The sequence below is a fragment of the Streptomyces sp. NPDC042002 genome, assembly GCF_055588305.1.
Genome location: NZ_JBVJCT010000029.1, coordinates 70,418 through 116,037, shown reverse-complemented (window position 1 = coordinate 116,037; position 45,620 = coordinate 70,418). Strand labels below are relative to the sequence as shown.

41 protein-coding genes, 1 tRNA gene and 1 pseudogene are annotated in these 45,620 nt (G+C 70.0%); 23 read left to right on the top strand and 20 right to left on the bottom strand.

The window, feature by feature from the left end:
• Positions 1–121 precede the first annotated feature (121 nt).
• A complete protein-coding gene (locus ACZ6KY_RS31465; RefSeq protein WP_469313654.1) occupies positions 122–901 on the bottom strand; it encodes a potassium channel family protein in 780 nt (259 codons plus the stop codon).
• 75 nt (positions 902–976) lie between these two features.
• A complete protein-coding gene (aceE, locus tag ACZ6KY_RS31460) occupies positions 977–3,724 on the bottom strand; it encodes a pyruvate dehydrogenase (acetyl-transferring), homodimeric type (protein WP_469313653.1) in 2,748 nt (915 codons plus the stop codon).
• Positions 3,725–4,191: 467 nt separating this feature from the next.
• Here aceE and ACZ6KY_RS31455 point away from each other — a divergent pair, with 467 nt between their 5' ends.
• The 6 genes from ACZ6KY_RS31455 to ACZ6KY_RS31430 all read left to right on the top strand — a co-directional run bounded on the left by ACZ6KY_RS31455 (position 4,192) and on the right by ACZ6KY_RS31430 (position 8,804).
• Positions 4,192–4,620 carry a DUF3052 domain-containing protein gene (locus ACZ6KY_RS31455; protein WP_081217087.1) on the top strand — a complete coding sequence of 143 codons (429 nt, stop codon included), beginning with the start codon at positions 4,192–4,194 and terminating at the stop codon, positions 4,618–4,620.
• Between the two features lie 239 nt (positions 4,621–4,859).
• Entirely contained in the window at positions 4,860–5,318 is a 459-nt protein-coding gene (locus ACZ6KY_RS31450; RefSeq protein WP_355857041.1) for a peroxiredoxin, read from the top strand.
• A gap of 113 nt (positions 5,319–5,431) precedes the next feature.
• A complete protein-coding gene (locus tag ACZ6KY_RS31445; protein ID WP_328555763.1) occupies positions 5,432–6,007 on the top strand; it encodes a TerD family protein in 576 nt (191 codons plus the stop codon).
• A 103-nt stretch (positions 6,008–6,110) separates the two neighbouring features.
• Positions 6,111–6,686, top strand: a complete 576-nt coding sequence (locus ACZ6KY_RS31440) for a TerD family protein (protein WP_469313652.1) — start codon at positions 6,111–6,113, stop codon at positions 6,684–6,686.
• A gap of 135 nt (positions 6,687–6,821) precedes the next feature.
• Positions 6,822–7,970 carry a DUF475 domain-containing protein gene (locus ACZ6KY_RS31435; RefSeq protein ID WP_469313651.1) on the top strand — a complete coding sequence of 383 codons (1,149 nt, stop codon included), beginning with the start codon at positions 6,822–6,824 and terminating at the stop codon, positions 7,968–7,970.
• 96 nt (positions 7,971–8,066) lie between these two features.
• Positions 8,067–8,804: a TerD family protein gene (locus tag ACZ6KY_RS31430; RefSeq protein WP_469313650.1), complete on the top strand. Its 738-nt coding sequence runs from the start codon at positions 8,067–8,069 to the stop codon at positions 8,802–8,804.
• Positions 8,805–8,877: 73 nt separating this feature from the next.
• Here the strand turns inward: ACZ6KY_RS31430 and ACZ6KY_RS31425 are convergent, their stop codons facing one another.
• Positions 8,878–9,789, bottom strand: coding sequence for a TerD family protein (locus ACZ6KY_RS31425; RefSeq protein ID WP_469313649.1), 912 nt, complete (start codon positions 9,787–9,789; stop codon positions 8,878–8,880).
• A gap of 180 nt (positions 9,790–9,969) precedes the next feature.
• Here ACZ6KY_RS31425 and ACZ6KY_RS31420 point away from each other — a divergent pair, with 180 nt between their 5' ends.
• Genes ACZ6KY_RS31420 through ACZ6KY_RS31410 form a run of 3 tightly spaced genes read left to right on the top strand, consistent with a single transcriptional unit; the run spans position 9,970 to position 14,506 of the window.
• Positions 9,970–11,139: an HpcH/HpaI aldolase/citrate lyase family protein gene (locus ACZ6KY_RS31420; protein ID WP_469313648.1), complete on the top strand. Its 1,170-nt coding sequence runs from the start codon at positions 9,970–9,972 to the stop codon at positions 11,137–11,139.
• A 44-nt stretch (positions 11,140–11,183) separates the two neighbouring features.
• A complete protein-coding gene (locus ACZ6KY_RS31415; RefSeq protein WP_469313647.1) occupies positions 11,184–13,679 on the top strand; it encodes a phosphoribosyltransferase in 2,496 nt (831 codons plus the stop codon).
• Entirely contained in the window at positions 13,679–14,506 is an 828-nt protein-coding gene (locus ACZ6KY_RS31410) for an HAD family hydrolase (RefSeq protein ID WP_469313646.1), read from the top strand. The genes ACZ6KY_RS31415 and ACZ6KY_RS31410 overlap by 1 nt, the downstream gene beginning before the upstream one ends.
• A gap of 259 nt (positions 14,507–14,765) precedes the next feature.
• Here the strand turns inward: ACZ6KY_RS31410 and ACZ6KY_RS31405 are convergent, their stop codons facing one another.
• The 3 genes from ACZ6KY_RS31405 to ACZ6KY_RS31395 all read right to left on the bottom strand — a co-directional run bounded on the left by ACZ6KY_RS31405 (position 14,766) and on the right by ACZ6KY_RS31395 (position 17,534).
• Positions 14,766–14,993: an FmdB family zinc ribbon protein gene (locus ACZ6KY_RS31405; protein ID WP_467756931.1), complete on the bottom strand. Its 228-nt coding sequence runs from the start codon at positions 14,991–14,993 to the stop codon at positions 14,766–14,768.
• Positions 14,994–15,170: 177 nt separating this feature from the next.
• Positions 15,171–16,631 (bottom strand): hypothetical protein, encoded by a 1,461-nt coding sequence (locus tag ACZ6KY_RS31400; protein ID WP_469313645.1) that lies wholly within the window; start codon positions 16,629–16,631, stop codon positions 15,171–15,173.
• A gap of 75 nt (positions 16,632–16,706) precedes the next feature.
• Positions 16,707–17,534, bottom strand: a complete 828-nt coding sequence (locus ACZ6KY_RS31395; RefSeq protein ID WP_469313644.1) for a DUF4097 family beta strand repeat-containing protein — start codon at positions 17,532–17,534, stop codon at positions 16,707–16,709.
• 276 nt (positions 17,535–17,810) lie between these two features.
• Here ACZ6KY_RS31395 and ACZ6KY_RS31390 point away from each other — a divergent pair.
• A tRNA-Val gene (locus ACZ6KY_RS31390) sits at positions 17,811–17,885 on the top strand.
• Between the two features lie 92 nt (positions 17,886–17,977).
• Here the strand turns inward: ACZ6KY_RS31390 and ACZ6KY_RS31385 are convergent.
• Positions 17,978–18,229 (bottom strand): annotated as a pseudogene (locus tag ACZ6KY_RS31385) (tyrosine-type recombinase/integrase); the annotation flags it as partial.
• 960 nt (positions 18,230–19,189) lie between these two features.
• Positions 19,190–19,666: a hypothetical protein gene (locus tag ACZ6KY_RS31380; RefSeq protein ID WP_469313643.1), complete on the bottom strand. Its 477-nt coding sequence runs from the start codon at positions 19,664–19,666 to the stop codon at positions 19,190–19,192.
• Positions 19,667–19,821: 155 nt separating this feature from the next.
• Between ACZ6KY_RS31380 and ACZ6KY_RS31375 the strand changes: the two genes are divergently transcribed.
• On the top strand, positions 19,822–20,331 hold the full coding sequence (locus ACZ6KY_RS31375; RefSeq protein ID WP_469313642.1) for a hypothetical protein: 510 nt from the start codon (positions 19,822–19,824) through the stop codon (positions 20,329–20,331).
• 472 nt (positions 20,332–20,803) lie between these two features.
• Positions 20,804–21,052, top strand: coding sequence for a DUF7660 family protein (locus tag ACZ6KY_RS31370; RefSeq protein WP_469313641.1), 249 nt, complete (start codon positions 20,804–20,806; stop codon positions 21,050–21,052).
• Between the two features lie 309 nt (positions 21,053–21,361).
• Here ACZ6KY_RS31370 and ACZ6KY_RS31365 read toward each other — a convergent pair whose 3' ends face one another.
• Positions 21,362–21,628 carry a DUF6959 family protein gene (locus tag ACZ6KY_RS31365; RefSeq protein WP_469313640.1) on the bottom strand — a complete coding sequence of 89 codons (267 nt, stop codon included), beginning with the start codon at positions 21,626–21,628 and terminating at the stop codon, positions 21,362–21,364.
• Positions 21,629–22,198: 570 nt separating this feature from the next.
• Here ACZ6KY_RS31365 and ACZ6KY_RS31360 point away from each other — a divergent pair.
• Complete coding sequence (locus tag ACZ6KY_RS31360) at positions 22,199–22,768, top strand: DUF6461 domain-containing protein (protein WP_469313639.1); 570 nt, start codon at positions 22,199–22,201, stop codon at positions 22,766–22,768.
• Between the two features lie 79 nt (positions 22,769–22,847).
• On the opposite strand, the gene ACZ6KY_RS31355 is transcribed toward ACZ6KY_RS31360, so the two are convergent.
• The 3 genes from ACZ6KY_RS31355 to ACZ6KY_RS31345 all read right to left on the bottom strand — a co-directional run bounded on the left by ACZ6KY_RS31355 (position 22,848) and on the right by ACZ6KY_RS31345 (position 26,665).
• The gene (locus tag ACZ6KY_RS31355) at positions 22,848–25,178 is read right to left on the bottom strand and encodes a golvesin C-terminal-like domain-containing protein (protein WP_469313661.1); all 2,331 of its coding nucleotides are present in this window, start codon (positions 25,176–25,178) and stop codon (positions 22,848–22,850) included.
• A gap of 123 nt (positions 25,179–25,301) precedes the next feature.
• On the bottom strand, positions 25,302–26,252 hold the full coding sequence (locus ACZ6KY_RS31350; RefSeq protein WP_469313638.1) for a hypothetical protein: 951 nt from the start codon (positions 26,250–26,252) through the stop codon (positions 25,302–25,304).
• Between the two features lie 80 nt (positions 26,253–26,332).
• Positions 26,333–26,665 (bottom strand): hypothetical protein, encoded by a 333-nt coding sequence (locus ACZ6KY_RS31345; protein WP_469313637.1) that lies wholly within the window; start codon positions 26,663–26,665, stop codon positions 26,333–26,335.
• A gap of 278 nt (positions 26,666–26,943) precedes the next feature.
• Between ACZ6KY_RS31345 and ACZ6KY_RS31340 the strand changes: the two genes are divergently transcribed.
• Genes ACZ6KY_RS31340 through ACZ6KY_RS31325 form a run of 4 tightly spaced genes read left to right on the top strand, consistent with a single transcriptional unit; the run spans position 26,944 to position 30,417 of the window.
• Positions 26,944–27,408: a MarR family winged helix-turn-helix transcriptional regulator gene (locus tag ACZ6KY_RS31340; RefSeq protein WP_469313636.1), complete on the top strand. Its 465-nt coding sequence runs from the start codon at positions 26,944–26,946 to the stop codon at positions 27,406–27,408.
• Positions 27,408–28,895, top strand: coding sequence for an MFS transporter (locus tag ACZ6KY_RS31335; protein WP_469313660.1), 1,488 nt, complete (start codon positions 27,408–27,410; stop codon positions 28,893–28,895). The genes ACZ6KY_RS31340 and ACZ6KY_RS31335 overlap by 1 nt, the downstream gene beginning before the upstream one ends.
• Before the next feature lie 2 nt (positions 28,896–28,897).
• A complete protein-coding gene (locus ACZ6KY_RS31330) occupies positions 28,898–29,485 on the top strand; it encodes a hydrolase (RefSeq protein WP_469313635.1) in 588 nt (195 codons plus the stop codon).
• A gap of 38 nt (positions 29,486–29,523) precedes the next feature.
• Complete coding sequence (locus ACZ6KY_RS31325) at positions 29,524–30,417, top strand: LysR family transcriptional regulator (protein ID WP_469313634.1); 894 nt, start codon at positions 29,524–29,526, stop codon at positions 30,415–30,417.
• A 30-nt stretch (positions 30,418–30,447) separates the two neighbouring features.
• On the opposite strand, the gene ACZ6KY_RS31320 is transcribed toward ACZ6KY_RS31325, so the two are convergent.
• Both ACZ6KY_RS31320 and ACZ6KY_RS31315 read right to left on the bottom strand, forming a co-directional pair.
• The gene (locus tag ACZ6KY_RS31320) at positions 30,448–31,362 is read right to left on the bottom strand and encodes a ketopantoate reductase family protein (protein WP_469313633.1); all 915 of its coding nucleotides are present in this window, start codon (positions 31,360–31,362) and stop codon (positions 30,448–30,450) included.
• Positions 31,363–31,517: 155 nt separating this feature from the next.
• Positions 31,518–32,291 carry an MBL fold metallo-hydrolase gene (locus ACZ6KY_RS31315; protein ID WP_469313632.1) on the bottom strand — a complete coding sequence of 258 codons (774 nt, stop codon included), beginning with the start codon at positions 32,289–32,291 and terminating at the stop codon, positions 31,518–31,520.
• Positions 32,292–32,392: 101 nt separating this feature from the next.
• Between ACZ6KY_RS31315 and ACZ6KY_RS31310 the strand changes: the two genes are divergently transcribed.
• Positions 32,393–32,623, top strand: a complete 231-nt coding sequence (locus ACZ6KY_RS31310; protein ID WP_469313631.1) for a DUF2277 domain-containing protein — start codon at positions 32,393–32,395, stop codon at positions 32,621–32,623.
• A gap of 251 nt (positions 32,624–32,874) precedes the next feature.
• Here ACZ6KY_RS31310 and ACZ6KY_RS31305 read toward each other — a convergent pair whose 3' ends face one another.
• From ACZ6KY_RS31305 to ACZ6KY_RS31290, 4 genes are all read right to left on the bottom strand, one after another.
• Entirely contained in the window at positions 32,875–33,513 is a 639-nt protein-coding gene (locus tag ACZ6KY_RS31305) for a DedA family protein (RefSeq protein ID WP_469313630.1), read from the bottom strand.
• 218 nt (positions 33,514–33,731) lie between these two features.
• Entirely contained in the window at positions 33,732–34,187 is a 456-nt protein-coding gene (locus ACZ6KY_RS31300; RefSeq protein ID WP_469313629.1) for a DoxX family protein, read from the bottom strand.
• Between the two features lie 245 nt (positions 34,188–34,432).
• Positions 34,433–36,103: an alkaline phosphatase D family protein gene (locus ACZ6KY_RS31295; protein ID WP_469313628.1), complete on the bottom strand. Its 1,671-nt coding sequence runs from the start codon at positions 36,101–36,103 to the stop codon at positions 34,433–34,435.
• 144 nt (positions 36,104–36,247) lie between these two features.
• Positions 36,248–36,892: an HNH endonuclease family protein gene (locus tag ACZ6KY_RS31290; protein WP_469313627.1), complete on the bottom strand. Its 645-nt coding sequence runs from the start codon at positions 36,890–36,892 to the stop codon at positions 36,248–36,250.
• A gap of 480 nt (positions 36,893–37,372) precedes the next feature.
• On the opposite strand from ACZ6KY_RS31290, the gene ACZ6KY_RS31285 reads away from it, so the two are divergent.
• Positions 37,373–37,954 (top strand): TMEM165/GDT1 family protein, encoded by a 582-nt coding sequence (locus ACZ6KY_RS31285; RefSeq protein ID WP_469313626.1) that lies wholly within the window; start codon positions 37,373–37,375, stop codon positions 37,952–37,954.
• 349 nt (positions 37,955–38,303) lie between these two features.
• On the top strand, positions 38,304–38,972 hold the full coding sequence (locus ACZ6KY_RS31280; protein ID WP_469313625.1) for an HAD-IA family hydrolase: 669 nt from the start codon (positions 38,304–38,306) through the stop codon (positions 38,970–38,972).
• Positions 38,973–39,331: 359 nt separating this feature from the next.
• On the opposite strand, the gene ACZ6KY_RS31275 is transcribed toward ACZ6KY_RS31280, so the two are convergent.
• Positions 39,332–40,675, bottom strand: coding sequence for a peptidoglycan-binding domain-containing protein (locus tag ACZ6KY_RS31275; RefSeq protein WP_469313624.1), 1,344 nt, complete (start codon positions 40,673–40,675; stop codon positions 39,332–39,334).
• Positions 40,676–40,865: 190 nt separating this feature from the next.
• Between ACZ6KY_RS31275 and ACZ6KY_RS31270 the strand changes: the two genes are divergently transcribed.
• A complete protein-coding gene (locus tag ACZ6KY_RS31270) occupies positions 40,866–43,040 on the top strand; it encodes an MDR family MFS transporter (protein ID WP_469313623.1) in 2,175 nt (724 codons plus the stop codon).
• Positions 43,041–43,051: 11 nt separating this feature from the next.
• Here the strand turns inward: ACZ6KY_RS31270 and ACZ6KY_RS31265 are convergent, their stop codons facing one another.
• Positions 43,052–43,585: a GNAT family N-acetyltransferase gene (locus ACZ6KY_RS31265; RefSeq protein ID WP_469313622.1), complete on the bottom strand. Its 534-nt coding sequence runs from the start codon at positions 43,583–43,585 to the stop codon at positions 43,052–43,054.
• Positions 43,586–43,859: 274 nt separating this feature from the next.
• On the opposite strand from ACZ6KY_RS31265, the gene ACZ6KY_RS31260 reads away from it, so the two are divergent.
• On the top strand, positions 43,860–44,666 hold the full coding sequence (locus ACZ6KY_RS31260) for a hypothetical protein (RefSeq protein WP_469313621.1): 807 nt from the start codon (positions 43,860–43,862) through the stop codon (positions 44,664–44,666).
• A gap of 14 nt (positions 44,667–44,680) precedes the next feature.
• Positions 44,681–45,493, top strand: coding sequence for a hypothetical protein (locus ACZ6KY_RS31255; protein WP_469313620.1), 813 nt, complete (start codon positions 44,681–44,683; stop codon positions 45,491–45,493).
• Positions 45,494–45,620 lie beyond the last annotated feature (127 nt).

Genomic DNA, 45,620 nt, shown 5'->3' with positions numbered 1-45,620 from the left:
AGCGAAGACACACCCCCCCCCCCCCCCCCCCCCCCCCCCCCCCCCCTCTCCCCCCCCCCCCCCCCCCCCCCCCCCCCCCCCCCCCCCCCCCAGGTCTGTACGGGGTGTTCCGCCGCCGGGTCTACGTGGAGGAGTGCTCCTCCGACCCCGCCGACAGGGGATGCGGCAGGATTCCCTGGCCGCCGGTCAACGCGGCGACCTCCGCCCGCAGGGCCCGTACCTCCGCCGTGAGCGCCTCGATCGCCGCGGTCTGCCGCCGCTCCTCCACGTCGTCCTTCTCGAACCGTGAGATGAACCAGGCGGCGATGTTCGCGGTGACCACACCGAGGAGGGCGATCCCGGAGAGCATCAGCCCGACCGCGAGAACGCGGCCCATCCCCGTCGTCGGGGCGTGATCGCCGTATCCCACGGTCGTCATCGTCGTGAACGACCACCACACCGCGTCACCCAGCGTCTTGATGTTCCCGTTCGGCGAGTCCCGCTCCACCGACAGCACGGCGAGCGAGCCGAACATCAGCAGGCCGATGACCGCGCCCCCGACATACGTCGTCAGCCGGATCTGCGAGGCCATCCGCGCGCGCCGCCCCACCAGCATCAGCGTGGAGACGAGCCGCAGCAGCCGCAGCGGCTGGAGGATCGGCAGGATCACGGCGCACAGGTCCAGCCAGTGGTCGCGGACGAAGGACCGCCGCTGCCGGGCGAGGGCGAGCCGGACGAGGTAGTCGGTGGCGAAGGCCCCCCACACCACCCACTCCACCAGCGTGCAGGTGAACGTCACCGAACGGCCGGCGTCGCTGTCCACGATCGGCACGGAGTACCCGAGGGCGAACGCCACCGCGAGGACGAGCAGGGGCCGCTGGGTGTGCAGCTCCCAACGGGCCTGTGCCGATTCTTCCGCCATGCCCGCATCGTAGAAAGAAAAGCGCGAGGGGCGCCGGGCCCGCGGCCCGCCGCCCCTCGTCCGTCGTACCGGCCGCTACGCGTCGCCGCCGGCCGCGCCCGGGTCGGCCGCCGTCACGTCGAGCAGCTGATAGCGGTCGACCGCCTGCTTCAGCACCGACCGGTCCACCCTGCCCTCACGGGCCAGCTCGGTCAGCACCGCGACCACGATCGACTGCGCGTCGATGTGGAAGAAACGCCGGGCCGCGCCGCGCGTGTCCGCGAAGCCGAAACCGTCCGCGCCGAGGGACTGGTAGGTGCCGGGCACCCACCGGGAGATCTGGTCGGGAACCGATCGCATCCAGTCGGATACGGCCACGAACGGACCCTGGGCGGCGGACAGCTTCCGCGTCACATACGGGACGCGCTGCTCCTCCTCGGGGTGCAGCAGATTGTGCCGCTCCACGTCGACGGCCTCGCGCCGCAGCTCGTTCCAGGACGTCGCCGACCAGACGTCGGCCCTGACGTTCCACTCCGCGGAGAGGATCCGCTGCGCCTCCAGGGCCCAGGGAACGGCGACACCGGAGGCCATGATCTGCGCGGGGATGGTGCCCGAGGTGCCCTCGCTGAAGCGGTAGAGGCCCTTCAGGATGCCCTCGGCGTCCACGTTCTCCGGCTCGGCCGGGTGCTGGAGCGGCTCGTTGTAGACGGTGAGGTAGTAGAAGACGTCCTCGCCGTGCGGGTGCTCCTCGGACGAGCCGTACATGCGGCGCAGACCGTCCTGGACGATGTGCGCGATCTCGAAGCCGAACGCCGGGTCGTAGGCGACGCAGCCCGGGTTCGTGGAGGCGAGCAGCTGCGAGTGGCCGTCCGCGTGCTGGAGGCCCTCACCGGTCAGCGTCGTCCGCCCGGCGGTCGCGCCCAGGACGAAACCGCGCGCCAACTGGTCGGCCATCTGCCAGAACTGGTCACCCGTTCGCTGGAAACCGAACATCGAGTAGAAGACGTAGACCGGGATGAGCGGCTCGCCGTGGGTGGCGTACGCCGAGCCCGCCGCGATCAGCGAGGCCGTGCAGCCCGCCTCCGAGATGCCGTCGTGCAGCATCTGGCCCGTCGGCGACTCCTTGTAGGCGAGCAGCAGTTCGCGGTCCACCGACTCGTACTGCTGGCCGAGCGGGTTGTAGATCTTCGCACTCGGGAAGAACGAGTCCATGCCGAACGTGCGGTACTCGTCGGGCGCGATCAGCACGAACCGCTTGCCGATCTCCTTGTCCCGCATGAGGTCCTTGAGCAGGCGCACAAAGGCCATGGTCGTGGCGATGGACTGCTGACCCGAGCCCTTCTTCACGCTCGCGTACGTCTTGTCCTCGGGCAGGACCAGCGGCTTCGACCGCACGACGCGCGTCGGGACGTACCCGCCGAGCCCCTTGCGGCGGTCGTGCATGTACTGGATCTCCTCCGAGTTCCGGCCCGGGTGGTAGTACGGCGGCGCGCCGTCCTCCAGCTCCCTGTCGGTGATCGGCAGGTGCAGCCGGTCGCGGAAGCCCTTGAGGTCGGCGACCGTCAGCTTCTTCATCTGGTGCGTGGCGTTGCGGCCCTCGAAGTTCGGGCCGAGCGTCCAGCCCTTGACCGTCTGCGCCAGGATCACCGTCGGCTGGCCCTTGTGCTCCTTGGCCGCCGAGAACGCCGCGAAGATCTTCTTGTGGTCGTGACCGCCGCGCCCCAGGTGCAGGATCTGGTCGTCGGTCATGCCATCGACCATCGCGCGCAGCCGGTGGTCGTCGCCGAAGAAGTGCCGGCGGATGTAATCGCCCGTCTCCGTGGCGTACGTCTGGAACTGGCCGTCCGGCGTGGTGTTCAGCCGGTTGACCAGCACCCCGTCGCGGTCCTGTGCGAGCAGCGGGTCCCAGGTGCGGTCCCAGACCAGCTTGATGACGTTCCAGCCGGCGCCCCGGAACTGCGACTCCAGCTCCTGGATGATCTTGCCGTTGCCGCGCACCGGGCCGTCGAGGCGCTGGAGGTTGCAGTTCACGACGAAGGTCAGGTTGTCCAGACCCTCGCGCGCGGCGATCGACAGCTGGCCGAGCGACTCCGGCTCGTCCATCTCGCCGTCGCCGAGGAACGCCCATACGTGGGACTTGGAGGTGTCCGCGATGTCGCGCGCCTCCATGTAGCGGTTCATCCGTGCCTGGAAGATCGCGCCGAGCGGGCCGAGGCCCATCGACACGGTCGGGAACTCCCAGAAGTCCGGCATGAGCCGCGGGTGCGGGTACGAGGACAGTCCGTAGGGCGCCTTCGACTTCTCCTGGCGGAACGCGTCGAGCTGCTGCTCGGAGAGCCGGTCGAGGAGGAACGCGCGGGCGTAGATGCCCGGCGAGGCGTGGCCCTGGAAGAAGATCTGGTCGCCGCCGTCGCCCTCGTCCTTGCCGCGGAAGAAGTGGTTGAAGCCGACGTCGTACAGAGAGGCCGAGGAGGCGAAGGTCGCGATGTGGCCGCCGACGCCGATGCCGGGGCGCTGCGCCCTGGAGACCATCACCGCGGCGTTCCAGCGGGTCGCGTTCAGGACCTTGCGCTCGATCTCCTCGTTGCCGGGGAAGAACGGCTCGTCCTTGGTGGCGATCGTGTTGACGTAGTCCGTGCTGCGCATCTCGGGCACGGCCACGCGCTTCTCACGGGCCCGCTCGATGAGCCGCAGCATCAGATAGCGGGCCCGCTCGCGGCCGCGCTGGTCGACGGCGGCGTCGAGGGAGTCGAGCCACTCCTGAGTCTCCTCAGGGTCGAAGTCCGGGACCTGGCTGGGAAGGCCGCCAATGATGATCGGGTTGCGATCGGATCCGGAAGCCACGCTGTTCCTTCGCTGTCAGAGGGCTGTCTACGGTGGGTTTTCCCTGCATCTGCACCGATCCCCATCGTGTACCCCGCGTACGCGTTCGTCATCTCTACCAGGGGGTAACCGAGACGTCCGTGCAGACCGTTGGGACGGGCCCGACCAAAACGTAACGATACGCTCAGGGCGTGACGCGTTCCGCAAAGCCGTTCGGCTCTCGTACGCTCCAAGGGTTCCGAATGGAATAAATGGGGCAGAAGAGTGTGGTGCCCGTCACGTGGCGTCATGATGGCCCGCCGGGAGTTGCGTCGGCACTGCCAGGATCGTCACCGTTTCGGCGGTCTCGACGGCCGGGTACTTGCGCGATCCGCTCCGCCCGTGTGGACTACGGCCAACGCTTCGCGCACGCGCGTGGCTGAGACTCCCCCGACTCTGGACGAGCAGGGGGAGAACCCATATTCCGAAACATGATCAGGAGGCAAGCCGTGAGCGCGACCGCGGACCACGCGGAGGAGCGGACCAACCCGGCCGCCAGGCTGGGGTTCGAGCCCGGACAGGTGGTCCAGGAGATCGGCTTCGACGACGACGTTGACCACGAGCTCCGTGAAGGCATCGAATCGCTGATCGGCCAGGATCTGGTCGACGAGGACTACGACGACGTCGCTGACGTGGTGCTGTTGTGGTTCCGGGACGAGGACGGCGATCTCACGGACGCACTGGTGGACGTCATCGGTCTCCTTGAGGACGGCGGCATGATCTGGCTGCTGACCCCGAAGACCGGCAGGGACGGTTACGTCGAGCCCAGCGACATCAGTGATGCCGCACAGACAGCCGGCCTCTCCCAGACGAAGAGCATCTCCGTCGGCAAGGAATGGTCGGGTACCCGCCTGGCCACCCCCAAGTCGAAGCGCTGAGCTGCAGCCCCGTCTGCAAGCAGAGCATCCGTGAGGCCCCCGCCGAGCCACCTCGGCGGGGGCCTCACGCATATCCCGAACCAGCCGGGCGGGAGCCTCGCACGCACCCGTGAACCGGCCCCGCGGGGGTCCCGCGCACCGCCCGGACGCCCCCGCGGGGGTCGCGCCGCGGCCGGGAGTCGATCACTGCGTACGCTGGTCGTCACCCGAACAGACCTTTGGAAGGGAAGCGAGTGACTATGGCCATCGAGGTCGGCACCAAGGCCCCGGACTTCGAGCTGAAGGACAACCACGGCGCCACCGTGAAACTGTCCGACTTCCGTGGCGAGAAGAACGTCGTCCTGCTCTTCTACCCCTTCGCTTTCACCGGCGTGTGCACCGGCGAGCTGTGCTCCCTGCGCGACAACCTGCCGCAGTTCGCCGACCGCGACACCCAGCTCCTCGCGGTCTCCAACGACTCCATCCACACCCTGCGCGTCTTCGCCGAGCAGGAGGGCCTGGAGTACCCGCTGCTCTCCGACTTCTGGCCGCACGGCAACATTTCGCGCGCGTACGGCGTCTTCGACGAGGACAAGGGCTGCGCCGTGCGCGGCACGTTCATCATCGACAAGGAGGGCGTCGTCCGCTGGACCGTGGTCAACGCGCTGCCGGACGCGCGTGACCTGAACGAGTACGTCAAGGCGCTCGACACCCTGTGATTCTTCGGTTCCGGCCCTGCGGGGCACGGGAACCCGTCACTAGGATCGAACCGTTGATCCGATACCAACGCACCTACGGGGCTCCCCGCCCCTGAACACCATTGGGAGGACTCGTGGGAGTCAGCCTCAGCAAGGGCGGCAACGTATCGCTGTCGAAGGAGGCCCCGGGACTGACCGCGGTCATCGTCGGTCTGGGATGGGACGCCCGGACCACCACCGGCGTGGACTTCGACCTCGACGCCAGCGCCATCCTCACGAACACGGACGGCAAGGTCAGCACCGACCAGAACTTCGTGTTCTTCAACAACCTGAAGAGCCCGGACGGCTCGGTGGAGCACACCGGTGACAACACCACGGGCGAGGGCGAGGGCGACGACGAGCAGATCAAGGTCAACCTCGCCACCGTTCCGGCCGACATCCAGAAGATCGTGTTCCCGGTCTCGATCTACGACGCCGAGAACCGCCAGCAGTCCTTCGGTCAGGTCCGCAACGCCTACATCCGCGTGGTGAACCAGGCCGGCGAGGCGGAGATCGCGCGCTACGACCTCTCCGAGGACGCCTCGACGGAGACCGCGATGGTCTTCGGCGAGCTCTACCGCAACGGCGCCGAGTGGAAGTTCCGCGCCATCGGCCAGGGCTACGCCTCGGGCCTGCGCGGCATCGCGCAGGACTTCGGCGTCAACGTCTGAGCCACAGGGCCCTCGGGCATCTCGGTCCGGTGCCGCACCACCTCGGTGCGGTACCGGATCCGCCGTACCAAGTGAAGATCGAACCTCGGGGAGGACCAGCATCATGGGCGTCACGCTCGCCAAGGGGGGCAATGTCTCCCTCTCGAAGGCCGCACCGAACCTCACACAGGTGATGATCGGGCTCGGCTGGGACGCGCGCTCCACCACCGGAGCCGACTTCGACCTCGACGCCAGCGCCCTGCTGTGCAGCGGCGGCCGGGTGCTCGGGGACGAGTGGTTCATCTTCTACAACCAGCTCAAGAGCCCGGACGGCTCGGTCGAGCACACCGGTGACAACCTCACGGGTGAGGGCGAGGGCGACGACGAGTCGATCCTGATCGATCTCGCCAAGGTCCCGGCCAACGTCGACAAGATCGTCTTCCCGGTCTCCATCCACGACGCGGACAACCGCGGCCAGACCTTCGGCCAGGTCAGCAACGCGTTCATCCGGGTCGTCAACCAGGCCGACGGCCAGGAACTCGCCCGCTACGACCTCTCCGAGGACGCCTCCACCGAAACGGCGATGATCTTCGGTGAGGTCTACCGCTACAACGCCGAGTGGAAGTTCCGCGCGGTCGGGCAGGGGTACGCGTCCGGACTGCGGGGCATCGCACTCGACTTCGGGGTCAACGTTTCTTAGGCCCACCTGCGTCAGTCGAAGGCGGCCCCTTAGACTTCGTGGTCAACAGTAGGTAAAGCCGAGTACGGCGCGGGGGCGACCCTCCCCCAAGCTGACGCTTGGGGGTGCCCCCACCACACGATGATTGGGTAGCCAGTGCTTCTGAAAACCTTCGGCTGGTCGTTCGCGATTACCGCGCTCGGCCTGGTCGCAGCGGCCGTCTACGGGGGGTGGACCGCCCTTGGCGTCGTGGCGATCCTGGCCGTCCTGGAGATCTCGCTGTCCTTCGACAACGCGGTGGTCAACGCCGGAATCCTGAAGAAGATGAATGCCTTCTGGCAGAAGATCTTCCTCACCGTCGGCGTGCTGATCGCCGTCTTCGGCATGCGCCTGGTCTTCCCCGTCGTGATCGTCGCCATCAGCGCCAAGATCGGCCCGATCGACGCGGTCGATCTCGCGCTGAACGACAAGGACAAGTACCAGCAGCTCGTGACCGACGCGCACCCGTCGATCGCGGCCTTCGGCGGCATGTTCCTGCTGATGATCTTCCTCGACTTCATCTTCGAGGACCGGGACATCCAGTGGCTGCGCTGGATCGAGCGCCCGCTGGCCAAGCTCGGCAAGGTCGACATGCTCTCGGTCTGCATCGCCCTGATCGTCCTGCTGATCAGCTCCATGACCTTCGCCGTCCACGCCCACCAGCACGGCGGCGGACACGTCGACAAGGCGCAGACGGTGCTGGTCTCCGGCATCGCGGGCCTGATCACGTACATGATCGTCGGCGGACTCTCCGGCTACTTCGAGGACAGACTCGAAGAGGACGAGGAGCGTGAACACGAGGCGGAGGAGGAGGCCGAGCGGACCGGCAAGAAGAAGCCGGCCATCGTCCTCGCCGGCCAGGCCGCGTTCTTCATGTTCCTCTACCTGGAAGTGCTGGACGCCTCCTTCTCCTTCGACGGAGTCATCGGCGCCTTCGCCATCACCAACGACATCGTGCTGATGGCGCTCGGCCTCGGCATCGGCGCCATGTACGTCCGGTCGCTCACGGTCTACCTGGTCCGCCAGGGCACGCTCGACGACTACGTCTACCTGGAGCACGGCGCGCACTACGCGATCGGCGCCCTGGCGATGATCCTCCTCGTGACCATCCAGTACGAGATCAACGAGGTCGTCACCGGGCTCGTCGGCGTCATCCTGATCGCCTTGTCCTTCTGGTCCTCGGTGCGCCGGAACAAGGCACTCGCCGAGGCCGAGGGAAAAGGCCCGACCTCGGACGAGAAGGCTGAGGTCTCGTCCGGGGTGTGACACCCCTCCGGCTGAGGAACGCTCTGAGCGGGGCGGTCGTCGAGGATGAGTCCTCCGCGGCCGCCCCGCCGCATACCGAGAAACGTGGGGGGCGGAATGGGCATCTGGCAGGACCTGTGGCGCGGGCGCTCGGCGGACTTCGACTCCGGCAGCGCGGCGTCCAACTCCATCGAAATGACCAAGCGCAACCACACGGTCTCGCTCACCAAACAGGGCGCGGCCACCGGCAACCTCCGCATCAACCTGTCCTGGCGGATGCGCACCTCCGACATAGGCGGGCCGCAGCGCGACAGCCTGCTGCGCCACCCGTTCCGCACCTTCAAGCCGGAAGTGGTCCAGGCGCACACCCAGAGCATGGTCAACGTCGACCTCGACCTCGGCGTCATGTACGAGCTGACGGACGGCACCAAGGGCGTCGTCCAGCCGCTCGGCAGCTTCTTCGGCGAACTCAACGCCCCGCCGTACGTCAAGCTCAGCGGCGACGACCGCTTCGGTTCGGGCTCGGGCGAGACGGCCTTCGTCAACCTCGACCACCGCGACGACATCAAGCGGCTGCTGGTGTTCGTCTACATCTACGACCAGACCCCGGCCTTCGACCGTACGCACGCCGTCATCACGCTGTATCCGAGCAACGGCCCGCGCATCGAGATCGGCCTGGAGGAACGCCATCCGCAGGCCCGCTCCTGCGCCGTCGTCATGATCGAGTTCAACAAGGGCGTGGTGACCGTACGCCGCGAGGTGAGGTTCGTGTACGGCTTCCAGGCCGAACTCGACCGGCTCTACGGCTGGGGGCTCCAGTGGGGCCGCGGGTACAAGTCGAAGGTCGACCGTTAGCGGGCGGCCGGGCTCGACGGCCGCCCGGCGCTCACGCTTAGCGGCACCAGCGGCACCAGCGGCACCAGCGGTCTCAGCGGCCGATGAACTGCGGCCCCTGCGGCGGCAGCCTGAAGTCCGGGTCCGGCGCCGCGCCCACGGCCTGCGGGAAGCCGTACGCGGGCTGTGTGGCCGGCGCGGTCTGCGGCTGGGGGTAGCCGTAGGCGGACGGGTCCGCCTGCTGGCCGGCCGGCTGGGGGTAGCCGTACGCCGGCCCGGTCGCGGCAGCCGCGGCGGGCTGCGGATAGCCGTACGCGGGCTGCTGCGGGACCGGGGCCGACTGCTGCTGGACCGGGGCGGAATGCTCCGGCGGGAGCGGCAGCGAGGTCTCGGGAGCCGTCGCGGGCGCGGCCCAGGCGGCCGGCTCCGGCGCGGACCCGGCCGCGGGCACCGCGGCGGCCTCGGACTCGTCCACCGAGATCCCGAAGTCGGTCGCGAGCCCCACCAGACCGTTCGAGTAGCCCTCGCCGAGCGCCCGGAACTTCCATCCCTCACCACGCCGGTACAGCTCGCCGCAGATCAGCGCGGTCTCCGCACCGGTCTCCGGCTTGATGTCGAAGTACGCCAGCGGTTCACCGTCGGCGAGGGCCGCGTCGTACAGCAGAATGCGCAGATCACGTACGCGATCGAAGGTGACGTCATCAGCCGATGCGACCAGCAGAATCTGTCCGACACCGGACTCGACACCCGTCAGATCCGTCTGGATGGTGTCCGTGAGGCCCTCGGCGCCGCGTTTCTTGCCGAGCCGCCACACCTTGCCGGACGGATGGCGGGGCTGGTTGTAGAAGACGAAGTCCTCGTCGGATCGCACACGACCGTCGGGGCCGAGGAGCAGCGCCGAGGCATCGACATCGGGGACACCCTGACCGGGCGTCCAGCGCAGGACGGCGCGCACCGCTGTGGCGTCCAGCGGGACGTTCGACCCTTTCAGCATCGCGTGCGTCATGCGGTCATCCTGCCCTGTCGGTCCTGGTCACGACAATGTGGGGTCGTTCCGGAACCGGTCGGTGTTGGACATGGCGGAGTTACCTGAACTTCATGCCCGGTGGGAATCTCTGACATGGATCCGTACGTACTATTACCGGCCACATCACATTTGGCCACCTAGCCGCCGCGGGGGAGTCCCATGCGTCATTTCGGTCACGTCACCCCGGAAGAGCGGCAACGCCTCTTCCACCGGGAGCCCGGCGTCTTCACGTCCGACTCTCCGGCCAGAGTCCTCGCCGCGGCCCTCGGGGCGACGCTGTACAGCCCGGCGACCCGGCCGACCCTGGCCGACGACATCGTCAAGCAGACCACGCGCGGCGTGGTCTCGATGGTGCTGTGCCTGGAGGATTCGATCGACGACTCCGAGGTCGTGGGCGCCGAGGAGAACCTGGTCCGCCAGTTCACCGACCTCGCGGCCCGCCCGGAGGCCGGTGAGCTGCCCCTGCTGTTCGTGCGGGTCCGCTTCCCCGAGCAGATCCCCGACCTCGTGCGGCGTCTCGGCCCCGCCGTCCGGCTGCTGTCCGGATTCGTGATGCCGAAGTTCACCGAGGAACGCGGTACCCCGTTCCTGGAGGCCCTCGCCACCGCCGAGACGGCGAGCGGCCGGCGGCTCTTCGCCATGCCCGTCCTGGAGTCGCCCGAGCTGCTCTACCGCGAATCGCGCGTGGAGACCCTGGAGGGCATCTCCCGCGCCGTCGACAAGTACCGCGACCGGGTGCTCGCGCTGCGCCTCGGCGTGACGGACTTCTGCTCCTCGTACGGGCTGCGCCGCGCCCCCGACATGACGGCGTACGACGTCCAGGTGGTCGCCTCCGTGATCGCCGACGTGGTGAACATGCTGGGCCGGGCCGACGGCACCGGCTTCACCGTCACCGGGCCGGTGTGGGAGTACTTCCGCGTCCAGGAGCGCATGTTCAAGCCGCAGCTGCGCCGCAGCCCCTTCCTGGAGGGCCAGGCGGAGGAACTGCGCGAGACGCTGCTCGAGCACGCCATGGACGGGCTGCTGCGCGAGATCACCCTCGACCAGGCCAACGGCCTGATGGGCAAGACCTGCATCCACCCCTCGCACGTACTGCCCGTGCACGCACTGTCCGTGGTCAGCCACGAGGAATTCAGTGACGCCCAGGACATCCTCAGGCCGGAGCGCGGCGGCGGGGGTGTACTGAGGTCGGCGTACACGAACAAAATGAACGAGGTGAAGCCGCATCGCGCCTGGGCCGAGCGCACCCTGCTGCGCGCCGAGGTCTTCGGGGTCGCCCACGAGGACATCGGCTTCGTCGAGCTGCTCACCGCCGGACTCCCGGCGTGAGCCGGCCCGCCCGAGCGAAGCGCAACCCCGACAGCAAGGAACCGATGAACACCCCAGCGCACGACCCGAACCACCCCGACGACGCGCACGGCCCGCACGCCACGGATGACGCGGTGTGGACCGGGACCTGGGTCGCCGAGCGGCTCGGCGTCGAGCTCGTCGGCGACGAAGGGCTGAGCGGCCTGCTGGGGCTCGCGCTGCGGCGCAACCCCAAGCGCGCCCACCTGCTCGTCTCCAACGTCCTGGGCAAGCACGTGCCGCAGTCGCCGGCCGTCGTCCACGGGTACGGCGTCGCGCTCGGCCAACGGGTGCTCGCACTGCTGGGCACCGAGGACGCCCGCGCCGCCGTGGTCCTCGGGTACGCCGAGACGGCCACCGGGCTCGGCCACTCGGTCGCGGACGGGGTGGGCGTCGCGCCCTACCTCCACTCCACCCGCCGACCGGTCACCGGGGTCCGGCCGGCGGGCGGCTTCGAGGAGTCCCACTCGCACGCCACCTCGCACCTCCTCCTGCCCGAGGACCCGGGTCTGCTGGCGGGCTCCGGCCCGCTGGTCCTCGTCGACGACGAGTTCTCCACCGGCAACACCGTCCTCAACACCATCCGCGACCTGCACCAGCGCTACCCGCGCGAGCGGTACGTCGTCGTGGCGCTGGTCGACATGCGGTCGGCGGCCGACCACGCGCGCTTCGAGAAGTTCGCCGGGGACATCGGCGCCCGCGTGGACCTGATCGCGGCCGCGTCGGGCACCGTGCGCCTCCCCGAGGACGTCCTGGCGAAGGGAACGGCCCTGGTCGCCCGGCACGAACAGGCGGCACCCGGCACCCCCGCCCCGGGGAACGCGGGCCGGGCCGTCCGCGTCGAGCTCGGCTGGCCGCACGGCCTCCCCGACGGCGGACGGCACGGATTCACGCCCGGACACCGAATACGTCTGAACGCCGCCCTGCCCGCCATGGCGGCCCGGCTCGCCGACGCCCTGCCCGACGGCGCGCGCCGCGTCCTGGTGCTCGGCTTCGAGGAGCTGATGTACGCGCCGCTCCGACTGGCCCGCGAGCTGGAGCGGTTGGTCCCCGCCGAGGTGCGCTCCTCCACCACGACCCGGTCCCCGGTGCTCGCCCTCGACGACCCCGGCTACGCCATCCGCAGCCGCATCGCCTTCCCGGCCCACGACGACCCGGACGACGGCCCCGGCGAGCGCTACGCCTACAACGTCGCGGGCGCCGGCTTCGACGCCGTCGTGGCGGTCGTCGACTCCACCGCCGACACCCCCGAACTGCACGCGCCCGACGGCCTGCTGGCCCAGCTGGCGGCGCACACCCCGCGTGTCCTGCTCGCCGTCGTCCCGTCGTACGTCCCCGCACGGCCGTCCACCGAAAGGCCCTCCATGCTGCCCGAGCCCCTCCGCGGCCCCGCCTTCTCCTCGTACGCCCCCGACGAGGTCGGCTGGCTGCTGCGGGACCTGTCGGACGTGACGCTGGAGGCGCCGACCGAGGAGCGCGAGGAGGCGATCCAGAGCGGCGGCGCCCACTACGCCGAGTCGCTGCCGGTCGAGTACCAGCCGAGCACCGAGTACCAGGAGCTCTTCCGCGCGGCCCTCGCCACCTCGGCAGCCCGGATCGCCGAGGCCGTCGGCGCCGTCACCGAACTCGTCCTCGCCGACCGCTCGCCGCGCCCCGTCCTGGTGTCCCTGGCCCGGGCCGGCACTCCCGTCGGCGTCCTGATGCGCCGCTGGGCCCAGCACCAGCACGGCCTCGACCTGCCGCACTACGCCGTCTCCATCGTCCGCGGCCGTGGCATCGACGCCAACGCGCTGCGCTGGCTCGCCGCCCACCACGACCCGGCCGACGTCGTCTTCGTCGACGGCTGGACAGGCAAGGGCGCCATCACCCGCGAACTTGCCGACGCCATCGAGGAGTTCGAGGAGGCCGAGGGCGTCACCGGCTTCGACCCGGAGATAGCGGTGCTCGCCGACCCGGGCTCCTGCGTGCGCACGTACGGCACCCGCGAGGACTTCCTCATCCCCTCCGCCTGCCTCAACTCCACCGTCTCCGGGCTGATTTCGCGCACGGTCCTGCGCTCCGACCTGGTCGGCGAACACGACTTCCACGGCGCGAAGTTCTACCGCGAGCTCGCCGGCTCCGACGTCTCCGTCGAGTTCCTTGACGCCGTCGCCGCCCACTTCCCCGACGTCGCCGAAGCGGCCCGCGACCGGGCGAAGGAACTCCTCGCGGCGGACCGCACCCCCACCTGGGAGGGCTGGGCGGCGGTCGAGCGGATCAGCGAGGAGTACGGGATCCACGACGTGAACCTCGTCAAGCCGGGCGTCGGTGAGACCACCCGCGTGCTGCTGCGCCGGGTCCCCTGGAAGATCCTCGCGCGCGCCGGAGCGGGCGCCGACCTCGACCATGTCCGGCTGCTCGCCGGACAGCGCGGGGTACCCGTCGAAGAGGTCGAGGAACTCCCGTACACCTGCGTGGGGTTGATCCACCCGAAGTACACGCGTGGCGCGACCGGTGCCGACGGCAAGTCGGTGACGCTCTGATGTCCGTGCCCAAGGTGCTCGTCGCCAGCGACCTCGACCGTACGCTCATCTACTCCTCGGCCGCGCTCGCGCTGACCATGCCGGACGCGCGCGCCCCCCGGCTGCTCTCCGTCGAGGTGCACGAGAACAAGCCGCTGTCCTACATGACGGAGACGGCCGCGGCGCTGCTGACCGAACTCGGCGACATCGCGCACTTCGTGCCCACCACGACCCGCACCCGCAAGCAGTACCAGCGCATCAACCTGCCCGGCCCGGCCCCGGAGTACGCGATCTGCGCCAACGGCGGACACCTGCTGGTCGACGGTGTCTCCGACCCCGACTGGCACGCGGGCGTGAAGGAGCGGCTCGCCTCCGAGTGCGCGCCGCTCGACGAGGTGCGCGAGCACCTGGAGGCCACCGCGGACCCGCACTGGGTGCGCAAGCACCGGGTCGCCGAGGACCTGTTCGCCTATCTGGTGGTGGAGCGGGAACTGCTCCCGGAGCAGTGGGTGAAGGACCTGGCCGTGTGGGCGGAGAACCGCGGCTGGACGGTCTCGTTGCAGGGCCGCAAGATCTACGCCGTGCCGAAGCCGCTCACCAAGAGCGCGGCCGTGTACGAGGTCGCCCGCCGCACCGGAGCCGTCCTGACCCTCGCCGCCGGGGACTCGCTGCTCGACGCCGACCTGCTGCTCGCCGCCGACCGCGGCTGGCGCCCGGGCCACGGTGAACTCGCCGAGGCCGACTGGACGGCACCGGCGATCACCGCGCTGCCGGAGCGGGGTGTCGCGGCGGGGGAGCGGATCCTGCGCGAGTTCGTGGGCGCCTGCGCCGGCGCGGGCCAGGCCTGAGGCAGACGCGGAACCCGGTTCCGGTCCCTCGTGGTGCCGGTCCCGTGGTCCCGGTCCGCGCGTGGTGCCGGTCCCGTGGTGGTGGGTGTGTCCGGCGGCCGTTCGGCCCCTGGCACACCCGGCTCGGGACCGGACCGATCGGCATGCCGAACGTGGTTCCGGCCCTGTCGCGTCGGGGCGCGCGGGGCCGCCCGGTCAGGGGTCTGCCAGTCTGCCCGGTCAGGGGTCTGCCCGGTTCGGGACCGGGTGGGCCCCCGGATCAGCCGCAGCAGCCGCCGCCGCAGCACCCGCCTCCGCCGCCACTCGAACGCGGCGCGGGCGCCGGCGCGGACGCCGAGCCGCCCCTGGCGACGGCGACCGTCGACAGCAGTTTGACGGTGTCGTCGTGCCCGGCCGGACAGGCCGCGGGAGCGGCGGACTCGGCCATGGGGCGGCTCAGTTCAAAGGTGTCGCCGCAGGTCCGGCAGCGGTACTCGTAGCGAGGCATGCGCACAGGTTAGCCGGAAAGAGCGACAGTTCCGCAGGGCTCCGGAACCGGGATGACGGGACAGCGGTGCGGCGTCTGGGCGGCACAGCGCCGGGCTCCGAGGCGTCAGAGCGCCGGATGGACATCGGTGACGTGACGCAGCGGAGTTCTTGCCCAGTGCCTTCCGCGGGACGTTCCTCAGACGCCGCCGCGCTGCTCGCGGATCTGCGCGACCACGCCCGCCACCGTCTGGCGCACGGCCTCCGTCTCGGTCAGGAAGTGCCAGTAGTCGGGATGCCGGCCCTCCAGCGTGGCGACAGCCCGGTCGAGCCGGGTCACGGAGTCGTCGAGCGGACGCGCCTGGCGGGGGTCGGGGGTCGTACGGCCCGCCATGGCCAGCCGCTGCGCGTCCCGGATCGCGAACCGGGTGCGGTCGATCTCCTGCTGGGGATCCTTCTGCACGGCGTTCAGCCGCCGCAGCCGGTCACCCGCCGCAGACACGGCCTCGTCCGTGCTGTTCAGCAGCGCGCGCACCGTCGCCAGCAGTGAGGCCGCGTCCGGCCAGCGCTGCGCCTCGCGCGCGGCCCGCGCCTCCTTCAGCTTCGCCTCGGCCTGCCGTACGTTCTCCGAGGCCTGCTCCGGCACGTGCTGGAGGTCCTGCCAGCACGCCGCCGAGAACCGCCGCCGCAACTCGCTCAGCACCGGCTCCACCTGCCCCGAGCGCGTCGTCAGCGCCTGCGCGCGGGTCCGCAGCGAAACGAGCCGGTGGTCGATCTCGGCGGCCCGCTCCGGCAGCCGCTCCGCCTCCGAGCAGACCGCCGCGGCCTCCCGCGACACCCGCTCGGCACGCTCCAGCGTCTCCGGCACGCCGTGCTTCCCGGCGCCCTGGTTGAGCTTGGTCAGCTCGGGCCCGAGCGCGGCGAGCCGGGCGGCGAGATCGTCGGCCTTCAGCCCCGACCGCCGTACGGCGTCGAGGGCGTTCGAGGCGGCCAGCAGCGCCTGCCGGGCGCGCTCGACGGCCGGGGCCAGCCGGGCGAGCTGGGTCTCGGCCTTGCCGAGCAGCGGGCCGAGGCTCTGCTCGAACCGGTCCAGATCGGCCTTCACACGGACCAGTTCGTCCTTCGCGGCGACGAGTTCGCCGCGCGCCCGCGCCGCGACCGACGCCTCCAGTTCGTCCCGGTCCAGATCATGGGCGTCGACGGCGGTGATGTACTTCTGGCTGGCCTCGTCGATCCGCCGCCCCAGCGCCTCGAAGTCGGAGACCACGCGCCGGGCGGCCGGGGAGTCGTCCACGGCCGTGATGGTCTCGATCGAGATCCGCAGGTCGCGCTGGGCGGTGTCGAGTTCGTAGAACGCCGCCGCGGCGGCGTCCTTGGCGGCCTGCGCCTCGGCCCGCTGGCCCTCGGACCGGCCGCCGAACCAGCGCCGGGTGCCGCCTCCCGCGAAGGCCGAGGGCAGCGCGAGCGCGACCAGCAGGGGCAGGGTGACGAGCGTGAGCACGTCACGGGCGACGGACGGACGAGACGAACGAGGAGAACGCACCGGGCGCACCGGCCGCTCCCGTCGCTCCGGTGATGGGCCCCGCCGGGCGGCTAGAGGGTGTGCAGGCCGCGCGGGTCCCGCGAACGGCGAATACGGCTGCGAAGGTGTCGCCGTCACATCCCTCTCCCGTGCTGTCATCCGCCTTGCCCGGCTGTCATTCTCCCACCGGTTGAAGACGAACACACGGGCCGGTCAGTTCGCTGTTCGTACCGTGATCTTTCCGTCGCCGGTGTGCGCGGAGACACGGTGGGGGCTGGAGTCGTCGCGGGGCACGTCCACGTGGACCGAGCCGTCGCCGCTTCCGGTCGTCACCTTGTAGGTGGCCCGGGGCAGCACGATCGAGACGGAGCCGTCGTCGCTGCGGGAGTCCACCAGGTCCGGTACGGCGCCGAGTTCGAGCCGCACGGAGCCGTCCTCGGTATGGGCGCGCACGCTCCGGGCGGCCACGCCGACCGCCCGGATCGAGCCGTCGCCGCTGCGCAGATCGAGGGCTCCCGAGGAGTCGCTGACCCGCACCGAACCGTCCGCCGTACGAACGCTCAGCGCTTCCTCGAAGCCCCGCGCGCTCACCCGTCCGTCCCCGTCCTCCACCTTGACGGCCACCCCGCGCGGCACCACGATCCGGTGCCGGGCCGAGCAGTCGGCGACGACACCCGAGCACTTCATCCGCAGCACCAGCCGGTCGCCGTCCTCCATCGCCCAGGTGACCTTGGGGTCGCCGCCGAGCGTGGCATGCCCCTGGAACCAGCGGGTGACCTGGACCTCGCCGGCCTTCGCGGAATCCGACACCACCAGGTCGAGCGCGGAGTCGTCCGAGTCGACGGTCAGGGTCCGCCCGTGCAGCCCGAAGGACCGCTGCTCAGGGTGCTTGTCGTCCCCGGCGGACGCCCCGCACGCGGTGACGCCGCTGACGAGCGCGAGCATGACACCGCCGAGGACGGCGGCACGGGCGGTGCGCGGGGCGCGCGTGGCGCCGTACGTCCAGATTCGGGTGGTACTGCGGGTGCGCGTGCGGGCCATGATCGATCTCCCCCTGAGACGGTCTGCGGGAACTTCGAAACGCGGAGACGTCGAAGCCTCGCCACTTCGAGACTTCGCCACTTCGACCGGAGCCGGTCCGCGAAGCCTCTCCGACGGTAGGCACCCACGGAGCCCGGGACGATCCGGTCCGCTCCCGAATGCAAGGTGGGGATAACCCCCGGGCCGCCCGCCGGGCCACGCCCCGTCGTCCGCCCACCTGCCGGATACGGGTTTGCGGGACATCCCCCCGGGCAATGTAGGCTGTCGACTCGTCCTGGGCGCGTAGCTCAGCGGTAGAGCGCCGCCCTTACAAGGCGGATGTCGGCGGTTCGAAACCGTCCGCGCCCACCAGTCTCAGGACACGAACAAGGCCCAGGTCAGCCGGTGTGAATCCGGATGCCTGGGCCTTGATCTTTTTCGGCTGCTCGGGGCCGCCGTGCCACTCACGTGCCAGATGGACCGCGCGGAGGCCGCCGCACCTTCCTGATCTGACCGTCCACGTAGTCGGCGATCTGGTGGTCACGTCCGTTGACGAGGTGCTGATAGACCAGCGCGGCCCGCACCGACGAGTGGCCCATCCGCTGCATCAGCTCACGGGTGGTGGCGCCGCCGGTCGCGGCGAGGGTGTTGCCGGTGTGCCGGAGATCGTGGAAGTGCACGTCACCGAGACCGGTCGAGGCGAGCGTGCGGAGCCACCTGCACAGGCGTCCGTCCAGTGCCGACGAGCACCAACAGCCGTCGACAGGGGTGGCGGCCACGCTGCACCGCATGTCGCTGCTCTGCCTTGAGGCATCACACGCCAGGGCCTCTTGGGGCATCCGTACGGCGCTCACGTGACCGCCACCACCATGAGCACCAGGACCATGCACGCTGTCTAAAGCGAGGCGTTGCCCGCCCGGCAGCCACGAGGTGTCACGGTCCGGCACTCGAACATCCTGGGAACCAACCGCTTCCTCGGAACGCCTTTAGCAACGGATTAGGCAGCCACCATGGGGCGAGCCTCTAAGCTCATCGCCCCAACGTCGTGCTTTAACGGGCAGGTCCACAGACTGCCCGACTCGCCGGAAGCTTAAGGGGCCATGATCACTCACCCCAAAGCCGCTCCACCGACCTTGGTACTTGCCTTTCCTTCCCACTTGCATGAGAAGCCTTAGAACAGCACAAAGCGACCCTCAATCAATTTGCATGATCAAGGGTCGCGAGTCAGTGCTTTACATCTCGAGGCTATAGCTATTAAGGCTTCATGCTCCCCCCAGGTTGCAATCAGTGACTCGAGAAATTCAAGGTGAGAATAGCCACGACAGGATGTGGATCGCCGCCGGCACTCGTCTCGAAGGCATTGTGGAACTGATAGTCCGCACGCGCCTTGCTAGTGATTTCGAAGTGTCGAGTTTTTGACCACCCGTCATCCATGGGGCGGCCGGCCTTACCGCGGAGGATCGAAGTGCTCGCAACAGCGCACGGCTTGTCCGGGGTCTGCGCAAGGTGATCCCAAAACTGCTGAGCTTGCTGCACTCCTACCCGCTCGACTAGTTCATCAAAATGATGTCTGAACTGCCGATGGATCAAGACTCGATAGGCTGGAGCTTCAGATGGGCGCCCACCAGGCCTCTTCGCGGGCTCATAAGGCTGATATGCGCTCGGCGGAGTCACACTTACTCCGCTTCTGGACGCGCAACCTCGACGAGATCTGGAACTGAGCCCTTTTTCAACAGAATGCTCCGCCTGAGCGGATCTTCCAATTGACGGGCAGTTGTTTTCCAGGAACTCAAGCATTCGTCGAGAACCGCTGTGTCGTTGTCGCTATCCGCGGCAACGATCGCATCGTTCAACTCATCCGCGAACTCTCGCAGGTCCTCGCAATCGAAAACCCGGAGCCAAGCTAGGTCGCCAAGATCGTGCACAGTTGGCTTGAAGTCTGGCCGTGCGAGAAGTCGTTCCAGCCTCAGGTGCGCGGAAGACCATTTCCGCAACTCCTCAAGAAGCTGAAGATGCTTCTCAGGGAGCATCACCAAACTAGTGCCGTCCTTGTCTCGCAGTCTCGCGAGCCCACTACGCGCCGCATCCAAGAACTCTGTGCGACGTTGGGTAGCCAGGTCAGATGACTGGAAGATCACATCACCGCTGCTCACGCCGCCTCCTCTCTAGAGGCACTAGGATCCTGCCCAGAATCCTAGTTGTCAAGCCGCAAAATGCTATGCATGATGTTGTGCACGAAAGTGTGAAGCACTGATCTGGATGAGGCGTACGGATGGATGAACCTGCTGCTAGGCCGTTCGATGCATCAGTGATCCTGCTGGCCGAGACGTCTGGGAGCTCGCCTGCCGACTGGAACACCATCAGCCTCGCCAAGTACATCCGCGACTTCGTGCTCGTGCCCCCCTCTCGTCGTACCGACCCAGAGCAGGTACGCGTGAAGGTGCTGCAGGCGATCAGTGCGCTCACTGATCGCGGCCTCGACGCCTCCGCCTTCGTCCGCTACGGACTTGGCCCGCGGCTCGGGGACACGATTGCCGCCATCGCTTCACTGCCTCAGCTGCTCGCCTTGGTTCCTGAAGGTGGTAAATCTAAAGCAATTCCACAAATCCTCGAAAGCTTGCCCGAAGAGTCGAATAAATGGTCGCAGCTCTGTGCTGCAGATGCATCTCCGCGAAAGAAGAGCGCGGGGAGCAAGAATCCAGATGGCGTTATTCTAAATGGCCTTATGGAAATCACTCATGAAGCGACCCGACGGTGCGGAACAATCTCGGATTCTCGCTCATTCCAGATGATCCTCGAAAGGCTCTGCGTCATCTAACTACAGCCGCAAGGGCTGGTTGCGATCACCCATTTATTAATGTACACAACCGAATGTTGTGCAACCTTCTGATCGGGGCACCTAGAGAAGCTCTTCAAATTGCCGAAAATACCTGGACTTCGAGCATGCCGGAGCAACTGGTTCCGGCTATTCTCTGGGATCGACACGGAGATGATTGGGTTACCTGCCACGTCACTGATGCGAGGCTAGAGGTCGCAAGACTTGCCCTCACTGCGGCGAACGTTCTGGGAGGTGAAGAATCTGAAGTTTGGCAGAATAGGTTTGATGTAATTTCTGAGCGAGATGATAAAACGTATTGAGCGTGAGGCCAACAAGCGCGGACCCAACCGGGAAACCAGAGTCTCTCCGGCTGTCGCACCAGTCGGTAGTCAGCCGGGATGGGCTCAGATGGAACTCCTGAGTCGGGGCTCACCCAAGCCCCAGAGCTGGAGTGCCCAGTAGGGTCCCGGGCATGACCACTTCTCCTGAGCACGTCGACAGCAGAGAGGACCTGGCAACCTTCGTTCGGTCCCTGCATCGCAACCACGCCGAGGAGGGAAATGCATGGGGGAACGCGGACCTCCCGAGCTTCCTGGAAGCCTTGGCGGCCTGGATCGACGACTCGGACGGCTGGTACAACAACACCGACCGTGAGTTGCCGGCCAGCGGTGACTGGAGGTTCTTCGCACGGGCTTTGCGAGCAGCGACCATCTACGAATAGTCCGGGCCGTGTCGAATGCCTGTCGAAGTCGGGTGGCAAGCCGTCGTCGGCGCAGGTGATTGCCCAGGCCAGGGACGGATTGCGGGCGTACGGGCCAAGCGCCTTCTAAGCGATCCGTCCGTCGTTCGGAACGTGCCGCAGTCGTGCCACACCGTGCGGTCAACCACGGTCAACGACGGCTCGCCGTAGTCGAGATGTGCCCTTTACCTGGGTTACCGCTACAGCCGAAGCGACCTGGAGAACTTCGCCGCTGACCACGTCTGCCCTTACAAATCAGCGATCCAGCTTTCAAAGACCGGAGCCTTGAGATCAGTACGGCCGCGGGACCTCGTGGGCATCCAGCGCGGCGGTGTACCGCGCCAGCAGCTCATCGAGGTCAGCCAGCAGAAGGCCGGCGGTTTCCCGTGCCCCGACGAGGTCGCCCTGGTCGCAGGTTTCAAGGACTTCGGCAACTTCGCTGCGGATGACGGAGAGAGAGCCACCCTGGATCAAGACGCCGGGGAACCGACGGGGTGGCAGGCGCACCACAGCGTTGTTCCCACCGTCCGTGAACAGCTCTGCCTCAACACGTTCCATCGCACCATCCAACCTGACATCACCAGCTGACATCAACGACGGCGTACACAGGCAGCCTTGAGCAACCGAACGCGCCCGACGAACGAGGACCTAAGAGCTTCAGAGCGGCTGTTGGATCGAACTTACAAGGCGGATGCCGACGGTTCGAAACCGTCCGCGCTCATCAGTTTCAGGACGCCGAACAAGGCCCAGGTCAGCCGGTGTGAAGCCGGGGATCAGGGCCTCTGTCGTTTCCGGCCGGTGAGGGTCGTCGTGCCGTCTACGTGCCAGATGGGCGTGCGGAGCGGCCGTGTTCAAGGTGGCCCGCAGGACCTGGTAGGCCTTGGACGCGGTGACCGGACCGGCCCCGCGTCGAGGAGGTCGGTACGCCAGCGTCTCAGGCTTGCGCTCACGCGTGGTGGCCGCGTAGTCACGATCTTTGAACCCGCGCCGTCGCGGGGGCGGGGCGCCGCGCCGTTCCCGGATGGGATCACTTTCGGACACGGGCAGCCAGAAGAGCGACGTACGTCAGGCGCGGTCCGGGTACGGTGCCGGGGCCATCAGCAGCGCAGGGCGGACCGGTAGGACGTCGTGGACGGCATCGTATGGATTCGAGAGGTCTTGGACGCCTACTGCGTCACGTTCGCAAAAGGGCTGAGTACCGAGGAACTGGTGAGCAGGATGGGCGTGGACCCCGCCCGTATCCTGCCGTTCCTGTCCGCCGAGGAAGCGCAGCGCCTCGCCCGTGACGAGGGTCCCGTCGCCCGGCTGGGCACGAGCCGGGGCTGGGCCTTCGCCCTGGAGTCCGCCAGCGCGGAGGGCACCGATCGTCGCGTCCTGCGGCGCGTCTCCGTGGGCACGGACGCGGTGATGCTGCTGGACAGCGGAATGCCGCCCTATTGGTTCGTCCACGCCCGTGACGGCGAGATCGCCGCCGACTTCGAACCGGGCGTGGAGGCCGAGCAGATCGGCGGCTTCGAGCCATCGTTCCTCGTCCCGGCCATGCGGGACGCCGGCATGCTGCTGGCTGACGGCACGGCCAATCCGGACGACTGGGAACCCGAGCGGCGCATTCTCACCGTGGCGGAGCAGGTGTTCTCCCTCGACCTTCCGCGCGCTGCGTTCGAGGAAGGGACCTTGTCCGCGGTCGTGCTGACCTAGAGCCTGCCCCGAAGCCACGGAGCCCTGTCCGGCCGGTGGTCTGCCGACCGAACAAGGCTCGGGCGGTCCCCGGGAACGTCTATCGGGTGCGGACGACACAGATCTGCGAAAGGTCTGTGCATCCTTCGAATCCCGGAACGCTCACGTAGAACGCGTCCTTGTCGATCATTCGGTTGCTGGGCACGAAGAACAGACCTATCCGGTTGGCCGCTCCCGAGTTCTCGTCGCCCGGAATGCTGGCCCGGCCGCAGATCTCGTTCCACGTGTTCACGCGCGCGTAGCGGGTGTCCTCCCACAGGGTCCAGCCGGTACTGATCGGCTTGGCGTAGAGCTGGGTGCACTCCTTGCCGGAGATCACGGCCTGCGGGGGCATGCCGCCGCTCTGGTACGTCGCCGCGAACGGGTATTCGTCACAACTCGACGTGCTGTTCGGGGGCTTCGAGTCGGGGTTGCCCACAAACTTGTCCGGCCCGCTCGTCGGGCATATCACCTTGCGGTTCGCCTTCTGGCGGTCGGCGGTCGCAAGGTAGTTGAGCGGTGATTCATGATCCCGGCTGCCGGGGTGGTAGGGCAGCTTCTGCATGAGGATCCAGTAGAACGCAGCCGCGGACGGGTTCGCCTCCGTATTGACGACGTACGTCGGGATGTAGTCGGGGAAGACACATCCCACCGTGCTCTTGCCCTTGGCCTCGCGGTCGCACCGGATCCCCAGCTTTCCGCTGGGCGGCTGGTAGTCCGCCCCGCCGTTGGGGGCACCATCCGTGGTGGAGGAGAGAATCCAGTTCAGGTGCACGGTCTCGTTGCCCGCTGTACCCGACCAAGTGTGGTCGATCTGGCCGACGGCCTGGTGTTTGTCGATGCCCGACCACTCGGGCGGGCTGGACCAGGTGATTCCGGCGGACGAGCAGTTGTACTGGCAGAAGGACTGGACATTGACCGTGACCGGCGGAACCTTCGGGTCGACCGTTGTCGGCTCGATGGTCACCGTCTGCTTGATCGTGGGACTGTCGATGTCGAGGTCGATCTCGTGCTTGTACGCGTACATGTTCTGCGCGACGGGGGTGCCATTCTCGTACAGAGTGGCCGAGAAGTTGTCTTGGAGGCACGCCCTCGTGCGTGTGTAGAACATGTCGGCACCGCTCTTGGAACAAAACGCCGTGCCCGCCGTGGCAACTCCTTGCCGCTTTCCGGTCTCCTTCACGGACCGTCCGCGGAACTCCAGGCAGACCTCGGCGTTCTTCCTGCCCTTGACGGAATGGCAGTCGAAGGCCTGTGGGTGGTCGTCGGCCGCGGAGCCGGCCCGGGCGGCCTGCGCACCAAGCCTGGGGAAGACGTACCCGGGCAGGGTGGTGACGGGCTCCACCGCAGGCGGTTCAGGTGCGTCGGGAATCCACTCCGGCAGCCGCATGTCGGTGATCACGTCGTAGGTTCCCGGAACGAAAGCCACCGCGTCGAAGGCGATGTCCTGGTCCCCGGTTCCGTCCGGCGTGATGGTGTCCAGTCGTACGGCGGCGGCGTTGTCGAAGCGGTAGGCACCGAGCGACACCCAACGATTCCCGTCGCCGGGTTGCTTGATGGTGCGCGTCTCCGTCCCGTACGCGGTGTCGATCTCGTAGTGCGCGTAGTCGGTCTGCGCCCCGTGGTCGGGCAGGTGAACCATGACCTTGGCCTGACCCGTGAGCGTGTTGTTCGACTTCCAGGTACCGGTGATCTTCAGCCGCTGGCCCTTGGCGTCGTCCTGGCGGGTGTGGCTGAAGTAGAAATGACCGCCGAAGCCGGCGCCCAGTTGGTGGAGGTCGACCTTTGAGGGGTAGACCGTCTCGACTGCGTTGTTGGCAAAGTTGAAGCTGAAGGACCCTGAATTCGTCCAGGAGTTGGTACAGCCCGGGCGGACGACGGGGGTGCTGGCGGGGACGTCGTCGACGAGGAGGGCGTTGTCCGGGAGGCCGCCGGTAGTGCAGGCGGGCGGGTAGGCGGTGCCGTCGGGCTCCTCCGGCGAGGTGTCGCCGAAGCGAATGAACTCGTATCCGCAGGTGCCGACGCAGTCGGTCTTCCAGGTCACTGGTTTGTTCCACCAGCACTGGAAGTCGCTTCGTCCGCAGGGACCGCTGCTCGTCGTGTCGTTGGAGGCGCCATCGGAGATGCGGCCCGGGTCACAGCTGTTGGAGGAGTCGCAGAACGCGTCTTCGGGTGCCTTGAGGTGTGCCCTGTTGTACAGGGCGCTGCCCTTGACGGTGACGGCCGCTGAGGTGCCGTTCCAGGTGGCGGGGCGGAAGGCCGGGACCAGTACACCAGGGGATTCCAGGAAGGACGGCGGGTGCGCGGCGAAGCCGAGGACCTTCTCCTGGTAGGGCCAGTTCTGCGGGTGCGCGGCGGCGCTGGCGTCCTCGCCGCCGGCGGCGTTCTCCATGAACGGCACGCGTCCGGCGTCCCATTTCGGGTTGGCGGGATTGTTGGCCCAGCCCAGTCCCCACGGCGAGCCGTCACCGGCGTTGGGGTGGAAGCCGGAGTTGTAGGCCCACAGGGCGAAGTATCAGTTCTCCGGTCGGCCGGAGGTGCCGTGGTTGGCGATCATGTCGGCGGCGCGGGTCTCGTTCCACTTGGAGATGAGGGTCTGCAGACCCGCGGAGATGTTGGCGGTGTAGTCGAGTGCTGCCGCGCGCTGCGTCTGGTAGGCCCAGGCCGTGCCGCCGTGGCCGTCCTCCCGCCCGGCCATCCGCATGTGGTCGGTGATCTGCGTGATGCCGTAACCGCAGTCGGCCTTGGCGAAGTCGACATCCCAGTCGTTGCTGGTGTCGCCGTCGTAGAGGTTGATGCCGTAGCAGTTGCCGATCAGCGGGTTGGCGGTGACCCCGGGGACGGCCTCGCGGGCCGCCTGCCACATGTTCGACTCCTGGGTGGTGACGCCGAGCATCACCTGCGCCATGGCACGACCACCGCCGTCCAGTGCCGGGTTCAGGAAGAGAGACTGCGGCATGTAGGCGGGCATGCCGAGGTTCTTCCAGTTGGCAGGGCGCGAGATGTGAGTGTTCAGCATGCCCTTGACCGCCATGTCGACGGCCCATTCCACCTGGCGCGGCTTGGGCTGCATGGCCTGGTTGCGCGGGTCGTTGCGCGGGACGGAGCAGGTGCGCTCCTCCTCCACCGGGTTGCTGGGGTCACCCGCCGCAGTGGCGGCCACGGTGACTTCGCGGCTCCTTCCGGAGCCCGCGAGCAGGCCCGGGGACGCGTCGTGGCCTTGGCCGGCGTAGGAAGCCGTCCGCCTCGCCGGGTCCACGGTGAAGTATGCCCTGCGGCCGGTGGCACGCGTGGTCAGCGACATCTTCACCTTGCGGGCCGGGCCGGCCTCGCCGGGGAGCAGCAGTGTGCCCTTGCCGTCGGCCCACGCGGTGCGGGTGAGCACGGATTCGCCCCGGGTGGAGATGGTGACGTCCGTCGGCGTCGACGCCAGCCTCCGTACGGTGGAGGGCAGGTGTGTCGCCACTCGGGTCGTCCGCCCGGTGACGTAGACCGTGCCGGCGCTTCGAGTCAGCCCGGTCTCGGGCCCGGACCGACGCCCACCCCTCATAACGAGGTGTCACGCGTGTGCTTCAGCCGCATTCGGGCCTCGACCTTGTCCGGAGGGGCGACCTCCGACCAGAAGCGGTGGCCGGAGACGAACACGGTGAGCTCGAACTCGCGGCGGCGGAGCTTCTCGACCTCGGCCTGTTCGTCGGCGGTCCAGCCGGGAGAAGCGGGGCGCTCCACCTTGCGCCAGCCGCCGGTGTCACTGAAGCCGTCCAGCGGCTCCACCGACCAGGGGAGTCGCTTCAGCAGGGCCAGTAGCTCGGCCCGGACCTGATGCAACTCCTCCTGACCGGCGAGGAGGTCACTCGGAAAGTCATAGGTCGCAGCCACGCGGCAATGCTACGCCTGTTCGATTTTGTGATGCGAGTTCCTTCCGGGACTTCACGCGAACGGGTGTTCCGAACGAGTGTTCAGGTTGTGCGTGTGACCTGGGGGAACGCCTCGTTTCCCCGGTTCCGTCTCTGGGGTCGGGTGGGGTGGGGTGACGTGGGGTGGGTGGAGTCCGGGCCCGTCGGCCGGTCGTGGCGCTGTGTGCCTGGAAGCGTTGTCCAGCTGAAACTGAACAGTCTCAACTGGACAGTTTGGGCTGAACGTTTTACGGTGACGGTATGGATCAGAGCGGCGATCGGCGGAGCGACGCGGGCGTCTCGGATTCCGCGGCGCGCGCCGCGCAGGATCTGCGGGTCGCGTTCAGCCTGCTCCGGCGGCGGATCCGCGAGGTCTCGGAGAAGCAGGACCTCACGCCCTCCCAGATCTCCGCGCTCACCCTGGTGAGCAAGAGCGGCGCCGCCACGGCCAGTGCGCTGGCGGCGACCGAAGGCGTGCGCCCGCAGTCGATGGCCGCCACGCTCGCGGCCCTCGACCAGTACGGACTCATCCAGCGCAACCCGGACCCCGGGGACGGCCGGCGTCAGCTGGTCACGCTCACGGACGCCGGGCGCGAGCGCGTCGAAGGCACCCGGCAGGCCCGTTCCGAGTGGCTCGCCCGAGCCTTCCAGGACCGGTGCACGGAGGACGAGCGGCAGACGGTCATCGAGGCCATGGCGCTGCTGGAACGGCTCACCCGGCCGTGATACCCGCCCTCCGGGACTGGCTCCAGTACCGCCGCACCCCCGCCCCCCACCGTCCGCCCGACGGCTTCGACCGCCGGCTCATCGCTCCGATGGTCCTCGGTTCCGTGCTGAACCCGGTCAACTCCTCGATGATCGCGGTGGCGTTGGTGCCGATCGGCAGAGCGCTCGGAGCGTCGCCGGCGGAGACCGCTTGGCTGGTCTCCGGGCTCTATCTCGCCACGGCGGTGGGGCAGCCCGTCATCGGACGGCTCGTCGACCTGTACGGCCCCCGACGCCTCTACCTCGCCGGTACGGCCATGGTGGGCATCGCCGGACTTCTCGGCGCCCTCTCCCCGAACCTCGGCGCGCTGGTCGCCGCCCGGGTGCTCCTCGGATTCGGCACCTCGGCCGCGTACCCCGCCGCGATGCACCTCACCCGCAGCGAGGCCGAACGCACCGGGCAGGGCAGCCCGGCCGGTGTGCTGACCGCGCTCGCCGTCTCGGCCCAGACCGTCGCCGTGGTCGGGCCCACCCTTGGTGGCCTGCTCATCGGCATGGGCGGCTGGCGCACCATCTTCCTCGTCAATGTGCCGCTGTCGCTGGCCTGTCTGGTCCTCGGAACGCTGCGGCTGCCCAAGGCCGCGAAGCCGACGGGACATCCGGCCCCGAAGCCGACGGGACATCCGGCGACGGAGCCGACGGGACGCCCGGCGACGGAGGATCAGCCGCACGAGCCCGCCGCGCGGAGCGTCGACCTCGTCGGCATGGTCCTCTTCGCCGCCCTGCTCGTCTCGCTGATGCTGTTCCTGATGAAGCCACGAGCCGCCGACTGGTACCTGCCGGTGCTCGCGCTCGCCGCCGGGGGCGCCTTCGCCCGGCGGGAACTCCGGGTCCCGGAACCGTTCATCGACCTGCGGGTGCTGGGCGGCAACGGACCCATGCTGGCCACCTTCCTGCGCCAGTTCCTCAGCTACACCACCGCGTACGCCTTCCTCTACGGGTTCACGCAGTGGATGGAGGAGGGGCGCGGGCTGCACGCGGCCGGCGCGGGACTCGTCCTGCTGCCGCTGTCGCTGAGCGGGCTCGTCGTCTCCGGCGTCACCGGGCGGCGGGAATCGGTCCGCGGCAAGCTGGTCGTCGGGAGTCTCGTCCAGATCGCCGGGTGTGCGGCGCTGCTGACCCTGGACGCCGGCAGTGCGATCTGGCTGCTGGCCGGTGTCGGCGCCCTCATGGGTGTTCCGCAGGGTCTCAATGGCCTGGCCAACCAGAACGCCCTGTACCGGCAGGCCGACCCCGCCCGGATGGGCTCCGCGGCCGGACTGCTGCGCACCTTCACCTACCTCGGCGCGATGGCGGCCTCCGCCGCCGACGCCGCCTTCTTCACGCACGGCGCCGACACCGGCGGCCTGCACCATCTGGCCCTCTTCATGCTCGCCGGAGCAGTGCTGCTCCTGGCGGTGACCCTCATCGACCGATCCCTTCGCGATCTCATCCCCCGAAAGGCCTGACCATGGCAGTCACCACGCTCGACCCCCGTACCGCGCTCGTCCTCATCGACCTCCAGCACGGCATCGTCGGCAACCCGGGCCTCGCCCCGCACGCCGCCGCCGACGTCGTGGAGCGATCCGTCCGGCTCGCGGACGCCTTCCGCGGCCACGACCTCCCGGTCGTCCTCGTCCGGGTCACCGCCGCCGCCGACGGCGCGGACGCCGTACCCGGCCGTATCGACGGCCCGAGCCGCGGCCGCGCCTTCCCGGAGGGCTGGGACGTCATCGTCGAGGAACTGGCCGGGCACCCCGGGGACATCACCGTGACCAAGCGGAACTGGGGCGCCTTCTACGGCACCGACCTCGACCTGCAGCTCCGCCGCCGCGGGATCACCCAGATCGTGCTGGCCGGCATCGCCACCAGCATCGGCGTCGAGTCCTCCGCCCGCGCCGCCCACGAGCACGGCTACCACGTCACCCTCGCCACCGACGCCATGTCCGACCTCGACCCCGAGACGCACCGCAACAGCGTCGAGCGGATCTTCCCCCGCCTCGGCGAGAGCGGCACGACCGAGGAGATCGTCGAGCTGCTCGACAAGACCCGGGCCTGATCGGCCGACTCCGGCGGGCCGCCGCTACCTTGGGGTCCGTGACCCTGGATGATCTTCGCGTGTTCGTCGCCGTCTGCCGGGCCGGGAGCCTGAGCGCCGTGGCCCGGGAGCTGGGCTGTACGCAGTCGGCGGTGAGCCAGCATGTACGCCGGCTCGAACGGGAGGTCGGGGTCGGGCTCGTCGAGCGGCAGGCCCGGGGCGTGGTGCCCACCCGCGCCGGGCGGCTCCTCGAACGGGCCGCCGCCGACGGGATCGCCGGCCTCGACCTCGCGCTGCGCCGGCTCGACGAGATGGCGCGCGGGGGCGGCGGGACGGTACGGATCGCCACCGGCGGTACCACCGTGCGGCACTTCATGGCCGAGGCTGTGGTCGAATTCCGGCGGCGGTACCCCGAGGTGAGCCTGGAGTTCCGGACCGAGAACTCCAGCCGCGGCTGCTTCGACGCGCTCGCCGACCACGGCCTCGACCTCGCCTGGATCACCCTCGGCCCGCCCGTACGCGGGATCCAGCAGCGGGCCGTCGCCGAACTCACCTGGGTACTCGCCGTACGCGCCGACGACGAACTCGCCGGGCGGGAGCGGATCGAGGCGGAGGAGCTGGCCGGACTCCGGATCGTCGGACTGCCCGAGAACTCCACCTCTCGCGCCCATCTCAACTCCGCCTACCGGGAGTTGGGGATACCGGCAGGCGCCTCCGACACCAGCGTCGCCGACTGGGACACCGCGATCCTGCTCGCCGAACTCGGCCTCGGTCGCGCCATGGTCCCCGACCTGCCCGGCCTGCGCGGCACCGGCCACCCCGGTCTCCGCTTCCTCCCCGTACCGGCCCTGCCGCCCCTCACGGTCGGCTGGGCGGTACGTCAGTGGGACGCCCTGTCGCCCGCGGCGCACGCCTTCGCCGACACGGTGACCCGGCACTGCGCGGGCGGCTAGCGGCGGACGTCAACGAGCGTCGCCGCGCCGTCAGTTGCCCGCCTCGGCGGTCGGTGTCAGGGCTCGCACCAGTCGGCTCGCCACCGGTACCGGCACCCCGGTGCGCTCCGCCGCCCGCAGCAACGCGCCGCCGATCGCGTCGAGTTCGAGTGTGCGGCCCGCCTCGGCGTCGCGCTGCATGGAGGATTTCGTGGCCGCCGGGAAGGCGTCGTAACGGGCGAGGGCGGTCGCCGGATCGACGAGAGCACCGCATGCGCGGCCGACCGCCGCCGTCTCCTCGACGAGGGCGGCCAACTCCTCGCCGTGCAGCGTGCGTACGTCGCCCACCGGCACCCCGTACCGCGTCGTCAGCAGCGCGAACGGCGCGAGGAACGACATCTTCGCCCAGAGCGTCGCCGCCTCGCCGTCCTGGACCCGGACGCGTACCCCGGCCCGCTCCAGAGCCCCGGCGAGCGTCTCGACCCGCGCTCGGGGTGCCGTCTCGGCGGTCAGGTCGACCTCGGCGAACGGGCTGCCGTGCTCGATCACTCCCGGCGCGATCCGCGTCGACTCCACGCGGATCACCGCGGGGGCCACCTGCTCGGGGCGGTAGCGTTCGCGCAGCAGCGCCGGGTGCTCGACACCGTTCAGGAGCGGGACGATCAGACCCTCCTCGCCCAGGGTCTTCGCCGGGAGGCGGTCCAGGGCGGAGTCCAGGGCTGTCGCCTTCACCGCGATCAGGCACACGTCGACCGGTTCGCGCAGCTCGGTGTCCGCCGTCACCCGGGCCGTGAAGTCGCCGAAGCGGTCGCTGCGCACCTCGATGCCGTCCGCGGCCAGCGTCCGCGCGGTCTCGTCCCCGGCGAGGCAGATCACCCGGTGTCCGGCGCGGGACAGGAGTGCCGCGAGCAGTCCGCCGACTCCGCCCGGACCCAGCACCGCCACCGTCAGCCCGTCGTTCGCCATATGTCCTCGCTCCTCTCCGCGGGACCCCGAACAGGGCCCCGGCGATGATCACAAGCGGCGGTCGCCCGAGTCAATCCTCGGAGAAGCTTGCCCAACCCCAAGGATTCACTGGGGTATTCACCGGGGTGTCGCGGCGGACGGGACCGCGGGCGCCGCTACGGCACCCGTACCGAAGCCCCGGGCTCCAGCAGCCGAAGCCGGTCCGTGAGACCGGCCTCCGCGAACGCCTTCGTCAGGGTCGGACCGTCCTGCGTGAAGTGGCCCCAGTGCTCGAAGTGCAGCGGGACGACCCGGGCGGCGCCGAGGATCTCCGCCGCCCGCGCCGCGTCCTCGCTGGTCAGGGTCAGCGGAGCGTCGGGCACCAGTGGGGTGCGCGCGGCGCCCGCGAACAGCACGGCCACATCGAAGGGGCCCTCCCGGCCCGCGATCTCCCGTACGACGTCCAGGGACGCGTTGTCGCCGCTCACGTACACCTTGGGCAGCCCCTCCCCGGACAGCACGAAACCGGTCACCTCGCCCACGAGAGGCAGCGAGCCGTCGGGTCCGTGCTGCGCCGGAACGGCCGTCACACGCAGCACTCCGCCGTCCGGACGCGTCAGTTCGACGGACTCCCAGGGGCGTACGGCCCGTACGGGCGCGCCGATCCGTTCGTACGCCGATGCCGTCGACAGGGTCACCGGGGCGCCCTGGAGATATCCGCGCCCGGACGCGTCCAGGTTGTCCGGGTGCTGGTCGTGGGAGAGCAGGACGGCGTCGACCTGGCCGACCTTCTCGGCCGGCAGCGCGGGCCCGGTGGTCTTCACCAGTTTCCGCGCGCCGACGGGGTACTCGCCGGGAGCGTCGAAGGTCGGATCCGTGAGAAGCCGCAGGCCGCCGATCGCGATGACGGCGGTGGGGCCGCCGACGTAGGTGATCTCCAATGAGGTCATGCTCTGCTCAATCCGCGGAACCGGTGGCCCTATTCCCCGCCGTGGCGGCCCCCTTTCGCGAGCGGTGACCATCACGGCGCCGGACGCGCGAGACTGGACTCATGTGCCGCAGCATCAAGACACTTCGTCCGCCCGTGATCCCCGAGGAAGCGACCGAGGAGGAGATCCGCGCCGCCGCTCTGCAGTACGTCCGCAAGGTCTCCGGGTTCCGCGCCCCGGCCGCCCACAACCGCGAGGTCTTCGACCGCGCCGTCGCGGCGGTCGCGGCGGCCACCGCCGAGTTGCTGGACGACCTGGAGGTACGCGGGGCGCCGGCCCAGCGCGCCGGATAGCGTGCCGCGGGCCCGGGCGGCAGGCGGGCTACAGCCCCACGGCAGCCGGGCTACAGGCCCGGTAGCCCGCGACCCGTCGCGTGCGGGTCCGCCGGTCGGCCCGAGGTCCGAAGCCTGCGGCCCGTAAGCCCGCGGCCCGTGGTCAGCCCCCGGAGTCCGTGCCTGGTCCGCCCCGGAGTCCGCGGCACGTAGAGCCGTGTCCGTGGCTCGCAGCCCGCGGCCGGTGCCCAGCGGGCCGGTGACCCGGGAGTTCAGGCGCCGGTGCCCTGTTCCCGTGCTGCGGGTCGGCGCACGAGGTAGGCCGCGCCCGCTCCCGCGATGAACAGCGCCCCGAACGAGACGCCGGTCGCGAGCCAGGTGGCGCCCAGCCACTGGCCGCCGAAGTAGCCGAGGGCCACGCTGTACCCGGCCCAGGCCAGTCCGGCGAGGACGGACCAGGGCAGGAACTCGCGGACCCGGCGGTGCGCGGCGCCCGCGCCGAGTGAGACGACCGAGCGGCCGGCGGGCGCGAAACGGGCGACGACGACGAGCACGCCGCGGGCCCCGCCGCCGCGCGCCAGGACCTCGCCGAGACGTTCCTGCGCGCTGGTCAGGCGGCGGGACCGGGCGATGGCGCGATCCAGGCGGTCACCACCGCGCCAGGCGAGGCGGTACGCCACCAGGTCGCCGAGGACCGAGGCCGTGGCCGCGCAGAGGGTGAGCACCAGGATGTCGGGCACCGCGTGCGGGACGGAGCCGGTGGCGGTGGCGGAGCCCGCCGCGGCCGTCGCCGCCGTGATGACCAGCACACCGCTCGGCAGGACCGGCAGGAACACATCGAGAACGATGGACACGGCGACCACCGCGTAGATCCACGGGCTGCCCGTCAGCGACCCCACACTCTCCAGCACCGGACTCTCCCCCGACTCCCCCGTAAGGCCGACCGTGCCGCGACTCGCGGGGGAGTGGCGGGGCGGCCTGTGACAGCCATACAGCGTACGCCGCGGATGTGACAGAAGATCCTCGGGGGGCGCATGTGTCGGTCACATCACGTTCACGGGCCCGCACGCTCCGGTATGCCGTACGGCGCCCGCCCCCGTGCCACGGGGGCGGGCGCCTGCCCGCGGGGTCAGGCGGTGACGGGCTCCGCTGTCCTTTCGTCCTCGATGGCCGGGGACGTGCGGGCGGCGAGCAGCCGGTCGAGGCCGAGCGCGCCGGAGCCGGTGAAGACGAGCAGCAGCATGGTCCAGCAGAACAGCGCGGAGAGTTCGCCGCCGTTCTGGATCGGCCACAGGGCCGCCGACTGATGGACGTCGAAGTAGGCGTACGCCATCGAGCCCGAGGCGATGAACGCGGCGGCGCGGGTGCCGAGGCCGAGGAGCACGAGCACCCCGGCGACGAGCTGGATGACGGCGGCGTACCAGCCGGGCCAGGTGCCCGCGTCTATCGTGCCGCCGGCGGTGCCCATCGCGCCGCCGAGCACGCCGAAGAGCGAGGCGGCGCCGTGCGCGGCGAAGAGCAGGCCGACGACGATGCGGAACAGGGAAACGGCGTACGGCTGGGCGCTGTTGAGGCGTCCGGTCATGTGGGGGAACTCCTTCGGTCTGGTTCGGTCCGGGCGGGCCGGACCGTGGGACGGAACCGAGTGAGTCACCAAGGTTAGGTGAACCTATTTTGTGCTTGCAAGTTCAACATTCAGCCATGGCTGATCCTCGCAACGGGTGATCGGCGCCGGGTGATCGGCGCCGGGCGGTCGGCATCGGGTGTCGGGTGTGCCTGGCGACGGTCGAGGGCGGCACGCCCGGCACCGTGAGGAATGGCCCAGTGGTCCTATCGCGGGGCGATCACGGACTCCTCCACCGTCGCCAGCCGGGCGCCTCTCGCCGTGCTGTCCGTGCCGCCGCCCCGCGCCTCCCGTGCCTGTTCGAGGCGCAGGGCGGCCGAACGGCCGCGCAGGGTCAGGGTCATCAGCTGATTGCCGAACCAAGGGCCGCCGGATTTGCGCCAGTCGACCGGTGGATGTCCGCAACGGCCGTGCCGGGCCAGGAGGTTGCCGAGCAGCCGGGCCGGGCGGCTCCAGCCGAAGCGGAAGCCGAACCGTATGGAGAGCGGGATGGAGTTGTGGACGGGGGAGCAGGTCAACTGGAGAACCCGGGCGGAGGGCTGCCGGGCGGGATCGGCCCAGACCGGATCGGCGACGTAGGCGTGGTGTACGTCCCCCGACAGCACGCATATCGTCGCCGGCGCGTGCTCGCCCGAGCCGGCCTCGGCGATCAACTCCGCCAGCTCCGCGAACGACTCCGGGAACGCCGCCCAGTGCTCCAGATCGGCCGCGCGCCGCAACCACTCGCCGAACCGCGCCCAGCGCGCGCCCCGCTCACCCCGGCACAGCGCCGCGTCCCACGTCTCCGCCTGATGGATCAGCGGGGGCAGCAGCCAGGGCAGCGACGTGCCGATCAGGAGATGGTCCCGGGAGCCCGGCGCCTCCAGGGCCTGTTCCCGCAGCCAGGCCGTCTCCCCGGGGTCGAGCATCGAGCGGTGTTTCTCGTCCAGGACGCGGGCCGCGCGGGAGTCGAGCATCAGGACACGGGTCCGGCCGAAGTCGCGGCGGTAGCTCCAGCGGACCGAGGCCGGGTCGGCGTCGGCCCGGGCGGCGAAGGCGCGCAGCACGTCCGTGCCGTCGGGGGTCTCGCGTACGGCGGCGTACAGCGGGTCCGCGGAGAGCTCGCCGGGGGAGAGGTTGCCGAGGTGCTGGTGGACCCAGTACGACATGAGGCCGCTCAGCACCCGCTCGCGCCACCACGGGGTCGCGCGGATCTCCGTGAGCCAGGCCTCGCTGGTGTTCCAGTCGTCGATCACGTCGTGGTCGTCGAAGATCATGCAACTGGGCACGGTGGACAGCAGCCAGCGGATCTCGGGGTCGAGCCAGGATTCGTAGTAGAGGCGGGTGTACTCCTCGTAGTCCGCGACCTGATGGCCCGGGGGATCGGCCAGACCGCGTCGCGCGGCGATCCACGCGCGGGTCGCCTTCGAGACCTCGTCCGCGTACACCTGATCGCCCAACAGCAGCAGCACGTCCGGGCGTTCGGCGTCCGGGGCCGCGGCGATCCGGGCGGCGAGGGTGTCCAGGGCGTCGGGCCCGACCGGGTCCTTCTCGTCCGCGGGCGGCGCAGCCCAGCGGCAGGAACCGAAGGTGACGCGGACGGTGGCTTCGTCGCCCTCGGGGGTGCGGACGGCCGAGGGGGGAAAGGGTGAGCCGGGCAGCGGCCAGACCGTCGTCCCGTCCAGCAGGATCTCGTACGCGGTCACCGTGCCCGGTGTCAGTCCGCTCACCGGCACCAGCGCGTAGTGGTGGCCCGCGACCTGGAACGTACGGGCCGTTCCGCGGGCGCCGTCGGCGCAGCGCACCTCGGCGGCGCACGGACGGCTCGTCTCGACCCAGAAGGTCGCCGACGAGCCGTCGACGTACCTCAGCAGCGGTCCCAGGCGCAGTTCGGCCATGATGATCCCCCTCCTCCGTCGCCCCGTACGGTACGGAACGACGGAGGCCTGTGGGGAGGTTCCGGAAGCCGTGGTGACACCGTGGGGGGACGGCGTCCGGAACCCGGGCGACCTGCGGCCGCCGGTCTGTGGCGCGGGTGCGGGTCAGCAGCCGCTCAGGACCGAGCTCAGCTTGGACTTCTCCGCGGAGTCGACCTTGAGGTTGTAGTAGTACTTCACCTGTACCCAGGCGCGGACGTAGGTGCACGCGTACGAGGTGAGCGAGGGCATCCACTCGGCCGGGTCCTTGTCGCCCTTGGACTGGTTCACGTTGTCCGTGACGGCGAGGAGCTGCGGGCGCGTCACGTCGTTGGCGAAGGCCTGGCGCTGGGCCGTGGTCCAGGCGCTGGCGCCGGAGTCCCAGGCCTCGGCGAGCGGCACGAGGTGGTCGATGTCGAGGTCGGAGGCGGCGGTCCAGGTGGCACCGTCGTAGACGGAGTACCAACTGCCGCTGGTGGCCGTACAGGCGGAGTTCACGACGACGTTCGAACCGTCGCGCTTGAGCACGTACTCACGGGTGTTGCAGGTGCCGCTGATCGTGATCCAGGTGGGGAACAGGTCACGGTCGTAGCCGGTGCGGTTCTCCGTCGCGACGGTGAGGGAGGCCAGGTAGGTACGGGCGGTGGCCGCGCTGACCGGGGTGGGGAGGGCGGCGGAGGCGGTCGGGCCGTTGAAAACACTGGCCATGGCTATCAGGCCCGTGATGGCTGCGAGTATGCTCAGCCGTCGACGCGCGTAGACCTTTGGCATGCGAACTCCCTTGGGGTGTGGGGGCGTTGGAGTGCGAGCGAACGAATGCTCGCGGCGTGGTGTTGCCGGGAGGTAAGTACGCGGTTAGAAACTAGTGACGCGTACATGACATGACAAGGTTCATCGCAGAACTTTCGGTTCGGCGGGAGTTCCCGGCCCCGGGACTTTCGGCCCTGGGGGGCGCTTCGGGAGTCGCGTAGTATGAACGGCGCAGAAGGGGAGTAGCTCTTCGCCGGACCGTCGACATACTGCTCAGCTCGTCTGAGCCGGCGCCCGGAGGCAGACCTCGTTCACGAGGCCGGCCAGCGAGACCTTCGGCAAGCAGTGCACTTGCCCGTGCCGGGCCCTTCCGGCGTGGGTGCTTCTGCCCGCGCCTCCCGGTGCGGGTGTCGCTGTGTGCTGCCGTGCCGAGGTGTCGCGCAGTCACAGCACGCGCAGTCGCAACACTCTCGGTGGGGCAGCCCGACCGATTGAGGAATTTTGATCAGCTTCAGCGTGATGGCGCTCGTCTTCGGTGTCGTCTTCCTTGCCGAGCTGCCGGACAAGACCGCCCTCGCCGGCCTCGTCCTCGGCACGCGCTACCGCGCCTCGTACGTCTTCGCCGGTGTCGCCGCCGCGTTCGCCGTCCATGTGGCACTCGCCGTCGCGGCGGGCAGCGTGCTGACGCTGCTGCCGCAGCAGATCGTGCACGCGGTCACCGGTGTGCTGTTCCTCGGCGGTGCCGCGGTGCTGCTGATGAAGAAGGACGAGGACGAGGAAGAGATCCGCAACCCGGAGAACCAGACCTTCTGGAAGGTCTCCGGGGCGGGCTTCATGCTCATCCTCGTCGCCGAGTTCGGCGACCTCACCCAGATCATGACGGCGAACCTCGCCGCGCGGTACGACGACCCGCTGTCCGTGGGGCTCGGCGCGGTGCTGGCGCTGTGGGCTGTCGGGGGGCTCGGGATCGTCGGCGGCAAGGCCCTGATGAAGCGGGTGCCGTTGACGCTGATCACCAAGGTGGCGGCGATGCTCATGCTGGGGCTGGGTGTCTGGAGCCTGTACGAGGCCGTGGCGGGCTGAGTCCTGTCCGGACGCGCGTCTTCGGTGTGAGCCCGGTGTCCGTGCGAGGGGTGTGGCCGCCTCCCTCGTGGGAGGGGGTGTGGCCGCCTCCCCCGCGCCGGGTGGCCGCGGGCGGACGGACCGGTGGGGCTGTCGGTGTCCATTGGGTGTCTCGATGGTGTCTCGATGGCGTCCTGGGGGTTGCGTTCGGTGTCTGCGTGACTAAAGGGCAGGTCGGAGGCGGTGGCGCCGAGAGGGCTTGTTTTGTATCGTGTAGGAACAAAGTGGTTCCCGTCCGCACTCCCTGACCGGCGGGCGGGGCCGCCTTGTTTCCCGGGGCGTGTTGAACCCCCTGCCTGTGCTTTGGAGCATGCCGATGACGACGGCCACCACCGTTCTGACCGCCCGCGCCCTCCTGCTCGACATGGACGGCACCCTCGTCAACTCGGACGTCGTCGTCGAGCGTTGCTGGCGTGGCTGGGCCGACCGGCACGGGCTGGACGGGGACGAGGTCATGAAGGTCGTCCACGGCAGGCAGGGCTACGCCTCGATGGCGCTGCTGCTGCCGGACCGGCCCATGGAGCGGAACCACGCGGACAACGCGCTGATGCTGGCCGAGGAGACCGCCGACATGGACGGCGTCGTCGCGATTCCGGGAGCGCCGGAGTTCCTCGCCTCCCTCGCCGAAGTGCCGCACGCGCTCGTCACCTCGGCGGATGTGGCGCTGTCCAGCGGGCGGATGGCCGCCGCCGGGCTCGGACTTCCCGACGTGCGTGTCACCGCCGAGTCCGTCGGCGCCAGCAAGCCCGATCCCGAAGGCTTCCTGAAGGGCGCGGCCGAGCTGGGGATCGCGCCCGAGGGCTGTGTCGTCTTCGAGGACTCCGGAGCGGGGATCGCGGCGGGGCGGGCCGCCGGAATGCGGGTCGTCGGCGTCGGTCCCCGGGCGGGATTCCACCGGCCGGACGTGCTCGTACGTGATCTGACCGAGGTACGGGTCGAGGTCGTCGGGGACGGGACGGTTCGCCTTCACATCGGCTGACGCCCGGCACAGGTCCCTCGGGGGAGGGCGAGGGGAGTGGGGCCGGGCGCGGTTTCTTCGCCCCCTCCGCCCCTGCCCTTCCCGTACCCGGGGTTCCCGCCCGGACCCCGCCCCTCAAACGCCGGAGGGGCTGAAACCGTCCCCGGCCGGGGGCGAAATGTGGACGGGCCACCACGACGCACCCGCAGCCGGGATCCGGCGGAAGGGGCCGTGCCGGTACATCAAATGCCCGCAGGCCGGACGGATCATCGGGCGCGCCCGCTTCGAATCGCCGGTGGGATCCGTTCGGATGCGGGCGGACGTACCGGCGCGGCCCCGACCCACCCACCGGACCTCCACCGCGAAACGCCAGAGGCGGGCTACGGCTGGGACGTCTCCGCCTCCAGGCTCGCCCGGGTGGCCGGGCCGTACACCCCGGAGTCGTCGCCCGTGATGCCCCGCGCCCACTGGTACCAGCGCACGGCGTCCTCCAGGTGACGGTCGAACTGACCGTCGGCCTTGTGCATGTACATCCGCAGCTGGCTCAGCCGCAGCTGGAGCTCGGTCACCTCGGCCCCGCTGTCGCCGCGCCGCAGGGTGGGCCCGGTCGCCACGGCCGGACCGCCGCCCGTGGAGTCCACGGATCCCGTGGCGGTCGCCGTCGGGCTCGGCCGGGCGGACGTCGGCGACGCCGTGGCCGACGAGGACGGGCTCGCCGACGTGTCCGGCTCGGACGCCGAGGGCGACGGGCTCGTGCTCGGTGAGGAGGACGCGGACGCCGAGGCGGACGCCGTCGAGGACGCGCGCGCCGACGGGACCGCGGAGGCCGTGTCGGACAGCACGTCCGGCGCGCTCGCCCTGACGTCCTTCGGCTGGGCGCCGTCCCGTGAGGGAGGGTCGTGGGAGAGCAATCCGCTCGCGACCCCCGCCGCGGCCACCATCGTCACGACGACGCCGGTGACGGCGAGTACTCCGGTGCGCCGGCGACGGCGGGGCCGGTCGGAGGGCGAGTCCGCCTGTCCGGGCTCCTGGGAGCGCGAGTTCTCGTGGAAGAGGCGGACGTCGGTGGCGCGCGCGTCCGAGGGGAGCGCCTTCAGCTGCATGGTCGCGTCGGCCGGCAGCGGCGCCGACGGCATGGGCACTTCCGGCGGCAGGGGAGCCGACCGCGGGGCCGGGTCCGCCGGTACCGGGGCGAGCCGCATGGTCGCCGCCGCCGGGATCGCGGCCAGCTGCATGGTGGAGGCGGCCGCGTCCTCTCCGTACGCGAGCGGCGTCGGCACTCCGCCGGCCGGCGGAACGCCGTCCGTGCCGCCCGCCGTGACACCGCCGGACGGCACGCCGCCGGCCGGATGCGCTCCATGGCCATGGGCGCTCACGGGAGCCGAGGTGCCCTCCGGCGCCCAGCCGCCCGCTTCGGGGGCCGCCCAGGGCTCTCCGGCCGCCGGGGCGTTGTGCCAGGGTCCTGTGGCCGCTCCGGCCGGACCGGGGCCGCCGGTGCCCCCGGCCGGCCCGTAGTCCCCTCCGGGGTGCATGGAGTGCTCCGTACCCAGTTCTACGTAGGGCCGTATGCGCAGCGGGTTGAAGTCCTCCGCCGCCGCGGCCTGCGCCGTGCGCTCGTCGCGCAGGGCGTCCGACGCCCTGCGGGTGCAGGCGCAGGACGGGGTGCCGTCCTGCGTCCGGTGTGCGGCGCACTCGGGGCAGACATGCCCGGTCGGTTCAGTCACGAGTGGGTCCCTCCCCCCTGAAAACTCCAGTGATTATCCGGACGACCTTCATACAACCTTCAAGCAGCCCCCCGGAATCACGAATTCCGAGTAGCTGGACAGGTCATAACCGGACACCTCGACAGGCCATAACCGGACACACCGATCAGGATGGAGGGTGACCGGGACCCTCGGTGCTCAGGGAGGCCGCATGACCGGGGACGCGCACGGCTCGGACACGCCGTCCGGCCAGGGGCCGGACGGGGCGGGCGAGCCGACCGGCGGCGACATGGGCGGGCCGCCCGGACCGCACGACTCGGTCGAGGTGAGCGAGTCCGCGGTGCGCCGCCGCACCGCGGCGGCCACCGACGCCAGGGACACCGTGCACGGCAGCGTCTTCGTGTCCATCGGCGCGCTGCTGCTCGGCATGCTGCTCGCCGCGCTGGACCAGACGATCGTGTCCACCGCGCTGCCGACCATCGTCAGCGACCTCGGCGGTCTGGAGCATCTGTCCTGGGTGGTCACGGCGTACCTGCTCGCGTCGACGGCGGCGACCCCGCTGTGGGGCAAGCTCGGTGACCAGTACGGCCGCAAGAAGCTGTTCCAGACGGCGATCGTGATCTTCCTGATCGGGTCGGCGCTGTGCGGCATGTCGCAGAACATGGGCGAGCTGATCGGCTTCCGGGCGTTGCAGGGGCTCGGCGGCGGCGGGCTGATGGTGCTGTCGATGGCGATCGTCGGCGACCTCGTACCGCCGCGTGAACGGGGCAAGTACCAGGGGCTGTTCGGAGCGGTGTTCGGCGCGACGAGCGTGCTCGGGCCGCTGCTCGGCGGGCTGTTCACGGAACATCTCAGCTGGCGCTGGGTCTTCTACATCAACCTTCCCGTCGGTGTCGTCGCGCTCGTGGTGATCGCGGCGGTCCTGCACATCCCGAAGAAGTCGGCGCGGCACGTCATCGACTATTTCGGTACGTTCCTGATCGCCGCGGTCGCCACCTGTCTGGTCCTGGTGGCCTCGCTGGGCGGCACCACCTGGGACTGGAACTCGCCGCAGATCATCGGCCTCGCGGTCCTCGGCGTGGTCCTCGCCGTCGTGTTCGTCGTGGTGGAGCGGCGCGCGGCCGAACCCGTTCTGCCGCTCAAGCTCTTCCGCGTCCACACCTTCACGCTGTCCGCGATCATCAGCTTCATCGTCGGCTTCGCGATGTTCGGCGCGATGACCTATCTGCCGACGTTCCTCCAGGTCGTGCAGGGCGTGTCGCCCACGATGTCCGGCGTGCACATGCTGCCGATGGTGTTCGGCCTGCTGCTGTCGTCCACGGTCTCCGGGCAGATCGTCAGCCGTACCGGCCGCTGGAAGGTGTTCCCGGTCGCGGGCACCGGGATCACCGCCATCGGTCTGCTCCTGCTGCACCAGTTGGACGAGAACAGCAGCACGTGGGAGATGAGCGCGTACTTCTTCGTCTTCGGCCTGGGCCTCGGCCTGGTCATGCAGGTCCTGGTCCTGATCGTGCAGAACGCGGTGTCGTACGAGGATCTGGGCGTCGCGACCTCCGGGGCGACCTTCTTCCGGTCCATCGGCGCCTCGTTCGGCGTCGCGATCTTCGGCACGGTCTTCGCGAGCCGCCTGGGCGACAACCTGACGAAGACGCTGGGCGGGCAGCAACTGCCCCCCGGCATCACCACGGACTCGCTGAAGGCCGACCCCAAGGGGATCAGCCAGCTGCCGGCCGATCTCCAGCCGCCCGTCCTGCACGCGTTCGCGACGTCGATCACGGATGTCTTCCTGTACGCCGCCCCGGTCGCCCTGCTCGGTTTCGTGCTGGCCTGGTTCCTGCGCGAGGACAAACTGCGCGGCTCCGTCACGGCCCCCGACGTCACGGAGACCCTCGCCAGCAACCCGGTCGAGCGGTCGTCGTACGACGAGGTGTGCCGCGCGCTGTCCGTGCTCGGCACCCGGGAGGGCCGTCGCGAGATCTACGAGAAGATCACCGCGAGCGCCGGCTACGACCTGCTGCCCGCGGCGAGCTGGCTGCTGCTGCGGATCAAGAAGTACGGGTGGGCGGAGCCCGCGCTCCTGGCCGAGCGCCATGCCGTCCCCCTGAACGTCGTCCTGGCCGCCGCCCGCCAGCTCGAGGAACGCCGGCTCGTCCGCCGCGAGGGCCTGGACCTGGTCCTGACCGACGCGGGCCGCGCGGCCGCCGGGACTCTGTCCAGGGCCCGCGAGAAGTCCCTCGCCGACCTCCTGGGCGACTGGTGGACACCGGACCGCCCGACCGACCTCACCCAGCTGGTCGAGGAGCTGAACGAAGAGATGTGCGGCTCCGACGCGGAGCGGCCCCACGAGCGCACGCTGCTCGGCCGGCCGGAGGGAGAAATGGGCTGAGCGTCAGCCGGTCAGGTCCCTCGCAGACTCTTCCGGAACCAGTGCTCGGCGTAGGGCTCGGCGTTGTGCGCCGGGGTCTCCTCGTAGCCGTGCCGGGCGTACAGCGCCCGCGCCTCGACGAGGTCGCCGCGGGTGTCGAGGACCAGCCACCGGGCGCCCAGACGGCGAGCGGCCTCCTCGGCCGCCGCCAGCAGGAGGGGCGCGCCGCCCTTGCCGCGCAGGTCCTCGCGGACGAAGACGCGGCTCAGTTCGCCCGTCGTGGCGTCGAGCATCCGCACCCCCGCGGTGCCGCCGGGCTCACCGTCGTAGCGCGCGACGAGCAGCACACCCGTCGGCGGCGCGAACTCGCTGCCCGTCAGCGCGGCGACCTCCCGCTCCAGCTCGCCGGGATCCGTCGTACGCCCTTCGCGCAGCAGGTACCACCGGTCGCTGACCTCCGTGTAGTACGCCCGCCAGAGCGCTGCGGCGACAGGGGAGTCGAAGGGTTCGGGGGCCACGCTCCAGGAAGCGGGCGCGCCGGAAGGCGATCGGGTCATGCCGGCCATTGTCGACAGGTTCCAGCCCCGGCGCGCAACCGGATAGGCCTGATAGGGGCGGCGGACCGAACATCCCGTCGGGAAGCGGGCGTTGACGGCTTTCGAGTGGTGGGGGCCGGGCGGGTCGTCCATGGGGGATTGACGGGTGGTCGGCGGGTGGTCGGTGTGGGGTCGGCCTCGGGGGCGCGGCGGTTCGTGCCACGACGGGGTCGTTTGAGGGAGGGGTTCCGGGCAACCCGGTTGAGGAACCGGCCCGTTGGGTCGAGAACCCCGGAAGGCACCCATGTCCACAGGCGTGATCATCGCTTTGATCGTGATCGTGGCGGCCGTTGCCGTTGTCGCGGCCGCCCTGACCCTCCTCGCCCGAAGGCCGCCGGGCGGGCGCACCCTGCGGCGGCGCTTCGGACCGGAGTACGACCGGACCGTCGCCCGGCACGACGGCGACACCCAGGCCGCCGAACGCGACCTCACCGAGCGCGTGAACCGGCACGGCGCGCTGCGCGAGCGGCCGCTCGAACCCGCGGCCCGGGAGCGGTACGCGGCCGGCTGGACGGCGGCCCAGGAACGCTTCGTCGACTCGCCCCAGGAGGCGGTGGCCGAGGCCGACCGGCTGCTCGGTGAGCTGGCCGGAGCACGCGGGTTCCCCGACGGGGACCGTTACGAGGAGCAGGTCTCCGCGCTCTCCGTCCATCACGGACACCACGTCGACGGTTACCGCAGCGTGCACCGTGCCGCGTTGGCCCGCACCGGCGGGGGCCAGAACGGCGGCGTCGACACCGAGCGGATGCGCGAGGCCATGCTGGAGGCCCGCGACCTCTTCGACGACCTGCTGACCCCGACCCGCCAGGACACCTCCCCCGCCGACGCGCGCGACACGGACGACGTGAGCGAGCCCCCGGCCGCCCGTCCGGAGCGCACCAGGCGGTTCGCCATGACCAAGGACGCCCGGCGCACCGAGCCCGCGCGGACGACGGAGAGCGCCGAGAGCGGCGACAGCACCGACAGCACGGAGAGCACCGATACCTCCACCCCCGACACTCGCTCCCCCCTGCCCTGGTCCTTCACCAGGCGTCAGGCGAAGGGGAGTTGAAGAAGGTGAGCACCATGAAGTCAGACCAGGACTCCGACCGGACCCCGTCCCGCGATGCGGCTGCCATGAAGGGCCGCGTGACCTCCGTACCCGCGGAGCGTTCCCCGGACGACCGGGCGGACGAGAACCGCGCGGCGACCGAGGACGTGTCGCGCCGCGAGGCACTGAAGGGCCAGGTGGATCCCACGTCCGCCGAGGCCGCCCCGGGCGACCGGGCCACGAACGGCGACGGCACGGCAACCAGGCCGACCGGGACCGGCACAACTGCCCGTGAGACGACGGGTGTCGGCGCCGACGAGCGGGAGGCCCCGCACGGCGACCGCTCGGGTCGTACGCCCGACGGCACCGCATCCCGCGCCTCCGACGGTCCCGGGCCGCGTCCCGTGTCCCGTGACGCCGGGGGAGCGCTCCCCAGGGGCGGCTCGGCGGACAGCAAGGACACGGGCACCAAGGACACGGACAGCAAGGACACGGACAGCAAGGGCCGTGCTGATACGGGTACGGGTACGGGTACGGGTACGGAAGATCGTGCCGAGCGGATGCTGCCGCTGGACGAGTACGACAAGTTCTCGCTGCGGATGCGGCACGCGGTCGGCGGGTTCGTCGACGAGCCGCAGGCTTCCGTCGAGGAGGCCGACCATGTGCTGGAAGAGCTCGCGGGCCGGTTCACGGAGGCCGTGACCCGGCGGCGGCGCGCGCTGCGTACGTCCTGGCAGTCCGGTGGCGAGGGCAAGGGCGAGGGCAAGGCGACGGCCTCCGACACGGAGCAGCTCCGACTCGCCCTGCGGGACTACCGCGAGATGACCGAACGGCTGCTGCGGCTCTGAGCCGGCTCGGACATCTCCCTGGTGAGGTGAGGCCGCGTCCCGGACCATGCCCCGGGACGCGGCCTCACGCCTTGCGCGGGGGGGGGGGGGGGGGGGGGGGGGGGGGGGGGGGGGGGGGGGGGGGGGG

Coding starts and splice junctions, on each gene's coding strand:
- ACZ6KY_RS31465 (WP_469313654.1), bottom strand. CDS start 901: ATGGCGGAAGAATCGGCACAGGCCCGTTGGGAGCTGCACACCCAGCGG.
- ACZ6KY_RS31450 (WP_355857041.1), top strand. CDS start 4,860: ATGGCCATCGAGGTCGGCACCAAGGCCCCGGACTTCGAGCTGAAGGAC.
- ACZ6KY_RS31440 (WP_469313652.1), top strand. CDS start 6,111: ATGGGCGTCACGCTCGCCAAGGGGGGCAATGTCTCCCTCTCGAAGGCC.
- ACZ6KY_RS31430 (WP_469313650.1), top strand. CDS start 8,067: ATGGGCATCTGGCAGGACCTGTGGCGCGGGCGCTCGGCGGACTTCGAC.
- ACZ6KY_RS31425 (WP_469313649.1), bottom strand. CDS start 9,789: ATGACGCACGCGATGCTGAAAGGGTCGAACGTCCCGCTGGACGCCACA.
- ACZ6KY_RS31420 (WP_469313648.1), top strand. CDS start 9,970: ATGCGTCATTTCGGTCACGTCACCCCGGAAGAGCGGCAACGCCTCTTC.
- ACZ6KY_RS31415 (WP_469313647.1), top strand. CDS start 11,184: ATGAACACCCCAGCGCACGACCCGAACCACCCCGACGACGCGCACGGC.
- ACZ6KY_RS31410 (WP_469313646.1), top strand. CDS start 13,679: ATGTCCGTGCCCAAGGTGCTCGTCGCCAGCGACCTCGACCGTACGCTC.
- ACZ6KY_RS31405 (WP_467756931.1), bottom strand. CDS start 14,993: ATGCCTCGCTACGAGTACCGCTGCCGGACCTGCGGCGACACCTTTGAA.
- ACZ6KY_RS31395 (WP_469313644.1), bottom strand. CDS start 17,534: ATGGCCCGCACGCGCACCCGCAGTACCACCCGAATCTGGACGTACGGC.
- ACZ6KY_RS31370 (WP_469313641.1), top strand. CDS start 20,804: ATGACCACTTCTCCTGAGCACGTCGACAGCAGAGAGGACCTGGCAACC.
- ACZ6KY_RS31365 (WP_469313640.1), bottom strand. CDS start 21,628: ATGGAACGTGTTGAGGCAGAGCTGTTCACGGACGGTGGGAACAACGCT.
- ACZ6KY_RS31355 (WP_469313661.1), bottom strand. CDS start 25,178: ATGGAGAACGCCGCCGGCGGCGAGGACGCCAGCGCCGCCGCGCACCCG.
- ACZ6KY_RS31340 (WP_469313636.1), top strand. CDS start 26,944: ATGGATCAGAGCGGCGATCGGCGGAGCGACGCGGGCGTCTCGGATTCC.
- ACZ6KY_RS31330 (WP_469313635.1), top strand. CDS start 28,898: ATGGCAGTCACCACGCTCGACCCCCGTACCGCGCTCGTCCTCATCGAC.
- ACZ6KY_RS31320 (WP_469313633.1), bottom strand. CDS start 31,362: ATGGCGAACGACGGGCTGACGGTGGCGGTGCTGGGTCCGGGCGGAGTC.
- ACZ6KY_RS31315 (WP_469313632.1), bottom strand. CDS start 32,291: ATGACCTCATTGGAGATCACCTACGTCGGCGGCCCCACCGCCGTCATC.
- ACZ6KY_RS31310 (WP_469313631.1), top strand. CDS start 32,393: ATGTGCCGCAGCATCAAGACACTTCGTCCGCCCGTGATCCCCGAGGAA.
- ACZ6KY_RS31300 (WP_469313629.1), bottom strand. CDS start 34,187: ATGACCGGACGCCTCAACAGCGCCCAGCCGTACGCCGTTTCCCTGTTC.
- ACZ6KY_RS31295 (WP_469313628.1), bottom strand. CDS start 36,103: ATGGCCGAACTGCGCCTGGGACCGCTGCTGAGGTACGTCGACGGCTCG.
- ACZ6KY_RS31290 (WP_469313627.1), bottom strand. CDS start 36,892: ATGCCAAAGGTCTACGCGCGTCGACGGCTGAGCATACTCGCAGCCATC.
- ACZ6KY_RS31280 (WP_469313625.1), top strand. CDS start 38,304: ATGCCGATGACGACGGCCACCACCGTTCTGACCGCCCGCGCCCTCCTG.
- ACZ6KY_RS31270 (WP_469313623.1), top strand. CDS start 40,866: ATGACCGGGGACGCGCACGGCTCGGACACGCCGTCCGGCCAGGGGCCG.
- ACZ6KY_RS31265 (WP_469313622.1), bottom strand. CDS start 43,585: ATGGCCGGCATGACCCGATCGCCTTCCGGCGCGCCCGCTTCCTGGAGC.
- ACZ6KY_RS31260 (WP_469313621.1), top strand. CDS start 43,860: ATGTCCACAGGCGTGATCATCGCTTTGATCGTGATCGTGGCGGCCGTT.
- ACZ6KY_RS31255 (WP_469313620.1), top strand. CDS start 44,681: ATGAAGTCAGACCAGGACTCCGACCGGACCCCGTCCCGCGATGCGGCT.